Source organism: Rhodococcus sp. B7740, assembly GCF_000954115.1.
Classification (GTDB): Bacteria; Actinomycetota; Actinomycetes; order Mycobacteriales; family Mycobacteriaceae; genus Rhodococcoides.
Window position 1 is genome coordinate 1,668,960 of record NZ_CP010797.1, and the last position, 57,671, is coordinate 1,726,630.

The 57,671-nt window shown below is 66.0% G+C and carries 54 protein-coding genes and 1 tRNA gene (2 of these 55 cut by a window edge); 27 read left to right on the top strand and 28 right to left on the bottom strand.

Annotated elements, in window-relative coordinates; translation table 11 throughout:
• Positions 1-86 carry the 3' end of a beta-class carbonic anhydrase gene (locus tag NY08_RS07685; RefSeq protein WP_045195708.1) on the top strand. The gene continues 406 nt to the left of window position 1, outside the view, so 86 of the gene's 492 nt are visible here — the last part of the coding sequence; the start codon falls outside the window, past its left edge; the stop codon is at positions 84-86.
• A 58-nt stretch (positions 87-144) separates the two neighbouring features.
• Positions 145-936 (top strand): histidinol-phosphatase, encoded by a 792-nt coding sequence (gene hisN / locus NY08_RS07690; RefSeq protein ID WP_045195711.1) that lies wholly within the window; start codon positions 145-147, stop codon positions 934-936.
• Between the two features lie 7 nt (positions 937-943).
• Here the strand turns inward: hisN and NY08_RS07695 are convergent, their stop codons facing one another.
• Entirely contained in the window at positions 944-1,312 is a 369-nt protein-coding gene (locus NY08_RS07695; protein ID WP_144407323.1) for a DUF1304 domain-containing protein, read from the bottom strand.
• Between the two features lie 143 nt (positions 1,313-1,455).
• On the opposite strand from NY08_RS07695, the gene NY08_RS07700 reads away from it, so the two are divergent.
• From NY08_RS07700 to NY08_RS07715, 4 genes are all read left to right on the top strand, one after another.
• The gene (locus NY08_RS07700) at positions 1,456-2,865 is read left to right on the top strand and encodes an acyl-CoA dehydrogenase family protein (protein ID WP_045199949.1); all 1,410 of its coding nucleotides are present in this window, start codon (positions 1,456-1,458) and stop codon (positions 2,863-2,865) included.
• A gap of 44 nt (positions 2,866-2,909) precedes the next feature.
• Complete coding sequence (locus NY08_RS07705; RefSeq protein WP_045195712.1) at positions 2,910-4,130, top strand: acyl-CoA dehydrogenase family protein; 1,221 nt, start codon at positions 2,910-2,912, stop codon at positions 4,128-4,130.
• Positions 4,131-4,315: 185 nt separating this feature from the next.
• A complete protein-coding gene (locus tag NY08_RS07710) occupies positions 4,316-4,660 on the top strand; it encodes a YciI family protein (protein WP_045195714.1) in 345 nt (114 codons plus the stop codon).
• A 16-nt stretch (positions 4,661-4,676) separates the two neighbouring features.
• On the top strand, positions 4,677-5,972 hold the full coding sequence (locus NY08_RS07715; RefSeq protein ID WP_045195716.1) for an RNA polymerase sigma factor: 1,296 nt from the start codon (positions 4,677-4,679) through the stop codon (positions 5,970-5,972).
• Here the strand turns inward: NY08_RS07715 and NY08_RS07720 are convergent.
• Positions 5,945-6,490 (bottom strand): GNAT family N-acetyltransferase, encoded by a 546-nt coding sequence (locus tag NY08_RS07720; RefSeq protein ID WP_144407324.1) that lies wholly within the window; start codon positions 6,488-6,490, stop codon positions 5,945-5,947. The genes NY08_RS07715 and NY08_RS07720 overlap by 28 nt on opposite strands.
• 51 nt (positions 6,491-6,541) lie before the next feature.
• Here NY08_RS07720 and NY08_RS07725 point away from each other — a divergent pair, with 51 nt between their 5' ends.
• Positions 6,542-6,739: a hypothetical protein gene (locus tag NY08_RS07725; RefSeq protein ID WP_235387136.1), complete on the top strand. Its 198-nt coding sequence runs from the start codon at positions 6,542-6,544 to the stop codon at positions 6,737-6,739.
• Positions 6,740-6,917: 178 nt separating this feature from the next.
• Here NY08_RS07725 and NY08_RS07730 read toward each other — a convergent pair whose 3' ends face one another.
• Together NY08_RS07730 and NY08_RS07735 are read right to left on the bottom strand one after the other, a co-directional pair.
• Positions 6,918-7,430 carry a putative immunity protein gene (locus NY08_RS07730; RefSeq protein WP_045195720.1) on the bottom strand — a complete coding sequence of 171 codons (513 nt, stop codon included), beginning with the start codon at positions 7,428-7,430 and terminating at the stop codon, positions 6,918-6,920.
• Between the two features lie 110 nt (positions 7,431-7,540).
• Positions 7,541-7,617: transfer RNA gene (locus NY08_RS07735), tRNA-Met, on the bottom strand.
• A gap of 502 nt (positions 7,618-8,119) precedes the next feature.
• On the opposite strand from NY08_RS07735, the gene NY08_RS07740 reads away from it, so the two are divergent.
• Positions 8,120-8,683: a transglycosylase family protein gene (locus tag NY08_RS07740; protein ID WP_045195722.1), complete on the top strand. Its 564-nt coding sequence runs from the start codon at positions 8,120-8,122 to the stop codon at positions 8,681-8,683.
• A 152-nt stretch (positions 8,684-8,835) separates the two neighbouring features.
• Here NY08_RS07740 and NY08_RS07745 read toward each other — a convergent pair whose 3' ends face one another.
• Entirely contained in the window at positions 8,836-11,796 is a 2,961-nt protein-coding gene (locus tag NY08_RS07745) for a UPF0182 family protein (RefSeq protein WP_176459168.1), read from the bottom strand.
• Positions 11,797-12,073: 277 nt separating this feature from the next.
• On the opposite strand from NY08_RS07745, the gene NY08_RS07750 reads away from it, so the two are divergent.
• The gene (locus NY08_RS07750; protein ID WP_200893208.1) at positions 12,074-12,652 is read left to right on the top strand and encodes a PPA1309 family protein; all 579 of its coding nucleotides are present in this window, start codon (positions 12,074-12,076) and stop codon (positions 12,650-12,652) included.
• Between the two features lie 13 nt (positions 12,653-12,665).
• On the opposite strand, the gene NY08_RS07755 is transcribed toward NY08_RS07750, so the two are convergent.
• A complete protein-coding gene (locus tag NY08_RS07755) occupies positions 12,666-13,691 on the bottom strand; it encodes a YlbL family protein (protein ID WP_045195728.1) in 1,026 nt (341 codons plus the stop codon).
• Between the two features lie 146 nt (positions 13,692-13,837).
• Between NY08_RS07755 and NY08_RS07760 the strand changes: the two genes are divergently transcribed.
• The 3 genes from NY08_RS07760 to NY08_RS07770 all read left to right on the top strand — a co-directional run bounded on the left by NY08_RS07760 (position 13,838) and on the right by NY08_RS07770 (position 17,655).
• Positions 13,838-15,235 carry a zinc-dependent metalloprotease gene (locus NY08_RS07760; RefSeq protein ID WP_045195730.1) on the top strand — a complete coding sequence of 466 codons (1,398 nt, stop codon included), beginning with the start codon at positions 13,838-13,840 and terminating at the stop codon, positions 15,233-15,235.
• Positions 15,236-15,358: 123 nt separating this feature from the next.
• Positions 15,359-16,252, top strand: coding sequence for a hypothetical protein (locus NY08_RS07765; RefSeq protein WP_045199954.1), 894 nt, complete (start codon positions 15,359-15,361; stop codon positions 16,250-16,252).
• A gap of 92 nt (positions 16,253-16,344) precedes the next feature.
• On the top strand, positions 16,345-17,655 hold the full coding sequence (locus NY08_RS07770; protein WP_032398314.1) for an ABC1 kinase family protein: 1,311 nt from the start codon (positions 16,345-16,347) through the stop codon (positions 17,653-17,655).
• A gap of 34 nt (positions 17,656-17,689) precedes the next feature.
• On the opposite strand, the gene NY08_RS07775 is transcribed toward NY08_RS07770, so the two are convergent.
• From NY08_RS07775 to NY08_RS07785, 3 genes are all read right to left on the bottom strand, one after another.
• Positions 17,690-18,010, bottom strand: coding sequence for a WhiB family transcriptional regulator (locus NY08_RS07775; RefSeq protein ID WP_037189857.1), 321 nt, complete (start codon positions 18,008-18,010; stop codon positions 17,690-17,692).
• A 153-nt stretch (positions 18,011-18,163) separates the two neighbouring features.
• The gene (locus NY08_RS07780; protein ID WP_032397689.1) at positions 18,164-18,469 is read right to left on the bottom strand and encodes a hypothetical protein; all 306 of its coding nucleotides are present in this window, start codon (positions 18,467-18,469) and stop codon (positions 18,164-18,166) included.
• 143 nt (positions 18,470-18,612) lie between these two features.
• On the bottom strand, positions 18,613-20,727 hold the full coding sequence (locus NY08_RS07785; protein ID WP_442970809.1) for an ATP-dependent DNA helicase UvrD2: 2,115 nt from the start codon (positions 20,725-20,727) through the stop codon (positions 18,613-18,615).
• A 116-nt stretch (positions 20,728-20,843) separates the two neighbouring features.
• On the opposite strand from NY08_RS07785, the gene NY08_RS07790 reads away from it, so the two are divergent.
• Positions 20,844-21,113 carry a mycoredoxin gene (locus NY08_RS07790; protein WP_032398313.1) on the top strand — a complete coding sequence of 90 codons (270 nt, stop codon included), beginning with the start codon at positions 20,844-20,846 and terminating at the stop codon, positions 21,111-21,113.
• A gap of 7 nt (positions 21,114-21,120) precedes the next feature.
• On the opposite strand, the gene nudC is transcribed toward NY08_RS07790, so the two are convergent.
• Together nudC and NY08_RS07800 are read right to left on the bottom strand one after the other, a co-directional pair.
• Entirely contained in the window at positions 21,121-22,023 is a 903-nt protein-coding gene (nudC, locus tag NY08_RS07795) for an NAD(+) diphosphatase (RefSeq protein ID WP_032398312.1), read from the bottom strand.
• A gap of 24 nt (positions 22,024-22,047) precedes the next feature.
• The gene (locus NY08_RS07800; protein ID WP_032398311.1) at positions 22,048-23,115 is read right to left on the bottom strand and encodes a potassium channel family protein; all 1,068 of its coding nucleotides are present in this window, start codon (positions 23,113-23,115) and stop codon (positions 22,048-22,050) included.
• Between the two features lie 105 nt (positions 23,116-23,220).
• Here NY08_RS07800 and NY08_RS07805 point away from each other — a divergent pair, with 105 nt between their 5' ends.
• Complete coding sequence (locus tag NY08_RS07805; protein ID WP_032398310.1) at positions 23,221-23,607, top strand: DoxX family protein; 387 nt, start codon at positions 23,221-23,223, stop codon at positions 23,605-23,607.
• Here NY08_RS07805 and NY08_RS07810 read toward each other — a convergent pair.
• Both NY08_RS07810 and NY08_RS07815 read right to left on the bottom strand, forming a co-directional pair.
• A complete protein-coding gene (locus NY08_RS07810; protein WP_045195732.1) occupies positions 23,570-26,983 on the bottom strand; it encodes an ATP-dependent helicase in 3,414 nt (1,137 codons plus the stop codon). The genes NY08_RS07805 and NY08_RS07810 overlap by 38 nt on opposite strands.
• Entirely contained in the window at positions 26,980-30,297 is a 3,318-nt protein-coding gene (locus NY08_RS07815; protein ID WP_045199957.1) for an ATP-dependent helicase, read from the bottom strand. The genes NY08_RS07810 and NY08_RS07815 overlap by 4 nt, the downstream gene beginning before the upstream one ends.
• 100 nt (positions 30,298-30,397) lie before the next feature.
• On the opposite strand from NY08_RS07815, the gene NY08_RS07820 reads away from it, so the two are divergent.
• Genes NY08_RS07820 through NY08_RS07835 form a run of 4 tightly spaced genes read left to right on the top strand, consistent with a single transcriptional unit; the run spans position 30,398 to position 33,757 of the window.
• A complete protein-coding gene (locus NY08_RS07820) occupies positions 30,398-31,174 on the top strand; it encodes an alpha/beta hydrolase (protein ID WP_045199959.1) in 777 nt (258 codons plus the stop codon).
• On the top strand, positions 31,175-31,516 hold the full coding sequence (locus tag NY08_RS07825) for an MGMT family protein (RefSeq protein WP_045195733.1): 342 nt from the start codon (positions 31,175-31,177) through the stop codon (positions 31,514-31,516).
• The gene (locus NY08_RS07830) at positions 31,513-31,959 is read left to right on the top strand and encodes a PaaI family thioesterase (protein ID WP_045195734.1); all 447 of its coding nucleotides are present in this window, start codon (positions 31,513-31,515) and stop codon (positions 31,957-31,959) included. The genes NY08_RS07825 and NY08_RS07830 overlap by 4 nt, the downstream gene beginning before the upstream one ends.
• Positions 31,960-31,972: 13 nt before the next feature.
• Positions 31,973-33,757, top strand: coding sequence for an NTP transferase domain-containing protein (locus NY08_RS07835; RefSeq protein ID WP_082073720.1), 1,785 nt, complete (start codon positions 31,973-31,975; stop codon positions 33,755-33,757).
• On the opposite strand, the gene NY08_RS07840 is transcribed toward NY08_RS07835, so the two are convergent.
• From NY08_RS07840 to NY08_RS07865, 6 genes are all read right to left on the bottom strand, one after another.
• On the bottom strand, positions 33,711-34,439 hold the full coding sequence (locus NY08_RS07840) for a sirohydrochlorin chelatase (protein ID WP_082073721.1): 729 nt from the start codon (positions 34,437-34,439) through the stop codon (positions 33,711-33,713). The two genes, NY08_RS07835 and NY08_RS07840, sit on opposite strands and share 47 nt — an antisense overlap.
• Positions 34,439-35,644 carry a uroporphyrinogen-III synthase gene (locus tag NY08_RS07845; protein ID WP_045195735.1) on the bottom strand — a complete coding sequence of 402 codons (1,206 nt, stop codon included), beginning with the start codon at positions 35,642-35,644 and terminating at the stop codon, positions 34,439-34,441. The genes NY08_RS07840 and NY08_RS07845 overlap by 1 nt, the downstream gene beginning before the upstream one ends.
• Positions 35,641-36,033: a nitrite reductase small subunit NirD gene (gene nirD / locus NY08_RS07850; RefSeq protein WP_032398305.1), complete on the bottom strand. Its 393-nt coding sequence runs from the start codon at positions 36,031-36,033 to the stop codon at positions 35,641-35,643. The genes NY08_RS07845 and nirD overlap by 4 nt, the downstream gene beginning before the upstream one ends.
• A gap of 121 nt (positions 36,034-36,154) precedes the next feature.
• Positions 36,155-38,650, bottom strand: a complete 2,496-nt coding sequence (gene nirB, locus NY08_RS07855) for a nitrite reductase large subunit NirB (protein ID WP_045195738.1) — start codon at positions 38,648-38,650, stop codon at positions 36,155-36,157.
• Positions 38,651-38,711: 61 nt separating this feature from the next.
• Positions 38,712-40,115, bottom strand: a complete 1,404-nt coding sequence (locus tag NY08_RS07860; RefSeq protein WP_045199965.1) for a nitrate/nitrite transporter — start codon at positions 40,113-40,115, stop codon at positions 38,712-38,714.
• Positions 40,116-40,339: 224 nt separating this feature from the next.
• On the bottom strand, positions 40,340-41,581 hold the full coding sequence (locus NY08_RS07865) for an MFS transporter (protein ID WP_045199967.1): 1,242 nt from the start codon (positions 41,579-41,581) through the stop codon (positions 40,340-40,342).
• Between the two features lie 81 nt (positions 41,582-41,662).
• Here NY08_RS07865 and NY08_RS07870 point away from each other — a divergent pair, with 81 nt between their 5' ends.
• Entirely contained in the window at positions 41,663-42,373 is a 711-nt protein-coding gene (locus NY08_RS07870; RefSeq protein ID WP_045195740.1) for a FadR/GntR family transcriptional regulator, read from the top strand.
• On the opposite strand, the gene NY08_RS07875 is transcribed toward NY08_RS07870, so the two are convergent.
• From NY08_RS07875 to NY08_RS07885, 3 genes are all read right to left on the bottom strand, one after another.
• Entirely contained in the window at positions 42,363-43,217 is an 855-nt protein-coding gene (locus NY08_RS07875; RefSeq protein WP_045199969.1) for a TIGR02569 family protein, read from the bottom strand. The two genes, NY08_RS07870 and NY08_RS07875, sit on opposite strands and share 11 nt — an antisense overlap.
• A gap of 58 nt (positions 43,218-43,275) precedes the next feature.
• On the bottom strand, positions 43,276-44,442 hold the full coding sequence (gene moeZ / locus NY08_RS07880) for an adenylyltransferase/sulfurtransferase MoeZ (protein WP_045199971.1): 1,167 nt from the start codon (positions 44,440-44,442) through the stop codon (positions 43,276-43,278).
• Positions 44,443-44,535: 93 nt separating this feature from the next.
• The gene (locus NY08_RS07885; RefSeq protein WP_032397681.1) at positions 44,536-45,615 is read right to left on the bottom strand and encodes a DUF3152 domain-containing protein; all 1,080 of its coding nucleotides are present in this window, start codon (positions 45,613-45,615) and stop codon (positions 44,536-44,538) included.
• Between the two features lie 300 nt (positions 45,616-45,915).
• Between NY08_RS07885 and NY08_RS07890 the strand changes: the two genes are divergently transcribed.
• The gene (locus NY08_RS07890) at positions 45,916-46,569 is read left to right on the top strand and encodes a TetR/AcrR family transcriptional regulator (RefSeq protein WP_032397680.1); all 654 of its coding nucleotides are present in this window, start codon (positions 45,916-45,918) and stop codon (positions 46,567-46,569) included.
• A 72-nt stretch (positions 46,570-46,641) separates the two neighbouring features.
• On the opposite strand, the gene NY08_RS07895 is transcribed toward NY08_RS07890, so the two are convergent.
• Together NY08_RS07895 and NY08_RS07900 are read right to left on the bottom strand one after the other, a co-directional pair.
• On the bottom strand, positions 46,642-46,869 hold the full coding sequence (locus NY08_RS07895; RefSeq protein ID WP_032397679.1) for a DUF3107 domain-containing protein: 228 nt from the start codon (positions 46,867-46,869) through the stop codon (positions 46,642-46,644).
• A 106-nt stretch (positions 46,870-46,975) separates the two neighbouring features.
• On the bottom strand, positions 46,976-47,707 hold the full coding sequence (locus NY08_RS07900; protein WP_032397678.1) for a ferritin-like fold-containing protein: 732 nt from the start codon (positions 47,705-47,707) through the stop codon (positions 46,976-46,978).
• Between the two features lie 284 nt (positions 47,708-47,991).
• Here NY08_RS07900 and NY08_RS07905 point away from each other — a divergent pair, with 284 nt between their 5' ends.
• Positions 47,992-49,671, top strand: coding sequence for a DEAD/DEAH box helicase (locus tag NY08_RS07905; protein WP_045199974.1), 1,680 nt, complete (start codon positions 47,992-47,994; stop codon positions 49,669-49,671).
• A gap of 9 nt (positions 49,672-49,680) precedes the next feature.
• The gene (locus tag NY08_RS07910; protein WP_045195743.1) at positions 49,681-50,925 is read left to right on the top strand and encodes an Rv3212 family protein; all 1,245 of its coding nucleotides are present in this window, start codon (positions 49,681-49,683) and stop codon (positions 50,923-50,925) included.
• Positions 50,926-50,945: 20 nt separating this feature from the next.
• Here the strand turns inward: NY08_RS07910 and NY08_RS07915 are convergent, their stop codons facing one another.
• Both NY08_RS07915 and NY08_RS07920 read right to left on the bottom strand, forming a co-directional pair.
• A complete protein-coding gene (locus tag NY08_RS07915) occupies positions 50,946-51,740 on the bottom strand; it encodes a ParA family protein (protein ID WP_045195745.1) in 795 nt (264 codons plus the stop codon).
• Between the two features lie 59 nt (positions 51,741-51,799).
• The gene (locus NY08_RS07920; RefSeq protein ID WP_045195748.1) at positions 51,800-53,266 is read right to left on the bottom strand and encodes a DHA2 family efflux MFS transporter permease subunit; all 1,467 of its coding nucleotides are present in this window, start codon (positions 53,264-53,266) and stop codon (positions 51,800-51,802) included.
• A 180-nt stretch (positions 53,267-53,446) separates the two neighbouring features.
• On the opposite strand from NY08_RS07920, the gene NY08_RS07925 reads away from it, so the two are divergent.
• Both NY08_RS07925 and NY08_RS07930 read left to right on the top strand, forming a co-directional pair.
• A complete protein-coding gene (locus NY08_RS07925) occupies positions 53,447-54,088 on the top strand; it encodes an acid phosphatase (RefSeq protein ID WP_045195750.1) in 642 nt (213 codons plus the stop codon).
• A complete protein-coding gene (locus tag NY08_RS07930; RefSeq protein WP_045195752.1) occupies positions 54,085-54,561 on the top strand; it encodes a GNAT family N-acetyltransferase in 477 nt (158 codons plus the stop codon). Before NY08_RS07925 ends, NY08_RS07930 begins: the two co-directional genes overlap by 4 nt.
• 18 nt (positions 54,562-54,579) lie before the next feature.
• On the opposite strand, the gene NY08_RS07935 is transcribed toward NY08_RS07930, so the two are convergent.
• Positions 54,580-54,999: a hypothetical protein gene (locus NY08_RS07935; protein ID WP_045195754.1), complete on the bottom strand. Its 420-nt coding sequence runs from the start codon at positions 54,997-54,999 to the stop codon at positions 54,580-54,582.
• Positions 55,000-55,022: 23 nt separating this feature from the next.
• On the opposite strand from NY08_RS07935, the gene NY08_RS07940 reads away from it, so the two are divergent.
• The 3 genes from NY08_RS07940 to NY08_RS25475 all read left to right on the top strand — a co-directional run bounded on the left by NY08_RS07940 (position 55,023) and on the right by NY08_RS25475 (position 56,895).
• Positions 55,023-55,379, top strand: a complete 357-nt coding sequence (locus NY08_RS07940) for a CsoS2 family carboxysome shell protein (protein WP_158462514.1) — start codon at positions 55,023-55,025, stop codon at positions 55,377-55,379.
• Positions 55,380-55,422: 43 nt separating this feature from the next.
• The gene (locus NY08_RS07945) at positions 55,423-56,376 is read left to right on the top strand and encodes a diacylglycerol/lipid kinase family protein (protein WP_032398298.1); all 954 of its coding nucleotides are present in this window, start codon (positions 55,423-55,425) and stop codon (positions 56,374-56,376) included.
• 264 nt (positions 56,377-56,640) lie between these two features.
• A complete protein-coding gene (locus tag NY08_RS25475) occupies positions 56,641-56,895 on the top strand; it encodes a WhiB family transcriptional regulator (protein ID WP_032366305.1) in 255 nt (84 codons plus the stop codon).
• Positions 56,896-57,005: 110 nt separating this feature from the next.
• On the opposite strand, the gene NY08_RS07955 is transcribed toward NY08_RS25475, so the two are convergent.
• A protein-coding gene (locus tag NY08_RS07955; RefSeq protein ID WP_045195759.1) for a sensor histidine kinase crosses the window boundary here: on the bottom strand, positions 57,006-57,671 show its 3' portion. 813 nt of this gene lie beyond the right edge of the window; the window shows 666 of its 1,479 coding nt (coding positions 814-1,479); its start codon lies off the right edge, out of view; its stop codon occupies positions 57,006-57,008.

Consider the following 57,671-nt stretch of genomic DNA (forward strand, 5'->3'; position numbering starts at 1 on the left):
AGAGCCCGTTCGTCACGAAGCACGAATCCGTTCGAGGCTTCGTCTTCGACGTCGCAACCGGAAAGCTGAACGAAGTCACCGAGTAGGCCCGACCACCCATGTCGCGGCGTACGAGCAGCCCGTGCGCGGCGATAGTCTTCTCCGGTGACCGATTACTCCTCCGATCTTGCTCTCGCCCTCACTCTCGCCGACGAGGCGGACGCCATCACGCGCCGACGATTTCTCGCCATGGACCTATCGGTCGATTCCAAGCCGGATCTCACCCCGGTGTCCGACGCGGATCTGGCCGTCGAGACGGCGATCCGCAGCTCGCTCGGAGCGCAGCGCCCCACCGACGCGTTGCTGGGCGAGGAATTCGGCGGCACGGCGACGTTCAGCGGACGCCAGTGGGTGGTCGATCCCATCGACGGAACCAAGAACTTCGTCCGCGGCGTGCCCGTCTGGGCGACCCTCATCGCGTTGCTCGACGACGGCGTACCGCGGGTAGGAGTCGTCAGCGCACCTGCCCTGAACCGACGCTGGTGGGCCGCACTGGATCAGGGGGCCTGGACGGCATCGGACGGCGGTACCCCGCGCCGGATCGAGGTCTCGAAGGTCGATTCGTTGGCGTCGTCGAGTCTGAGCTTCTCCAGCCTGTCCGGCTGGGCGGATCTGGGTACCAGGGATCGGTTCCTCGATCTGACCGACTCCGTGTGGCGGGTGCGCGGCTACGGCGACTTCTTCTCGTACTGCCTCGTGGCCGAGGGGGCAGTCGACATCGCCGCCGAACCCGAGGTCTCGCTGTGGGACCTGGCCGCGCTCGATGTCCTGGTGCGCGAGGCAGGCGGCGGGTTCACCGCGCTCGACGGCACCGCGGGCCCACACGGTGGCAGTGCCGTGGCCACCAACGGCCTACTGCAGCACGCGGTCCTCGAGCACCTGTCCCCTCGGGCCTGACATTCGCCTAGAGAACTGCAGCCACAACCAGCGCGATCAGCGGCGTGATGCCCTGGACGCACGCAGCTCGAAAGTACTTCGCGCCACCGGTCGCGAGCACAAGTGCCGCGCCGACGATGCTCGCGCACGCGAAGTACACGATGGCGTCGCCCGCGGAGCCGCCCACGACGAGGCCGACCACGATGCCGATGGCCAGGAACAGGTTGTAGAAGCCCTGGTTGAAGGCCATCGGTTTGACGACGTCGGCGTCGTGCTGACTGGCGACGCCGAAACGCGACCATATTGCGGGCCTGGACCATGCCACGCTCTCCATGACGAAGATGACGACGTGGAGGGCCGCGGCGAGGCCGGCGAAAACCTGGGCGATCGGATGCACCGGATCAGCGTGCCACATCCATCCCGGCCTGGCGTGATGCACTCGGCAACCACTCGGCTCGGTGCGTGAACTTACTCGATAGTAGACAGCTATCTTACTCGGGAGTAAGATCTGTGGAGTCCGTGACCGACGCCGAGGAACTGGTGATCATGAGCAAGCAAGACAGTGTGGTCGACGCGAAGGCCCCCAAGGTGCCCCGCGATACTTCTGCGGTTGGCCTCAACCCGTGCAAGAGGGATGCGATCGGAACCGCGATGCGCGTTCTGACCGCCATCACCGGATCCGAACTGGCGGAGAAGTACAACCTTCGTCAGACGATCGACCGGGTGACGTACGAGAGCACCAAGACCGGGTTCAAGACGCTCGGCGCGGCAAATCGCACGTTCGCCAAGGTCACCGGTGGCGGTAAGCCCAAGCGTCTCGACGACGGTGCCGCCAAGAACCTGAGCTACTTCGACCTGACGCCCGACGACGAGCAGCGCATGATCGTCGAGACGGTCAAGGAGTTCGCCGAGGAAATCCTCCGGCCTGCCGCATTCGATGCGGACCACAACGCGTCCTCGCCCGAGGACCTCGTGCGTCGCTCCGCCGAACTCGGCATCACCCTCATCAACGTTCCCGAGGAGCTCGACGGCGCTGCCACCGAGCGCGGGGCCGTCACCAACTCGCTCGTCGCCGAGGCGCTGGCGCACGGCGACATGGGCCTGGCCCTGCCCATCCTTGCCCCCTCCGGCGTCGCCGTCGCGCTGACCCAATGGGGAACGGACGCACAGCAGAAGACCTATCTGCCCGCGTTCGTGGGCGAGAAGGTTCCGAACGCTGCGGTGGTCGTCAACGAGCCCCGCGCGCTCTTCGATCCGTATGCGTTGCAGACCAAGGCCGTTCGCTCCCCCAGCGGTTACAAGCTCAACGGCGTCAAGAGCCTCGTGCCTGCTGCAGGCAGCTCCGAGCTGTTCGTCATCGCCGCAGAACTCGAAGGCCGCCCGGCATTCTTCATCGTCGAGTCCGACTCGAAGGGTCTCGTCGTCGAGGCCGATCCGAGCATGGGACTGCGCGCTGCCGGTCTCGGTCGCCTGATCCTGACCGACGTCGCAGTTCCCGAGTCGGCATTGCTCGGTGACGGTGACGCGGACCAGCGGGCCGCCGAGTACAGCGCTGCCATCGGTCTCGCACGACTGGGCTGGGCGTCGCTGGCCGTCGGTACGAGCCAGGCCGTGCTGGACTACGTCGTCCCCTACGTGAACGAGCGTGTGGCCTTCGGCGAGCCGATCAGCAACCGCCAGGCCGTGGCCTTCATGGTCGCCAACATCGCCATCGAGCTCGACGGCATGCGGTTGGTGACGCTGCGCGGCGCTTCGCGGGCCGAGCAGGGACTGTCGTTCGCCCGCGAATCGGCGCTCGCGCGTCGACTCGCCTCCAAGAAGGGCATGCAGATCGGTTCCGATGGCGTTCAGTTGCTCGGCGGTCACGGCTTCACCAAGGAGCACCCGGTGGAGCGTTGGTACCGCGATCTGCGATCCGTCGGCGTCGCCGAAGGCATCGTTCTCATCTAGCCGTCCGCCCCGAATTCCATGGCACTCACCCAAGGACACACACCATGATCAATCTTGAACTTCCCAAGAAGCTTCGGGCGCAGGCGAATCAGGCTCACCAGGTCGCTGCCGAGATCTTCCGCCCGATTTCCCGCAAGTACGACCTCGCCGAGCACGAGTACCCGGTCGAGCTCGACACCATGGCGTCGATGGTCGAAGGCATGTCCGACGCCGGTGGCGAAATCGGCGGAGCCGCCGGTGGCCGCGAGAAGGACAGCGAGTCGGCCAAGCCCAGCAAGACCGCGAACGCCAACGGCGGCAACATGTCTGCCCTGGTGAACGTGATCGAGACCTGCTGGGGCGACGTCGGCCTGACGCTGTCGATCCCCTACCAGGGCCTGGGCAACTCGGCCATCGCAGCGGTGTCCACCGACGAGCAGCTCGAGCGCTTCGGCAAGGTGTGGGCCTCGATGGCCATCACCGAGCCCAGCTTCGGCTCGGACTCCGCAGCGGTGACCACCACCGCCGTCCTCGACGGTGACGAGTGGGTACTCAACGGCGAGAAGATCTACGTCACCGCCGGTGAGCGTTCCACCCACATCGTCGTATGGGCGACGGTCGACAAGTCGCTCGGCCGCGCGGCCATCAAGTCGTTCGTCGTTCCGCGTGACGCACCGGGCCTGTCGGTTGCACGTCTCGAGCACAAGTTGGGCATCAAGGCGTCCGACACCGCTGCGCTGCTGCTCGAGGATTGCCGCATCCCGAAGGACAATTTGCTCGGCACCGCCGAGGTGAACGTCGAAAAGGGCTTCGCAGGCGTCATGCAGACCTTCGACAACACCCGCCCCCTGGTGGCCGGTATGGCCATCGGTGTGGCGCGGGCGGCGCTCGAAGAGCTGCGATCGATCCTGGTCGATGCCGGAGTCGACATCTCATATGAGACACCCGCCTACAACCAGCACGCGGCGGCTGCAGAGTTCCTCCGCCTCGAAGCGGACTGGGAAGCAGCACATCTGCTCGCTTTGCGGGCAGCGTGGATGGCCGACAACAAGGCGCCCAACTCGCTGCAGGCGTCGATGTCGAAGGCCAAGGCGGGCCGCTCGGCAGTCGACATCACCCTCAAGGCAGTGGAACTCGCCGGTACCTACGGCTACTCCGAGCGCCCGCTGCTCGAGAAGTGGAGCCGCGACTCCAAGATTCTCGATATCTTCGAGGGAACTCAGCAGATCCAGCAGCTGATCGTTGCTCGTCGAGTACTCGGGAAGTCGTCCGCAGAACTGAAGTGATACTTGGCTCGTCGTCGAGCCGAGATGTCGCCGCGAAACGGCATCGGACCCCGCGTCCGATGCCGTTTTTCGTGCGTCGGAAAGAAAAATTCCGGGACGGTGTCGATATCGTGGTCTGCGGGACGTCGTCATCGTGAACGGCGACTCGCGCCGCGACAACGAGGTACCGAACCCAGGAGCGCACCATGAAGTACATCCTCTTGATCAACGCCGACACCACGCCCGGAGCAGCACCGGGCTGCAGCAGTGTCGAGGACTGGATGACCTACGAGAAAGAGATGAAGGAAGCCGGCGTCTTCGTCTCCGGGTACGCCATGGCCGATCTGACGACCGCAACCGCGGTGCGCGTCGATCCGCGCACCGAGGAACGGACCGTCACCGACGGCCCGTACGCCGAGTCGCACGAGGTTCTCGGCGGCTACGACGTGATCGACGTCCCCGACCTGGACGCGGCACTCGAGTGGGCGGCCCGATGCCCGGGCTCCAAGGACGGCGGCGCGGTGATCGTGCGGCCCCTTGCAGAATTCTGACCGGCGCAGTCCCGCCATGCAGGATTCCTCGGTGAACGAGTCGGGGGTTCATCGAGCGCTCGAATCGATCTTCCGAGCCGAGCGCTCGATTCTGCTCGCCTCGTTGGTACAGCGGTACCGCGACCTCGACCTCGCCGAGGAAGTGACCTCGGACGCCATCGAATCGGCCCTGAAACACTGGCCGGTCGATGGCGTCCCGTCACGGCCGGGGGCGTGGCTACTCACCACTGCCCGCCGGAAAGCGGTCGATCGGCTGCGCCGCGATCAAAACCTGGCCGCCAAGGTCGGAGTGCTGCAGGCGGATACGGATCGCAGCGAACCGAGCAGCCCGAATTCGCTCGACGATGCTCTGCCCGACGACCGGCTGCAGTTGTTCTTCACGTGTGCACACCCGGCGCTTGCGGCCGGTGACCGACTCGCGTTGACGCTTCGATGCTTGGCTGGTCTCGGTACCGGCGAGGTGGCCCGTGCGTTGCTCATCCCTCCGGCCACGGCGGCGCAGCGAATTGTGCGGGCCAAGAACAAGATTCGAGCCGCACGGATTCCGTTTCGCCTCCCGGGCCCGGACGAGCTGGCAGGCAGGGTGCCGATGGTGCTCGAGGTGGTCTATTCGATCTTCACCGAGGGCTATTCGGCGACCTCGGGTGAGAGTGTCGGGCGAGTCGATCTCGTCACCGAAGCCATCGGTATGGGACGACTTCTCCACACCGCACTGCCGACCGAGCCCGAGGTGGCAGGCCTGCTGGCGTTGATGCTGCTCATCGACGCCAGAAGCGACGCTCGCACCGACTCGGATGGCGACATCGTGCTGTTGGCAGATCAGGACCGTGGACTCTGGAACGCCGAGATCATCACCGAAGGGACGGAACTCGTGGTCGAGGCCCTCAGCGGCGGCCGGGGCGGTCCGTACGCCGTGCAGGCGGCCATCGCTGCGCTGCATGCAGAATCACCCGACACCGACAACACGGACTGGCCCCAGATCGTTGCGCTGTACGACGTGCTCATGACACGGACACCGAATGCGATCGTCGCGATGAACAGGGCAGTCGCACTGGCGATGTGCGACGGTCCCGAGCCCGGTCTGCGAGAGCTCGACCGGCTTGCCGACGAGGCGTCGTTGCGCCGATATCATCCGTACCCCATGGCGAGAGCCGATCTGCTGCAACGACTCGACAGGTTCGAGGAGGCGGCGGTGGAGTATCGCCGTGCGTTGGATTTCGCCCGAACCGCACCGGAGAAACGCCTGCTCCGACGTCGGCTCACGGAAGTGAGCACCTGCCGCGGTCAGGCCGACAGAACCGCGCCCACCTGATCTGCCGTCAACGCACGGTCCGCGTACACCACGCGAATTGCGTCGACATCCGGATTGCCGACGTCGGGTCCGCGGGTGATCAACTCCAGGCCTGCGCGTTCGGCCACCCGCGCCGACGCGACATTGTGTTCGAGCAGGTATGCCACGATCGGCAGTTCGGGCTCGGTTCGGTGCGCGCACTCGACTGCGATCTCACACATCTCCGCGGCATACCCGTTGCCCTGCGCGTCGGGATGGAGGCGATAGCCGAGATTCCAGAAGGCGTTGCGGCGCTTCGAACATCCGCCGTAGCCACTGACCGTGCGGCTGCCGCGCTCACGAATGATCCAGGTGGACAATCCATCCCGTTGCCACTGCTCCGACCAGCCCTGCACCATTCGTTCGGTCACGCCGGGATCGGTGTGCCGCAGGCTCGGAAAGTGGGTCCACGACTGCGGGTCGCTGCAGATCGCGTACAACTCATCGAGATCGGCGACGGCCGGCTCGTCGAGGTCGAGACGCGAGGTTCGTATTCGCACACGCCGGATCCTACGGGGAGGAAATCTGGTAGACCGGTGGTACGGAATCGAGTGAAGGGTGTGACCGTCATGGCCGAGTGGGTCAAGAAGATCGAAGAGAACGCGAAGGGTCTCATCGCCGAGGCCGAACAGGAGTTGACGGCACTCGAGGGCGTGGACACGGTCGACCTCACCGCCGACGCCTCCGAGGACGGCGAGGATTCCGACACGGTCACCAGTGACGATGCCCGCGAGCAGGTTTCGGACTGAACCGACGGTACCCAGTCGTCACGGCCGGAACACGACGACACACGATCGGTCGGTGGACGTCGATCGGAATCATCTGTCGCGCACCAGGTCTCGACACGACGACGGCCGTGCCCGACGCGGGATGTCCACCGTCGCGGCACTGTCCGAAATGCTCGAACACACCGACCGGTAGCCGGGATCAGTCGAACACGGACCAACAGATGCTGCTTCTTCTCTTCTGGTCTTCCAACACCAGCCGGCGCACGCTGTTCGGAAGCCGGTCACGCTGCCACTCGAGCTCTTTCCTGCCTGCACTCGTCTCTCGGCCTGCAGGTGCAGTCGCCCGCGCTGCCTTGATGGCGTAGGCGGCTGCTCCGAGGTCGTGTTCGGGTACGTGAGCCACGCAGGCTGCCTGGCCCGCGGCGTACGCGGCGAAGCGAGAGCAACCGACGAGCGGCCGTGCTGCTCCCATGGCGTGGCCACCGAGGGCGCGGGTGGCCATCATCGCGAGTTCGCCGCGCACCCACGCACGGGTGGCCTCGATCGCCTCGCGTGGTCGCGGGTCGACGGGTCGGACCGTCTCGAACAAGTGGAGGACGTGTTCCGCACACTCGGCCGCCCAGAGCGCGAGGCTCCGATAGTCGTCTTCGGACAGAAGTCCGCCGCGCTGCACGGTGATGAGGCGAGGGTCTCGGACGGCGGGAAGAATCACACGAGTCGTCCTTTCGACGGTATCGCGTTCGCCCTCGGGCCGAACGGGCCGTTCCTACACATACGAGAATACGAAAAAGACCCAGGACATAAGTCCTGGGTCTTCGTCAGTGGTAGCGGGGACAGGATTTGAACCTGCGACCTCTGGGTTATGAGCCCAGCGAGCTACCGAGCTGCTCCACCCCGCGTTGCAACTACGAAGTTACTACCGTGCGTACGGCCAATGCAAATCACGTGACTTCCAAGCGCTGTCACCCACTCGACGAAGTGCACCGCGGCAGGTTGTGGCTCGCGCTTATCACGGTTCAGGCGGCTCGAAATAGTGCTCCGCGTCTCTTTTCGTGCGTGTTTCGAGTCACATAACGGTCGGGTTACGAAGTAGAAACAATAGCGCCACGACCGGGCCTGAGCTGCCGAAATACCCCCTCCAGTCCCAGTATGTGGACAACGGCTGTCCCATTCCGGCTCAGTGACGGTGAGCAGATCCTCGACTACCTTCACGGACGGCCCTAAACCGCTGGGCCTGCACCACCCCGCCGCTTCCTTCGCTCTGCCCCGCGGGTGTGGTCCCCAATACGTACGGGGGCAGAGCCGCGACGATACGAAGTGCCTGGTCACGAACGCCATACATCCCGGCGAGGTGATTGCAGGCCAGTCGCGCCAGTCGAGCGCGGAGAGGATTCACCCCGCATGACCACACAGAACGATTTCGGCAAGCGCGCTCTCGGATTGGTCGCCATCGCAGGTGCCGCCGTAGCAATCCCCCTCGGCGTTTCAGCCGGAACCGCCAACGCAGCCTCGAACAACTGGGACGCAGTCGCACAGTGCGAGAGCGGTGGCAACTGGAGCATCAACACCGGAAACGGCTACTACGGTGGCCTGCAGTTCTCGCAGAGCACCTGGACGGCCAACGGCGGAACCGGATCGCCGGCCAACGCATCCAAGGCCGAGCAGATCCGCGTCGCGGAGAACACCCTGCAGAGTCAGGGACCGGGCGCATGGCCCGTGTGCGGTCAGCAACTGACCAAGGGTGCCTCCACTCCCGAGCCCGAGGCAGCTCCCGCACCGGCTCCGCAGCCGGCTCCCGCACCGGCACCGGCACCGGTCGTGGCCCCCGAGGCCGCAGCAGCCACGCAGGCTGCACAGGGCGTGTTCGACGCGGCGTCCAAGCTCGCCGACCAGTACGGCCTGAGCACTCAGTTCCAGCACCTCGTTGCAGCGAACGCCCCGGTGCTCGCGCCCATCGGACGCTGATCACCCGGCAGTTCGTCGAACTGCCTCTCACGTTGCCTGGTATCTCAAGCGGGAGCAGGTGACGAACGACGGAAGGGCCGCCTCACCATTCGGTGAGGCGGCCCTTTCGCTCGTATCGACCGGTTCGGGTCAGCAGACCTGACCCGACCCGATCAGTTGCCGGCCCGGTTGTACGTGTCGACCGCGGTCTGCAGGTTCTCGAGCGCAGTGCCGAGTTCCGCCAGATTTCCGCTCTGCTGCGCAGAGCGCACAGCGGAGAGTGCAGCGTTCAAACCGGAAACGGCAGCATCCCTCGTCGCCGAACCGCCGGTGGCGGGGGCAGGAGTTGCCGCAGGCGTGCCACCGTCGGACGGCGCGGTTTCTGGAACAGCGCCGGGCTGCGTATTTCCGTCGGTCTCACCGGGTGCGGTGACCGTGCGTCCGGCACCCGCTCCGAACACCTGCTCGATGGCCTCGGGCAGTGTCGCGGCGTACCCGACGCGGCCCTCGTACGAGACGAGTACTCGAATCAACTGCGGATAAGCGGACGCCTCGTTGGTTCGAGAGGCGTACACCGGCTCCACGTAGATCAATCCACCGTTGCCGACCGGAAGTGTCAGCAGGTTGCCGAACTCCACGGTGTTCTCACGGCGCACGATGCCGAGACTCTCGGATACGTCCGTCGTGGTCGTCATCTGGTTCTGCACCTGATTGGGACCCTGAGTCGACGTATCGGTCGGCAATCGCAACACGGTGATCTTGCCGTAGTTCTCCGGGTCCGAATCCGCACTGACGTACGCGCCCAGCACCTCTCGGCGATATCCGACCAGCGCACTGGTCAGCTGGAACGACGCCTGATTCTCCTCGTTGGAGATGTCGGATGCGACGACGTAGTACGGAGGCTGCTTGGCCGCGGTGTTCTCTGCGGTCGGATCGGTCGGAACTTCCCAGAACGCGTTGTTGGTGAAGAACTCTCGCGGATCGTTGACGTGGTACTTGGTCAGCAGTTCACGCTGAACCTTGAACAGATCTTCCGGGTAACGGAAGTGATCACGAAGCTCGTCGGACACCTGGTCCTTGGGGATGACGGTTCCCGGGAACACGCCTTCCCAGGCCTTGAGCACGGGATCGTTCTCGTCCTGCTCGTAGAGCTTGACGGTGCCGTCGTAGGCATCGACGGTGGCCTTCACCGAGTTTCGGATGTACGACACCTCTCGGCTCGGCAGCGCACGTGTCGTCGTCGACTCGATGCTGTCGGCCGTGGCGTCCTCGAGCGACATCCGCTGGGCGTACGGGAAGTTGTCCAGCGTGGTGTACCCGTCGATGATCCAGACGAGTTTGCCCTCGACGATCGCCGGGTAGGTCGATCCGTCGGTGGTCAACCACGGTGCGACCTTCTGAACGCGGTCACGGGGGTCACGGTTGAACAGAATCTTCGACTCGTCGCCGATCACGCTCGAGAACAGGATGTTGCGCTCGGCGTACTTGCTGGCGAAGACGAGCCGGTTGAAGAAGTTGCCGACGTCGACACCTGCTGCACCGGTGTAGGTATAGCTCTTGCTGTCGGTGTCGTACTCGCGAGGCTCGCCGGTGGAACCGACGATCGAGTAGTCCGCGTCGGAGTTCGCGATGACCGGGCCGAAGTAGATGCGCGGCTGGTCCAGGTCGCCGGGCCCGTCCTTTCGGATGGTGCCCTCGGAGTCGTTCTCGATCCAGTTGACCTGGTAGTTCGGGTAACCGCCGCGCCCGCCGCTGGATTCGTCGGCGACGGCCTCGTCGACGGAGTTGGCCGGCGCTGCGACGAAACCGTTGCCGTGCGTGAACACGGTGTGGCGGTTGATCCAGTCTCGCTGGTTCGCGTCGAGGGTCTGCGGTGAGATCTCACGGGCAGCAACGACATAGTCGCGCAGGTTGCCGTCGGCATCGGGGTACCGGTCGACGGCCAGAGTGTCGGGGAATCCGTAGAAGTTACGGATCTGACGCTGCTGGGTGAACGTGGGCGCGAGGATGTTCGGGTCGAGCAGACGGATGTTAGACATCGTGGCCGACTCCGACGCCACCTCGCCGGGGCTCAACGCCGCCTCACCGGAGTAGTTCCGATAAGTGACCACGTCGTCGGTCAGTCCGTACGCGGCTCTGGTGGCCGCGATGTTCCGCTCGATGTACGTGCTCTCCTTGTCCGCCGCGTTCGGGCGCACCGAGAACTGCTCCATCACCATCGGCCAGACGGCACCGATCAGGATCGACGAGAGCACCAGCAGCGCAGTGGCCAACGCCGGAATTCGAAGATCACGCAGGAAGATCGCTGCGAAGAACGCGATGGCACAGATCACGGCGATCGCGAGCAGGATCAGTTTGGCCGGCAACACCGCATTGATGTCGGTGAAGCTGGCACCGGTGAACGTCGGTTCTTTCCGACTGCTCGACAGCAGGGTGTAGCGGTCGAACCAGTACGCCACGGCCTTGAGCAGAACGAAGCTGCCCGCCAGGACGGCGAGCTGGATCCGCGCTGCGCGAGTGAGGGCTCCCTCACGTCCGGCGAGCCGGATTCCGCCGAATACGTACTGCGTCACCAAGTTCGCGAAGAACGCGACCAGGACGGCGACGAAGAGCCAGTTCAGGATGAATCGGTAGAACGGCAGATCGAACGAGTAGAACCCGACGTCGAGATTGAACTGTGGATCGGTCATCCCGAAGTCCCCGCCGTGCAGGAACAGCTGGACCGTCACCCAGTTGGTCTGGGCGATCATGCCGGAGAGGAAACCGAACACCACCGGAATTCCGATGCCGAACAGGCGCAGACGGCTCATCACCGTGGTGCGGTACCGCGCGATCGGATCGTTGGGACCGGCGACCGGAACGAACACCGGCCGATTGCGGTACGCCAACAGCAGTGCCGCGAAAACGATGAGTCCGACGACGAGGGAAACGACGAGGAAGATCACCAACCGCGTCAGCAGAGTGGTGGTGTACACGCCACGGAAGTCGACTTCGCCGAACCACAGCCAATTGGTGTACACGTCGATCAGACGGGGACCGATGAGTAGCAAACCTGCTGCCACCAAGGCCAATACGAGCAAGATCCGGCTTCGCCGCGACAAGGACGGCATACCGGTGGGGGGCCTCATGCCCACGTGCCACACTCCAACTTCGGGCGGCGCCGATCGGCACCGCAGATGACTTCGGCGATGCACTCAGTGTGCACCGCATGTCCGTTTCGCCCTACTGTACGTACGTTGATCCTACGGCTGCGACAACCGTACTGCGGCCACTGCCGACCCCAGGTCAGGAGCGTCGCGTCGAACAGAACCATCGGAATGCGAGGATAGTGCGGTGAGCAACGACAGCAACGGACTGCCCGGCAGAGACGATTTAGGAAGCGAGTTCGACCCGGAGTCGGGTGGGCAGGACGTGGCGGAGGCTCTGGCTCGATGTGCCCGCGAGGTCGCGGATTTCGTCGACGCGGGCGGATGGCACCAGGCCCCGCAGATGTTCGCGTTGGTGCCGACCGCAGCGCTCGCCGCGGCCGAGCCCGGCCTGCTCGACGATCTCGCCGGCGGTGCCGCACTGACGCCGATCCAGCAGCACTCGCTGCCCGAGGACATCACCGGCGGCTCCCCCGCACTGGACGAGTTCCTCGCCACCTCCACGTGGCCCGAGGGTGTGGTCGGATGCGCCCTGGTTCAGGAGATAGTCGTGCTTCCACCGACTGCCGAATCGACCCTCGACGATGCCTTGATGCCGTTGCTCGCAGATCCCGATGCAGCCGACGAAGCCGCACGCTCGGCCGCCGAGAACCATCCCGAGAAACGGGATGCTCGGTTGATCGTCGCGGTGCTCAAGGACGGCCCGTCCCTGACGTTGCTGCAGTTGCACCCGGACGAGGACGCCGATCCCTTCGCGCCCATCGACCTTCGCATCGCCGAGGATCTGGCCCCCAACGTCGTGCACGGCCTCTACGCAACGTTCGACGTCGTCGACGACGACTAGCGGCAGGGCCCGGTCAGCTGCAGGACGGCGCGTCGCCGCCGGAGCCGATCGCCTGCAGAGCGTCGACAGCACTGTCCAACGATTCGACGCGCACCAGACGCAGTCCGTCGGGAACGTTCTGTTCGGCTTCACCACAGTTGGCGTCCGGCACCAGGAATGTGGTGGCACCCGCTTCGCGAGCCGCGATCAGCTTGTAGGGAATGCCGCCGATCGGCCCGACGGTACCGTCAGCGTCGATCGTTCCGGTGCCCGCGACGAACTCACCGTTGCTCAGCTCACCGGGACTGAGCTTGTCGACCACGGCGAGGCTGAACATCAGTCCGGCCGACGGACCGCCGACGTCGGCGAGGTTGAACTTCACGTCGAACGGCACGTCCGGCTGCTCCTCGGGCGTGACTCCGAGGTATCCGAGGGATGCATCGTCGGGCCGAGCACCGAGCACCACTGCGCTGGTCTGCGTCGACCCGTCTCGCACGTACTCGATGTCGAGAGAATCGCCCGGCGCTCTGGAACTGACGGCCTCACGAACGGCCGATGCAGTCACGACGGGCGTGCCGCCGACCGACACCAGCGTGTCCCCCACATTCAGCACGCCTGCAGCGGGGCCGTCCTCGGCCACACTGGCCACCGCCAGTGACACGGGGAGATCGAGATGGTGCAGAGCAGCCAGTTCGGCGCTGGATTCGGACTGCTCGAAATCCGCCTGATTGCCCTCCTGCACTTCTTCTTTCGTCATGTCCGGCGGATAGACCTCTTCACGCGGGACCAGGCCTTGGCGTCCGCTCGCCCAGAAGCCGAGAGCCTCGAACAGATTGAGCTGATCACGCACGGCCACGGTCGTCATGTTCAAGTGACCCGCCGTCGGGTCGACCTCGGTTCCGTCGATCTGCACCACGGGCACCCCGTCGACGTCGCCGAGAGTGTTGTACGTCGGTCCGGGGCCGAGTGCGGCGAAGGGAACGGTGACGACCGAGCCGGTGACGCCCAGCACCACCACGGGCACCAGCGCAGCGACGAGAGTGGCGATCCTTCGGTTCACTCCGTAGACACTAGATCCGAATGAAGTCCACGGTGCAGACCGCCCCTACCGAGTGCGTCGGTGCCGACTTCGCACGGGTCCGACTGTTCGCCGTCAGCGTGACGATCCACCACTCTCTCCGTTCTCCGGGCTTGTACCGTTGAGTCATGAGCAATTTTGGTTTCGGTGCCCCCGACGACGACCCGGACAAGAAGAAGGATCCGGACGGCTCCGGCAACCCTGCCGGCTTCGGGTTCGGTGCGGAGGGCTTCGACCCCGCACAGCTGGGCCAGATGCTCACCCAGTTCGGTCAGATGCTCAGCGGAATGGGAGCTGCGGGCGGAACCGGTTCGGGGCCGGTGAACTACGACCTGGCCAAGCAGCTGGCACGCCAGCAGATGGGCGATTTCAGCCCGGTGTCGGCGGGCGAACGGGAGGCCGTCACCGACGCCGCGCACCTCGCCGAGCTGTGGCTGGACGGGGCGACGACGCTGCCTGCCGGTGCCACGAAGACCGTTGCCTGGACACCGGTCGACTGGCTCGACAACACGATCGGCACCTGGAAGCGCCTGTGCGACCCCGTCGCCGAGCAGATTTCGGGGATGTGGACATCCGGACTGCCCGCCGAGGCCCAGCAGATGGCCGGGCCGATGATGGGCATGCTGACGCAGATGGGCGGGATGGCGTTCGGCTCGCAGCTCGGCCAAGCTCTCGGCCAGCTGTCCAAGGAGGTGCTGACGTCCACGGACATCGGCCTGCCCCTCGGACCGTCGGGGACGGCGGCGTTGTTGCCGTCGGCCATCGCGTCGTTCAGTGAGGGGCTCGAGCAGCCCGACCGTGAGGTGTTGGTGTTCCTCGCCGCTCGTGAAGCCGCCCATCAGCGGCTCTACAGCCACGTCCCGTGGTTGCGACAGCGGGTTCTGGCCACCGTCGAGGAGTACGCCCGCGGCATCAGGATGGACTTCTCGGCCATCGAGGAGGCCGCCGCAGGACTCGACCCGTCCGCGCTGACCGATCCGTCGAAGATCGAGGCGATCCTGCAGCAGGGTGCCTTCGAGCCCCAGACGACGCCGGAGCAGAAGCACGCACTCGAGCGTCTGGAGACACTGCTCGCCCTGGTCGAAGGATGGGTCGAAACGGTGGTGGCGGCCGCTCTCGGCGACCGTCTGCCCGGTGCCGTCGCGCTCGGCGAAACCATCCGTCGCCGCAGGGCGTCGGGAGGCCCGGCCGAACAGACCTTCGCGACGCTGGTCGGCCTCGAACTGCGCCCCCGCAAGGTCCGCGAGGCAGCCGATCTGTGGCGTCAGCTCCTCGCCGCCGCCGACATCGAGGGGCGTGACGGCGTGTGGGCACACCCCGATCTGCTGCCCGACTCGTCGGATCTCGACAATCCCGCGGCGTTCATCGACCGAGTGGTCGGTGGTGGAACATCGAACTTCGACGACCCGATCGCGCAGCTCGAAGCAATGGAGGCCAAGGAGGCCGAAGAGCGCGCCGAGCGCGCTGCGGAGAACGACGACAAGGGCACCGACGACGGTCCCGACAGAGGTTCATCCACAACCTGACCCGGGCGGTGTCGCACCGCTTCGATCCAGCTCGTCGAACGCCTGCTCGGAGGCCCTTCCACCCTGTGGATAACGCGCTCCGAGTGGGCGTTCTTCGCGGTCTGGGCTGCCAGAGTGTGTTTCATGATCACACCGACAGTTCGACTCGATCCTGCGGTGGCAATTCTGCCGCGGCGAGACGGCAAAGTTCAGTTGGGTTGGAATCCCGAGACCAGCGTCGTCGTCACTCCACCTCCCGGCACCGAGCCGGGCTCGATACTCGACATTCTCCGACTCCTCGCCGCAGGCCACTCCAGACCGCACATCGTCTGTCACGCAATGACATTGGGAATGTCCGCCAATCGGACATCGGCGATGCTCGGCGAACTGGAGGATTCCGGGTTGCTGCTGCACGGCACGAGCGAACCGGTGGTGTCCGACGCCTCACCGGGTGCCTCGCAGGCCGGATCGGGGGCGGTGAAGACCGTCCACCTGGTGGGGCGAGGCCCGATCTCCGACGCGTTGGCCTCCGGTCTGAGTCGTACCGGAGTGACGGTGAGTCGGACGAGTCTGACTCCGACGCGCTATCCGCACTCGGTGGTGAAGTCCTGGAACTACGACGTCGTGGTGTTGGCCGACGATCTGGTTGCCGAACCTCGATTGGTGACCGATCTGGTGCGCCTGCGCACCCCACATCTGCAGGTGCGGCTACGAGACGGCAAGGGGATAGTCGGTCCTTTCGTGGTGCCCGGTCGGACCAGTTGCCTGCGGTGTGCCGATCTGACGCGCTGCGACTTCGAGCCCGAGTGGCCACATCTGTCCGCTCAACTGCTCGGCACGGTCGGCCAAGCCAGCAGCGCGACGGTGATGGCCACGGCAGCGTTCGCGTTCGCTCAGTTGGAGAACCTCATCGGCCGTTCCGACGCCGCGCTCCCCGAGACCGCCGACTGCACCATGGAGCTGGACTTCGCGGCAGCCGGAACCACCGTGCACAAACGGCTGTGGTCCAAGCATCCGCACTGCGATTGCTGGCACTGACGAAACGCACCGAACGCGAGTTCACCTCGACCGACAGCGGTCGGTGCGGGGCGGTCCGAGCAATTGTCGGAAGGTTCAGCCATGATGGAGCTGTGTCTGACATACCGCGCCGTGGATCGACTCGTACTGCAAAACTGGCCAGCATTCCCCTCGGAATGGCCGGTCGTGCTGCCGTCGGGTTCGGCAAGAAGCTCGCCGGCGGCAATCGCGACGAAATCGACGCGGACATGGCCGCCAAAGCAGCAGAACAGCTCTTCTCCGTCCTCGGGGAACTCAAGGGCGGTGCCATGAAGCTCGGGCAGATGCTCTCGGTGATGGAAGCGGCCGTTCCGGAGGAGTTCTCGGAGCCGTACCGCGAGGCGCTGACCAAGCTGCAGGCGCAGGGACCGCCCATGCCCGCGAAGACCGTGCATCGGGTGTTGGACCAACAGCTCGGAACTGCGTGGCGGTCGCGTTTTCTCGATTTCGACGACACTGCGATCGCCTCGGCCAGCATCGGACAGGTGCACCGAGCTACGTGGTCGGATGGACGCGATGTCGCGGTGAAGATCCAGTACCCCGGCGCGGACGACGCATTGCGCTCCGACCTCAAGACGCTGAACAGGTTCGCGAACCTGTTCAGCACGGTGCTCGCAGGCACGGACGTCAAGCCGGTGCTCGAGGAATTGACCGCTCGCACCGAGGACGAGCTCGACTACCGCATCGAGGCGGCGAATCAACGTGCCTTCAGCAAGGAATTTGCGGGCGATCCACAGTTCGCCATTCCCAAGATCGTCGCCAGTGCACCCAAAGTGGTTGTCAGCGAATGGATGACGGGTCGGCCGCTGGCCGATGTGATCGCGAACGGAACGGCCGAGGAACGCAATCGGGCGGGCGAACTGCTCGCACTGTTCGCATTCGTCTCTCCGGCGCGGGCGAAGTTGTTGCACGCCGATCCCCATCCGGGCAACTTCATGATGCTCGAGGACGGACGCATGGGCGTCATCGATTTCGGTGCCTGCGCTCCGATGCCCGACGGCCTCCCTCCGGTTCTCGGCAGAATGGTCTCGCTCGCGCGTGACGAAAAGTTCGACGAACTCGTGGTGTTGTTCACCGAGAGCGGCTTCGTGGTGCCGGGCCGAACGGTGACGCAGAAGGAGATCGAGGACTATCTACGTCCGTTCACCGATCCGATTCACACCGAATCGTTCCACTTCACCAGGGCCTGGTTGCAGAAGGCTGCTGGCACCGCCGCGGATTTCAACAGTGCGCAGTTCCGCACCGTTCGCGCGTTGAACATGCCTGCCGAGTACGTGATGATCTTCCGAGTGCTCGGCGGGCTGGTCGGTATCTGCGCGCAATTGGACGCCTACGCGCCGTACATGGCCATTCTCACCGAGTGGCTGCCCGGCTTCGCCGACTGATTCGTTCGGCGAAACCGGGCACCGGTCTCGGACATCATGCTGCGTTCTTCCGCGGCCGTCCTCGGGGTCGCTTGCGGGCGATGACGACACCCTGCTCGAGGATCTCACCGCCCCACACGCCCCACGGCTCGGCTCGGTCGAGGGCCGCGCTCAGGCAGGTACGCCGGATGGGGCACTCGGCGCACAGCGCCTTCGCCTGCTCGAGTTCGGCAGGGGTGTCGGCGAACCACATGTCGGGGTTCGCCGCTCGGCAGGGCACCGACAGAGCCAGCTCGACCGATTCGGTCGAATACTGTGCAGCGTAGGCACTCTCGGACTCTGGTCGGCATGTCGTCCGGATCGTGGCGGTTGACACGTCGGTCTCCTCTACTTTTCGTGCGGCGTCGTTATCGGTTCGAGGGGTGATGCGAACCTGTCGGCCTCACGCTCGGATAGAGGAACTACCTGAACGAGAAAGGCCACGGTCCGCGAGTGCGGGTCCGTGGCCTGGTGGGGCTTGTCGAAGCGTCTACCGACAGTGAAGTCGGTGTCTGCTGTCGAGCACGGACGCACGTGGTGCGCGGTGACGTCGGGCTGCCTGAGCAACGGCTTTCGCTCCTGGTGCCAGGGCGACCTGGGCGGAATTCGAACCCGAGGCCGCGTATGCGGACTCGTCGATGGGGCCGAAAGCGGAGGAACGAATCCACGTCTGCGCAACAGAGCCTGCGGCGGCGGCATGAGTGCCGAGGGGGGCAACTCCGAAGGGTGCCGTGCCGAGGACAGGGCTGAACGCGACGGTTGCGTGGGCAACGGCGGCGTGCAATGTGTTGATCATTTTCTTCAGCTCCTGTTCTGGTCTCGTCGGCGGATGGGACAGTGCGCGATCTCCCGCGGCACGTGAAACAGACTAAGCCCCCCGCCGATATCTGCACAAGTTATTTTCTACCTGCGGTTTCGCGGAAATTCTCACCCTCTGCGTCACGCGTCCGAGGCCCGCACGACGGTGAGGACCTCTTCGCCGAACCGCTCCAGTTTCTTGGCCCCTATTCCCGGAATCGCCACCAGCCCACGCTCGTCCTGCGGTTGCTGCTCCGCGATGGCCGTCAGCGTGTTGTCGCTGAAGACCACGTACGCGGGCACCTTCAGTTCGCGGGACTTGTCCAATCGCCACGACTTCAGCGCATCGAGCAGGGCGATGTCGACGTTCGACGGACAACTGTCGCACCGACCGAGCATGGTCGCGGACGTGCCGATCAACGGCTTGCCGCACAACCGGCACTTGGGACCGGACTTCTTGGCAGCAGGCGCGGCGATACGCGACGCGGGTGAGTCCTCGGGAATCAGACCGTTGAGAAACCTCGACCGTCGCCGTGATTTGCGTCCGCCCTCGTTGCGGGCGAGTGCCCAGGACAGATGCAAGTGGACACGGGCGCGCGTGACACCGACGTAGAGCAGCCTGCGCTCCTCCTCGACGGCTGCCTCGTTGTTGGCGCTGGGGTCGTTGCCGATCGCGTGCGAGATCGGCAGAGTGCCGTCGGCGAGACCGACGATGAACACCGCGTCCCACTCGAGTCCCTTCGCCGCGTGCAGCGAGGCGAGCGTGACGCCCTGCACCGTCGGTGGATGCCGAGCCTCGGCGCGTGCTGCGAGCTCGCCCAGCAGTTTGTCGAGGGTCAGGTCGGGCTCGTGCACCAGCAGCTCCTCGGTGAGCTGCACCAGACCACCCAACGATGCCCACTTCTCGCGGGCCTGCGCACCCGTCGGCTCGGTGGCAGTCAGGCCGAGCGGAGCCAACACCGCTCGCACCAGAGCCGGTAGCCCCTCGCCCGCCTGCGCGCCGTCGGGCAGATCGTCGCGACCGCCTACCTGCCGCAACGCGTTGACACCCTGCCGCACCTCGGGTCGGGTGAAGAACCCTTCACCGCCGCGCACCTGGTAGGGGATCTTCAGCTCGGTCAACGCCTGTTCGTGTGCCTCGGACTGAGCGTTGATGCGGTAGAGGATCGCGATCTCGGCCGGTTCCACGCCCTTCGAGATCAACCTCTTGATCGCTCGCGCCACGCCGTCCGCTTCCGCCGGCTCGTCGTCGTACTCGAAGAACTCCGGTTCCGGACCCGGCTCGCGCTGACCGATCAACTGCAGTCGGGTGCCGGCGATGCGACCGCGGGCGGCTCCGATGACGCGGTTCGCCAGCGACACCACCTCGGGCGTCGAACGGTAGTCGCGCTCGAGCCGAACCACGGTGGCCTCGGGGTACTTCCGTGAGAAGTCGAGGAGGTACCGCGGAGATGCGCCGGTGAAGGAATAGATGGTCTGGTTCGCGTCACCGACGACGGTGAGATCGTCACGCTCGCCCACCCAGGCGTCGAGCACCCGCTGCTGCAACGGCGTCACGTCCTGGTACTCGTCGACGACGAAGCAGCGGTAGCGCTCGCGGAACTCGTCGGCCACCGATGAATGTTCTTCGAGCGCGGCGGCCGTGTGCAGCAGAAGGTCGTCGAAGTCGAGCAACATCCCGTCGCCGCCGCGTGACTTGAGTTCCTCGTAGCCGGCGTACACGGCGGCGACCTTGGTCGCGTCCATCGGAACGTCACGGCGATTGCTCGCCGCGATGCGCGGATAGTCCTCGGGTGCGATCAACGATCCCTTGGCCCATTCGATTTCTCCCGCGAGATCCCGGATGGCGTCGGTCGACGTGGACACCCCGGCGCGGTTGGCCGCCTGCGAGACGACGGTGAACTTGCGATCGAGAAGCTGCCATCCGGTGTCGCCGACCACCTGCGGCCAGAAATACTTGAGCTGACGCATGGCCGCGGCGTGGAACGTCCGAGCCTGCACCGGAGGGCCGTCTCCCCCGACACCGAGCTCACGCAAGCGACCGCGCATCTCGCCGGCCGCGCGCGCAGTGAACGTCACTGCGAGCACCTGCCCCGAGGACACGTGCCCCGCCGAGACGAGGTGCGCGATGCGTCGGGTGATCGTGCGAGTCTTTCCTGTGCCCGCACCCGCCAGGACGCAGACCGGGCCGCGGGGAGCCAACACTGCCGCGGATTGCTCCGGATCGAGTCCGGCGGTCATCGCGTCGTCAGCCATGAGGTCCATTGTGTCAGTGCCTACCGACAGCTCCACCCGGGGCCGAACCGGGTGTCCGACGGCCGATGCGGGTGTCGGCCGGAACAATCGCGTCGGCGCTCCTGTTGACTGTTGGCGTGACCACTACCGAGAACACCCCACAGACCCCGGCCGCGCTGACCGTCTACTCCACCACGTGGTGCGGTTACTGCCGCAGGCTCAAGACCCAGCTCGACCAGGCCGGAATCGAGTACGCCGAGATCGACATCGAGCAGAACCCGGAGTCGGCCGACTTCGTCGGCAGCGTGAACAACGGCAACCATGTGGTGCCGACCGTGCTGTTCGCCGATGGGTCGACGGCCACGAACCCCACTCTGGCCGAGGTCAAGCGCGCGCTGTCGCTCTGACCGACCGTCAGGCCGACGCCGCCCAGGCCTCGAGCATTCCGCGCGCGATGGAGATCGAACCTGGGAGCAGCAACCGTGACGTCGAATCCGATCCCCAGTCACCCAGTTCGAGCGCTGCGACCACCTCTGCTCGGTCGAACCAGTGGGCCTCGGCGATCTCGCCGTCCTGAAAGTGCAACGGTTGCTGCGGGTCGGCGACGGCGGAGAATCCGATCATCACCGAACGCGGAAACGGCCAGGGCTGACTGCCCAGATATTCGATGTCGGAGACGTCGAGGCCCACTTCTTCCCTGATCTCCCGAGTCACACAGGTTTCCAGCGACTCACCGGCCTCGACGAAACCCGCCAGCACCGAGAATCGACGCTCGGGCCACGCAGGTGCTCGGGCCAGCAGCACTCGATCGCCACCGTCGTGAACCAGACAGATCACCGCCGGATCGGTACGAGGGAACTCTTCGTGACCGGTGGACGTGCTCGTCCTCGACCACCCCGCGCTCGACGGAACTGACGGCGCACCGTCGAGGGAACTGAACTGTGCGCTCGCATGCCAGTTGAGGATCGCGAGGGCTCCGGTCACCATCGACAACGCGTCGCTGTCGAGGCGATCACCGTCGGTGCGCAGGTCGCCGAGGGTGCCTGCAACCACCTCGACCCGCCTGGCCCACAGGTGTCGATCGCCGTGAATTCCGAGAAAGACCGCATCGGCCGTCGGCTCGGCGGCGACGTCCGCGGCGGAGCCGAGCACCAGGCCGTGCTCGTCCACCGGGAATCGGCCTCTGCCGTCCACGTTCAGGATTCGAGCTGTCGGCCAACCCGCTGTCAATGTTGCGGTGTCTCGGCGCAGTTCTTCTGCCCTGTTCAGTGGCGATCGGGACAGTCGAGGTGGGTGAGCGAGGTGGAATTTCGGCACGCGCACGACCCTACTTGGCCGGGACTAGTCGCCCACGCGACGGATGTACAGCAGTCGATCGGATGCCTCGACCGCATCGACTTCCGGGGTGCCGACTCGGAACAGTTTGCCGCCCCGCACCACTCCGAGGACGATGTCGGTGAGGTGCCGCGGAGAACCGCCCACCTCGTCACGCTCGACTTCGCGTTCGGCGATGGCGAAGCCCGCCTCCGGGGTCAACAGATCTTCGATCATCTCCACCACGGACGGGGTCGACGTGGCGATGCCGAGCAGACGTCCCGCGGTCTCCGAGGACACGACGACCGAATCGGCACCGGACTGACGCAGCAGGTGCGTGTTCTCCGCTTCCCTGATGGCCGCGACGATCTTTGCTTTCGGAGCAATCTCGCGTGCGGTCAGAGTCACCAGCACCGCGGTGTCGTCCCGGTTGGTCGCCACGATGATGGCCGCCGCATGCTGGGCTCCGGTGAGCCGGAGCACGTCGGATTTGGTCGCCGACCCGTGCACGGTGACCAAGCCCAGGGCCGATGCGGCGTCGAGTACCGTCTGATCGGTGTCGACGACGACGATGTCGGACGCCGAAACACCGTCTCCGAGCATCGCGTCGACTGCGGTACGGCCCTTGGTGCCGAAACCGATGACCACGGTGTGATTGCGCACGCTGCGTCTCCATCGCTGAATTTTGAATGCCTGCCGGGACCGCTCGGTGAGAACCGACAGCGTGGTACCGACCAACAGAATGAGGAACAGGACCCGAAGGGGTGTGATGACCAGGATGTTGACCAGGCGCGCCGACGGACTCATCGGTGCGATGTCACCGTATCCCGTCGTCGACAACGACACCGTCGCATAGTAGAACGCGTCCAGGAAGGACAGTTCGCCGTTCTGGTTGTCGCTGTAGCCGTCTCGATCGAGGTAGACGACGAACGCCGCGAGGAACAGGATTCCGAGCGCCATCAGCACCCGCTTGTAGATGGCGCGCCACGGACTCGACTCCAGTTCCGGAACCCGCAGCACTCCGACGAGCGCGAAGTCGGGCTTGTCGGTCAGCGCGCCACTGTCACTCAGGCGCGCTCGCAACCTACCTGCCACGTCGTCCGCCGAGGTACTCACCGAAGTCGAGATCATTCACGGCACGCAGCGTAACCCCATGCCAGGCTTCTGTGCCGACGACGCCGGGTGTGGCACGGTATGGGCATGACACAGAGATCGAGTCAGGCGGCCGCACTGCGCCTCGCCGGACTGCTCGCCGGAGCCGGAGTTCTGCACTTCGCCACCCCGAAGTTCTTCGATGCCCAGGTACCGACGGCCCTGCCCGGCTCGGCGCGGACCTACACGCAGGTCTCCGGCGTTGCCGAACTCGCCGTGGCCGCAACGCTTGCCGCACCGCGGACCCGTCGACTGGGCGGTGCACTCGCGGCCGCGCTGTTCGTCGTGGTCTTCCCCGCCAACATCAACCTGGCGTGGAAGTACGTGCAGAGCCCGAAGACCTCGCCGGCTCTCAAAGCAGCGATGATCGCCCGACTGCCGATGCAGATTCCACTGGTCACCGAGGCTCTGAAGGCTCGTCGGAACGCACCCTGACCCCCGGTTGCTCGGGCCCGGCCGGGCCTTCCAGGAGTTGGGCCAATTCTGTTGCGTCCGGAAGGTTTTCGGGCGAAATGGTGTGACCACTGCGTACGTAGTGGAACGCCGCGCGCACTCGATCGAGCGGTACCGGTTCGCTGCGCCCGATCGACATCAGCTCGGCCCACGCCAGCCGATAGGCCGCGAGCTGCATCGCCACGGCCCGCTGCTCCGACGCCGTCGGCTCGGCACCGGTTTTCCAGTCGACGACGGTCCAGCCGCCGTCGGGGTCTGCGAACACGGCGTCGATACGTCCTCGCAGCACCGTTCCCGCCACGGACGTCTCGAACGGCACCTCCACTTCGACGGGACTGCGGAGCGACCACTCCGAGTCGAGAAACGCCTGCTGGAGGGTTTCCAGGTCCACGTCGGCCGAGGCTCCGGTGTCGGCCGACCCCGGCAGTTCGTCCAGGTCGAGCAGTCGGGTCGCACCGAAGCGCCGCTCGATCCAGGCGTGGAACGCGGTTCCTCTGCGGGCCAACGGGTTCGGCGGGAACGGCAGCGGCCTGCGTAGGCGCGACGCCAACGCGTCGGGGTCGGCCGCGAGGTCCACCAGCTGTGTCACCGACAGGTTGCCGGGCAGAGCCACATCGACTCCTGCGACCGATCTCGCGGCCCGCTCGGCCAGCAGAGTGTCGACGTCCGCGGCCCAGTTCTCGGGGTTCTCCCGAATTCGATCATCGGTGCCGTCGTCTTCGCTCGGTGTGGCCGAGGTGTCTGCCAACGCGCGCAGCACTTCCTGCACGCCGCTCTCGATCGCTCCTCGTCGTGGACCGAGTGGATCGCGCGGCCAGGACGCGGCGTGCGGCACGGCCGCGAGTGGGTTCGACGCCCCGTCCTCCGGGGCCGAGGCCCACTGCTCGATCACCGCGATGTCGGCGAACTCCTCGACGTGCGTGTGCAACTCGTCGAGAAATTCCGACGGCCCACGCGGCTTCGTGGCGCTCTCGTCCCAGTGATGCGCGGATACCAGCAGCACCCGTTCGGTTCGGGTGAGTGCCACGTAGAACAGTCGGCGATCCTCGGCGAGCCGACGCCTCGCCAACGCATCCTTGTGACTCTTGACTGCGTCCTCCAGGTCCTTGCGATTGTGGAGCCCGTCGAGTTCGAGGACCGGAACCCCTTCCGAGCCTTCGCCGTCGAGCGCGCGGTCACCGCGCAGAGACGGCGGCAGCTCGGCCATCGCCCCGAGCCAGGTCGAGGAGGCGTTCGAGGAGGGGAACACACCCTTGGCCACGTGCGGGACCGCCACCACCTCCCATTCGAGGCCTTTCGCGGAATGAACGGTGAGCACCTGCACGCGATGGGGAGCGACCTCGACCTCACCGGGACCGAGGCCGTCCTCGACCGTCTCCGCGGCGGCGAGGAACGACAGGAATCCGGTGACCGTGGCGGTCGGATTGTCGGCGTAATCGGCCACCACATGGGCGAATTCGTCGAGATGTTCACGACCGACCGCGCCGTCGGTGCCGAACGGCGTGCGAGCCTGAGCCTCGACACCGATACCCATGATCCGCTCGATGTCGCCGACCAACTCCGTCAGAGGTTGACCGATTCGGTCGCGTAGCAGGTGGAGCTCACCTGCCAGGGCGACGATCCTGCGGTGCCCCACCTCCGAGTACCGCTCGGCCGGACCGGGATCGGCTATCGCGTCGGCCAGACCGGCCTGCTCCGACTGCTCGCCGGGCAGAGCGCTACCGAGCGCCGCCTCGAGCGCCTGTGGGTCGTCGACGCGTCCGGTGGTGCCGTAGCCGCCGCGGATCTCGAGCTCTCGGGCGCGCTGGGAGAGTGCCCGCAGATCCGTCGGCCCGATCTGCCACCGAGAGCCGGTGAGGATGCGCATCGCCGAGCTACCGGCAGTGGGGTCGGCCACCAGTCGCAGCATCGCGATGATGTCGGCCACCTCGGGAACGTGCAGCAATCCACCGAGCCCGACGACCTCCACCGGTAGTCCGCGGCTGCGCAGCACCTCCGCGATCGGCTCGGCGTCGGCGTTGCGGCGCACCAGAACCGCGGCGGTGGGCGGCATGCGATCCTGCTCGAGAGCGGAGCGGTACTCCCCCGCGATCCGGTCCGCGATCCACTCTCGTTCGTCCAGCACGGTGTCGGTGACGGCCAGGCGAACATCACCGGGAACCGCACCGGGGCGAGCCCGCAGAGTCGGCACCGGCACGCCGACGCGACGCAGTGGGTCGGTGATCAGGTTGGCCAGCGTCAATGCCTCGGGCGGATTTCGCCAGCTGGTGAGCAGCTCGAGCCGATGTGCGGGGCTTCCGTCGGCATTCGGAAAATCGGTGGCGAACCGCGGCAGATTCGCTGCCGATGCGCCGCGCCACCCGTAGATCGACTGCATCGGGTCGCCGACGGCGGTCAGGGCCAACTGCGGGTCGCTGCCGGAACCGAACAGAGACGACAGCAGCACACGCTGAGCGTGTCCGGTGTCCTGGTACTCGTCGAGCAAGACGAGCCGGAACCGTTGCCTCTCGGCGATTCCCACCTCGGCATGCTCGGCGGCGACCCGCGCCGCCATCGACATCTGCGAGCCGAAATCCAGTGCGCCCTCGCGACGCAGGGTCTGCGCAAGCCGTTCCACCAACGGCAGCAACCCGATTCGTTGATGCTGCGCGTCGAGAATGTTCAGCAACTCCTTGGTGGGCCCGCCGCGTTGTCGTGGCCCCGGCCCGAGAGTGTGCACCAGTTTCTCCAGCTCCACGTGCGCGTGGCGCAGATCCTCGGGATCGACCAGATGCTCGGCCAATTGACCGGAAAGCGCGAGTACGGCCTCGGTCACCGACGTGGGGTTGCGGTCGGTGTCCAGGTCGCCGTCCCAGGTACTGACGACACGGTGGGCCAGCTGCCACAGTTCGGTTTCCGAGAGCAGTGTCGCGGACGGTTCGATCGGCAACAGCAAGCCGTGCTCGGTGAGCAGGCGGCCCGCATAGGAGTGGTAAGTGCTCACTTCCGGCTCGGCACCGAGGATTCGCTCGCGCAGCGCCAGACTCGGATCGAGTGCACGCACCAGATCGGATCCGGCCAGCCGAGCCAGCCGAGCTCTGATCCGAGAGGTCAACTGCTGTGCGGCTTTTCGAGTGAAGGTCAGACCCAGAACCTGGTCGGGTTCGACGAAACCGTTGGCCACCATCCACACCACGCGGGCCGCCATGGTCTCGGTCTTGCCCGCACCTGCTCCCGCGACGACGAGCGTCGGGCCGGGCGGGGCGGCGATCACGGCGGCCTGTTCGTCGGTCGGTGGATGCTTCTGCCCGAGCGCCCGGGCGAGCTCGACCGGCGACACCAGCACCGAACCGGTCCGTGTCTTCGTCGATGTCGTCATTGCTCGGTCACCTGCCTACCCGTCTCGTGTGCCGGACAACTGGACTTGACCGGGCAGTGCCTGCACCCGTCGTTGACACGCGCCTCGAACGTCGGTCCCTGCGTCGCCGATGCGGCCTGGTGCACGGTGTCTCGCCACTCCTCGAGTTTCTCCGGTGTCGGCACGTCCTGGACGCGCTGCGTCGCCCCGTCCTTGTTGTGAGGCTTGGCCACGAACACCAGCCGCGCTCCGCCGGGCTCTCCCGCAGGCTCGCCCTCGATCGCACCGGCTGCTGCGGCGACCTGGTAGGTGGCCAGCTGATGGTGGCCCTGGGCATCCTCCTTGGACATCACGGTCTTGGCCGTCTTGACGTCGATGATCACCGGCCGTCCGTCCGGGTCGTGCTCGAGTCGGTCGATGCGGCCGCGCAACGCCACCGCCGGTTCGTCCTCCGACCGAGCGTCGAGTATGCCGTCGACCCGCACCTCGACGCCGGCCTCGGTGAGCTCGCCTCGGCTGCCCTGCAACCAGCTCTCGAACGTCTCGAGCATCGCCCCGGTTCGGTCGAGCTCGTGCCGTGAGTACCACTGCGATCCGAGATCGACTGCATCCCAAGCTGTTTCGAGAGCACGACGGAGTTGCTCCGGTGGTATCCGACCGGCCACTGCCTGGACGAGAGTGTGCACGAGCGTGCCGGTGACCGCATGGGTGTTGGTGCCGTCGTTGCCGCCGTGACGTTCGAGCATCCACCGCAGCGGACAGGTGGTGAGTTGTTCCACCGTGGACGGCGACAGCGGCACCGGACCGTCGCCGAGCTGCCACAACGGCGCGTCGGTACTGGGCCCTGCCACCCCGAACCACTCGTCGGGATGGGCACCTCGGACACCGGCGTGGGCGAGAGTGGCCAGATGCCGGGCCGCTCGGGCTCGCTTGTCCGGATCCTGCTCGGCGACAATCGGATCGCACACCACACTCCGCAGTTCGGCCACCAGCATCGGCAGCGCCAACACTCGGTGTGCGGTCTCGGGCCCGGGGAGCTCGGGTACGAGATCCGACTCACCTCCCGCGTCGACGCCGCGGAGTTCGTCCACGAATCGCGACCGGACCAGATCGGCGTCTCCGGTACTGGAATCGACGGCGGTGACGAGCAAGGTCGATCGGGCGCGACTGCACGCCACCAGAAACAGGGTGCGCTCCTCGGCCAGCAACGGTGCCGACTTCGACAGTCGCCCGTCGAGCGCCGCGGCCGCGTCGACCTTGCCGGACGCGAGGTCGACCAGGGTGTCGGTGCCCAGGAGACTGCCGCGTGACCGCAGACCCGGCCACAGCCCTTCCTGCACCCCGGCAACCGCGACGAGCTCCCATTCCCGACCCGCGGCAGAATGCGCGCTCAGCAGCGTCACCGCGTCGGCCCGAACCGTGGCGCGGTGTGAGTTGAGAGTGGGGATCTCCTGCTGCGCAATGTAATCGAGAAATCCACCGATCTGCGCCCGGGGCAACCTGTCCACGTATGCCGCCGCCGCGTCGAACAACGCCACCACCGCATCCAGGTCGCGGTCGGCCTGAGCACCGGCCGAGCCACCCCAGGCGGACGCCGCGGCCCAACGCCGCTCGAGTCCCGAAGCCTGCCATGCCGCCCACAACACGTCCTCGACCCCGCGGCCCGTGCGGGCGAGAGCCCGCGCCTTCCGGATGACACCGAGGGCTCTGCGCAACGGGGCGGACTCGACGTCCGACAGTCCGTTCGTCCACCCGGCACTCCCCCGAGCGTCGTCGGTGAGTACGACTCTGAGCAGCTCCGCCGAGTCGCGCTCGCCGCCCGATGCGAGCTCGAGCCTGCGCACGCCGCGGCGCAATCGCCGCAGACCCACCGGGTCGGCTCCGCCGATCGGCCCGGAGAGCAATGCGAGTGCATCTTCACCGTCGAAGCTCGGGTCGGAGATCGCCCGCAGTACCAGCAGGAGACCCACGGCCCCGTGCTGGCGGTGCAACGGTAGCTCCGAGGTCGGGGTGATCATCGGAACCCCTGCCCCGTGCAGCGCCCTACGCAACGGTGCGAGGGTGCGCGGTACCGACCGCACCACGATCGCCATCTCCGACCAGGGCATGCCGTCGATCAGGTGGGCCCGACGCATGGCGTCGGCGATGATCGCCGCCTCCTTCGCAGGCGAGGACACGACGTGCACCCGCGCTGCCGGCGCTCCGAATCGGGCCCTGCCCACCGGTTCGGGGCAGCGGTGGCGACCGAGGCCCGGCAATCTTCTCGCCACGATGTCGGTCAGCTCGGCGACCTCTGGCACGGAGCGGTAGTTGCGTGTGAGCACAACGCGGCGCGGCGAGCCCGCCTCGACCAGATCGGCCACGAAAGCGGGATCGGCACCGCGGAAAGTGAACACGGATTGATCGGGATCCCCGGCGACGACTGTCGATTCGGTGTCGGTGCCGATCAACCGAACCAGCTGCGCCGCTTGCGGATCGAGGTGCTGCGCGTCGTCGACGACGAGGTGCCGGATACGCGCGCGTTCGCTGCGCAACAGTTCGGGATCGGTGGCGAACGCCATGAGCGCGGCACCGATCAGCTCGGCGGCGTCCAGACCAGGAGCCGTGGCTCCCGCCGCCTCCACTCCCACAGCACCGCGCAGCAACATGGCCTGCTCGTATCGGGCCGCGAACCTCCCGACGGCGACCCACTCGGGCTTGCCGTGCTTGCGGCCGAGTTTGATCAGGTCTTCCGGTCCGATGCCGCGTTCGGCGGACCTGAGCATCATGTCTCGCACCGCAGTGACGAATCCCGCGGTGCCGAGGGCCGGACGCAGCCGCTCCGGCCAGTCGAGCGCCCCGTCCTCCAGATCGCCGCGCAGCATCTCGCGCACCACGGCGTCCTGCTCGGCACCGGTCAGCAATCGCGGTGGCGGATTGCCGTACAGCGAGGCCTGCAGCCGCAGCACCGCGAAGGCGTAGGAGTGCACCGTGCGCACCAACGGTTCACGCGTCGCCCGCAGTGCGTGATCGCCGCTGAACAGACCCGAGGTGATGACCTCGCGCACCGCGGTTGCCGCCCGTTTGGACTGGGTCAGTACCAGAACCGACTCCGGATCACCGGTGACGATGCGCGAGACCGCGTAATCGGCGACGAGCGAAGTCTTACCCGTGCCGGGACCACCCAGGATCTGCCATGGATTCCATCGCGGCGCACCCGACGCGGCCGCTGCTGCCGCGTCGGGAGTCGACGACAGCAGCCGAGCTGCCGAGCCGGTCCACTCCCGTGCCGGGCGAGCCACCTTGGGTGCACGGACGAGAGTGACCGTCGCGCCGTGTCTGCCGTCCGAGCTCATGACACAGATGCAATCACGAGCCACCGACAGACCGGGCCACGGCAGTCGTCGACACCCGTCGAACCGGAGACGCGACCGCGCATACGGCATAGTGGTCGACGTGCCCGAGTTGAATCTGCATACGTTCGGACCCGCAGACGGTCCCGAAATCCTTGCCGTCCACGGTGTGACCGGCCACGGTGCCCGCTGGTGGGATCTCGCCGAGAATCACCTGCCCGAGGCCCGAATTCTGGCTCCTGATCTGATCGGCCACGGCTATTCTCCGGCCACGCCGCCCTGGGACATCGACGCGCAGGTCACGGCTCTGAAGGCCGTGTTGGACGCCCACGCGCGCGGTCCGGTGGTGGTGCTCGGGCATTCGTACGGCGGCGCGTTGGCCGTGCACCTCGCACAGAGGTTCCCGGACGCGGTGCGGGCGCTGGTTCTGCTCGATCCCGCGATCGCTCTGCCGCCGGACGAGCTGCTCGAGGTGGCCGAGGCCACCGCGAAGTCCCCTGACTACACCGACGCCGACGAGGCGCGATCGGAGAAGATCCACGGGGCGTGGGCAGACGTGCCCACCGAATTACTCGACCGCGAGGTCGCCGACCACCTGGTCCCCGCAGAAGGCGGAAAGGTGGCGTGGCGAATGTCGATTCCGGCGATCGTCGCGACGTGGGGCGAGCTCGCTCGTCCGATCGTGGTACCCGCCGAGAGCGTCCCGACCATCGTGGTTCGGGCCATGCGCGTCGAACCCCCTTATGTCACCGACGAATTCCTCGCTGCACTGCGAGAGAAACTCGGTGAGAACCTGCGTACCGTCGAGCTGGACTGCGATCACATGGTCGGCCAGGCCAAGCCGGTCGAGGTCGCCGAACTGGTGCGATCTGTGCTGTAGATGGCCCCGATCACCGAAGCCCAGGTCGAAAGGGTTCGCGCGCTGGTCGCGTCGATCCCCCCGGGATTCGTTGCCACCTACGGAGACATCGCGGCTGCCGCGGACCTGTCCAGCCCCCGCATCGTCGGCTGGATCATGCGCACCGATTCAGCGGACCTGCCCTGGCATCGAGTCCTCGGCGCGAGCGGAAAGCCGGCCCCGCACCTTGCCGCGAGACAGCTCGCCGCCCTGGCCGACGAAGGCGTGCCGAGTCACGACGGGCGGGTGCCGTTGACCTCGATTCGGTTCGACTTCGGGGCGCTCCCACCCCCGACTGCGCCGACCACTAATCTCGGAGAATGAACATCAGGGACGCGTTCGAGCAGTTCGATCCACGCCCCACGGCGAAGTTCGCTCTGTCGAAGGCCAGCAGCTTCGTCGCGTCCGCCGGTCTCGTCGTCGACGAGGTCTCGGGCACCAGGGTTGCGGGGCACATCGATTTGACGGACGAGCACTTCACGCCGTGGGGCGTCGTCCACGGCGGCGTCTACACCACTGCCGTCGAGAGCGCCGCCAGCATCGGTGCCAGCGAGGCGGTCAAGGATCGCGGTGAATTCGCAGTCGGCGTACACAACGGCACCGACTTTCTGCGCGCCAGCAAGGGCGGTCGCGTCGACGTTGTCGCAGAACCGTTGCAGCAGGGCCGCGTTCAGCAACTGTGGCTGGTCACGATCACGGCCTCGGACAGCGGCAAGACCATTGCGCGAGGGCAGGTTCGCCTGCAGAACGTGCCGCTGCCGACATGACCGAGCTCGCACCGTGACACGGCCGGTCTGCGACGCGATCGTTCTCGCCGGCGGCCGAGGGTCGAGGATGGCAGATCCCGAGCACCCCGCTGCGTCGGAGGGGGTCGACAAGCCTGCCCTGACCGTCGGCGGACGTCGCATGGTCGACATCGCCGTGGACGCGGTATCGAGCTGTCGCAGAACGGTTCTCGTGGGTCCGCTCCGAACCGGAGTGCCCGAGCACGTGGTGCAGACTCGCGAGTCGCCCGCAGGCGGTGGGCCGGTCGCCGCTCTCGCCGCCGGACTGAAGTCACTCGACTCCGCAGAGTCGGAGGGCACCGCAGATCTGGTGGTGGTCGTTGCGTCGGATCTGCCCTTTCTCGACGCCGCGGCGGTCGAATCGCTGATCGGTTCCATATCCCACTCGCGCACCGACGCCGTCTTCGCCCGCGACGGTCACGGCCGCACCCAGTTCCTGCTCGGCATCTGGCAACTGTCTGCCTTGCGCTCTGCTGTGGCACAGCTCGATTCGCTGGACGGCGCACCGATGCGCAGAATCGTTCCCGCGGAACACACGGTCATCCCGATGTCCGGCATCGAGGACTGCGATACCCGTTCCGATCTGCTCGCGGCCCGCCGCGCCGCGCAGCTGCCGGAGACGTTGGAGGTCGGCGACGCGCTCGAGCGAATTCGGCGTCGACTCGCTCCCCTGCCGGTCCATCGAGTCACGGTGCGGGACAGTGTCGGAACCGTTCTCGCGGAACCACTCGTGTCCCGGACCGCATTGCCGGCAGTCGACATCTCCGCGATGGACGGCTACGCCGTCTGCGGCACCGAACCCTGGACGCTGCGGTCCGACATCGCGTACGCCGGAAGCTCGAACATCGCCGAACTCACCGACGGTACGGCGGTGCGCATAGCGACCGGAGCCGCGCTTCCGCCCGGAGCGACGTCGGTGGTTCGCGACGAACACGTGATCCGCGAGCCCGACGGGTCCGCTCGGCGAATGCCGACGGCCCCGCAGTCCGACGACACGCGTCGACGCGGCGAGGACTGGCTGCCCGGCACAGAACTCGTCGCAGCAGGCACCCCGATCGATGCCGCGGTACGGTCGCTCGCCGCCAGCGCCGAGGTGTTCGAGATGGCGGTTCGAGGCCCGGTCCGCGGGCGAGTTGTCATCAGCGGCAACGAGATTCGATCCACCGGACCACTCGCCCCCGGCGAGACGAGGGACGTTCTCGGATCGGTACTGCCGGAGTACCTGGCACACTGCGGTATCACCGTCGTCGATGTGACGCTGCTCGACGATACCGCGACGGGGTTTCGAGACGTGCTGACCCGCACCGAGGACGTGGACGTGATCATCGTCGTCGGGGCAACCGGAGGCGGGGCCGCCGATCAGCTCCGCACGACCCTCGTCGGCCTCGATGCGGAGACCGTCGTCGGGCGAATGCGGATGCGTCCCGGGGGTTCTCAGATCACTGCGGCGCTGCCCGACGGCACGGTGGTGCTCGGCCTACCCGGCAACCCGCTGGCCGCCGTCGGCACCGCGATGCTCACCGCGCCCGCCATCGTCGACGCCCTGACCGGGAGGACGGTGCGCCCATCGCGGATCGGCCTGTTGTCCAATGCCGCCGAGGTTCGGTCCTCGACTCCTCGCATCGTCCCGGTCACCGCGGACGGCACGCGGTGGCGAGCAGATACCCAGGTCCGCACGGCACATCTGGCTCACCTCGTCGGCCGCAACGCACTGGCGGTGATCCCGGCCGAGGTCAGCGCCGACGAGCCGGTGACAATTCTTCCGTTACCGCACCACTAGATTCACCGAGAGAGCGAACACCCTCGCGGTAGCGCGCGACCACGAGATCGACGATCGCGGCATGCACTCCGAGCGGTTCACCGACGCCGTCGGCACCGGCGTCGGCCAAACGGGTGTGAAAGAGCCCGCGCGCCAACAGATACGACGCCACGAACACCCGCACATGCCCGTCGTCACGCAGAGTCGACACCGCGTCGGACACGGTGGGGGTACTGGTGGCGACGTAGCCGATGCGGACCGGGACCCGGGCGACGTCGGTCAGCATCGCTGCCGCGCGCCGATGTTCCTCCAACGCACGAGCGTCCGACGATCCGGCGGCAGCGAGCACGATACAGTCACCCGGCTGCCAACCTGCATCACGCAGTCGGTCGACCATGACCTCGGCCAGCACGCGGTCGGGTCCGAGAGCGCGGGTGACCGCGACCGAGGTGTGAGCGCTGTCGGCGATCTCTCGCGGCACATCGGTGTGCACGTGGTAGCCGGACGCAAGGAAAGCCGGAACCACCACCGCCGACTCGGCGGTATCGCGCAGCACCTCGGCCGGAGACGGCCCGAGAACGTCGACGAACGCCACGCGCGTGGTACCGATCTGCGTCGACACGGCATCGGCGAGGGCGGCGATCATCTCGACACCACGGGGGTTTCGGGTGCCGTGTGCAACCAACACCAGAGTGGGTGTCATCAGTACTTCCCTCCTTCGACGACGGCCGAACGCGAGGCCGATTCGTCGGAGTCGCAGTCCGTTTCGGTCTCGATGTGATCGAGTGCGATGCGATAGCCACGCTTGACCACGGTCTGAATTGCCTTCGGCGCGCCCAGTGAGGATCTGAGTCTGGTCATCGCGGTTTCCACCGCATGGGTGTCGCCGCCTCCGCCGGGCAGTGACGCCAACAGGTCCTCGCGGGAGACGACGCGTCCGGGATTGCGGGCCAACGTCTTCATCAGCGCCATGCCTGCCGGCGATACCGGTCGAACTTCGCCGTCGACCACCACGCACTTACCGCGGACGCTGACCACGTGTCCGCCCGCGTGCAGCCGGCCGGTTCGCCTCGGCAGCTCCTCGGCGATGTGCCGCGCGAGTGCCCCCAGACGCGCCCGCGCGGGCTGGGTGGTGGCAACGTTCAGTTGTTCCAGGGGCGCGGCCGTGACCGGCCCGACACACGCAGGCAGCACCCTCGATCTCATCGATTGCAGCAGGGGTTCGAGCACGCCGTTCTCGTCGGCGCGCATCAGCATCGACGCCACCGCCGGTGCCGAGGTGAAGCTGAGGGCATCGAGCTCGCCGACGACGACGGCTTCGATCATCCGGTCCATCGGGCTCTGGTCGTCGGGCGCCGTCCAGCGGTACACCGGCACCGGAACCACTTCGGCCCCTGCGCAGCGCAACACCTCGCAGAAGTCGGGAACCGGCTCCCATTCGGTGGTCGCGCCGTGCAGCTGCACCGCGACGCGTTTACCCTCCACCCCTTCGGCGAGCAGATGTTCGAGTACCTCCGCCGAGGACTCCGAGGCGGGCGACCATTCCTCGCGCAGATCGGCCGCTCGAATGGCACCCTTCGCCTTCGGCCCACGAGCCAGCAGGCGTGACGCGCCGAGTGCGCGCCCCAGTTCTTCGGCCTGCCCCCACCCGTCCGCTGCCTCGATCCAGCCACGAAAGCCGATTCCTGTTGTGGCAACGGTGATCTCGGGCGGATCGGCGATGACGGCGGCGGTGACGCGTTCGAGTTCGGCGTCGTCGGCCAAAGGGATGATGCGGATTGCAGGTGCATGCATCACGGTGGCACCGCGCCGCTCGAGCAGAGTTGCGAACTCCTCGGCCCGACGCGACGCCGTGATTCCGACCGTGAACCCGGCCAGAGGCAGTGCTGCCCCGGCGATTTCGCTCACGTAGATCCGCCGCGGACGAGCACGACGCCTTCGACGCAGGAGACCTCGAAGGATCCGAGGGTGACCTGCGGGTCGTCGAGGCAGCGCCCGTCGGCCAGGGAGAAGACCTGCTTGAGCAACGGCGACGCGACGGTGGGTTCGCCTCCGCGGTCTCCCACCAGTCCGCGTGACATCACTGCTGCGTGTCCGTACGGATCGATGTTGCCCACCGCGAACAGTCGTCCGTCGTCGAGCAGGAACAGCGCCGCCTGGGTGCCACCTCGCAGGAGCACCGCCACTCCGCGCCCCGGAATCAGTGCGTCGAGTGTGCATGCCGGGGTCCAATCACGAGCGATGCCGTTCGGTACCGCTGTTGGTGACTTCACTGTTGATGAATCGATGACAGTCATGGCGCACCTCCTGATCAGCTATTCCACGTTGCTTGTGTTTCTGGGCCGTTAAGTCGCGATTACTCGTCTGTGCACATGCACTCAGTCTCGTGACCTGCCGGTTGTCAGCTCCCGCGGCGGTTCACGCGCCGATACGCGGCATTCCCATCAGCACGGGTACCTTGCGTGCCCCGGACTCGTCGAACGCGATGGTGGGGTCGGCCTCGTCCGGGGCGTTGACGAAGGAGACGAATCGACCGAGTTTCTCGTCGTCTTCGAGCACACCCGCCCATTCGTCCTTGTACCCGGCGACGTGGCGTTCCATGTCGGCCTCCAGCTCCGCACCGATGCCGAGGCTGTCCTCGCACACGACCGCTCTGAGGTGGTCGAGGCCTCCATCGAGCGACTCGAGCCACGGCGCTGTGCGCTGCAACCGATCGGCCGTACGCACGTAGAACATGAGGTAGCGGTCGATGTAGCTGACCAGGGTGGCATCGTCGAGGTTCGAGGCCAGCAGCTGAGCGTGCTTGGGTGACTGACCGCCGTTCCCGCCCACGTACAGATTCCAGCCGCCCTCCGTCGCGATGATCCCGACGTCCTTGCCGCGAGCTTCGGCGCATTCGCGCGCGCAGCCCGAGACACCGAACTTGATCTTGTGCGGCGATCGCAGACCCCGGTAGCGGTTCTCGAGATCGACGGCCATTCCCACCGAGTCCTGGACGCCGTAGCGGCACCAACTGGAGCCGACGCAGCTCTTGACCGTCCGCAGCGACTTTCCGTACGCCTGGCCCGATTCCATACCGGCGTCGACGAGGCGCTTCCAGATCGCCGGTAGCTGCTCGACGCGGGCACCGAACATGTCGATGCGCTGGCCTCCGGTCACCTTAGTGTACAGCCCGAAATCGCGGGCCACCTCACCGATGACGATGAGCTGCTCGGGCGTGCACTCGCCTCCTGGCATCCGGGGCACCACCGAGTACGTGCCGTTCTTCTGGATGTTGGCCAGGAAGTGGTCGTTGGTGTCCTGCAGTGACGCCTGCTCGCCGTCGAGAATGTGATCCGAGGACGTCGAGGCCAGAATCGATGCCACGACGGGCTTGCAGATGTCGCAGCCGGTTCCGGTGCCGTATTTGGCGATCAGCGACGAGAAGGTGCGGGTGTTCGTGGCCCGAACGATCTCGAACAGCTCGGCCCTGGACTGAGCGAAGTGCTCGCACAACGACTTCGAGAGCACCACCCCGGATGCCGCCAGCAACGACTTGATGGACGGCAGGCATCCACCGCAGGTGGTGCCCGCAGTGGTGCAGCTCTTCACCGCCGCCAGATCGCAGGCCCCGTCGGCGATCGCCGAGCAGATCGCCCCCTTGCTCACACCGTTGCACGAGCAGATCTCGGCGTCGTCGGGCAGCGCACCGATACCGACCTGTTCGGCTGCTGGTGAGATCAGGGCACCCGGGTCGCCGGGCAGTTCCCGTCCGACGAGCGGACGGAGCAGCGAGTACGCGGAGGCATCGCCGACGAGGATGCCCCCGAGGAGAGTCTTCGCGTCGTCGGTCACGACGAGTTTGGCGTACGTGCCCTTGGGTGCATCGCTGAACACCACCTCGAGCGCACCGGGAGTGGCCGCCATGGCGTCGCCGAAACTCGCGACGTCGACGCCCATCAGCTTGAGCTTGGTCGACATGTCGGCACCCGGGAATTGCGCTGCGCCACCGAGCAATCGGTCGGCCACCACCTCCGCCGTCGAATATCCGGGAGCGACCAGGCCGTAGCACCGGCCCTCGACAGCGGCACATTCACCGATCGCATAGACGGCAGGATCGGATGTACTGCAACCGATGTCGACCATGATGCCGCCGCGCTCACCGACCTCGAGGCCGCTCTCTCGTGCCAGCCGATCCTGCGGACGAACACCGGCGGAGAACACCAGCAGCGCGGCGTCGATGCTGCTGCCGTCGCTCAGTTCGACCGTCAGACCGGCGCTGTCGTTCTCGGAGATCGACGACGTGCCCACTCCCACATGTACGTTCAACCCGAGTTCGGTGACGAGGCGAGCCAACAGCGCGCCGCCGCCCTCGTCCACCTGCAACGGCATCAGCCGTGGAGCGAACTCGATGACGTGCGGGGTCATCCCCATCTTCTTCAACGCATTCGCCGCTTCGAGACCGAGGAGGCCACCGCCGACCACCACACCGACGGCTCCGGGGCCCGCGGCGTCGGCGCGAGCACGAATCCTGTCCAGGTCGTCGAGGGTGCGGTAGACGAAGCACGCGGGCAGGTCGTGACCGGCGATCGGCGGCACGAACGGGTAGGACCCGGTGGCGAGAACGAGAGCGTCGTAGTCGACGGTGTCCCCGGCCGAGGTCACGACAGTGCGATGGTCACGGTCGATGCGCTCTGCACGGACTCCGGTGCGCATCTCGACGAGTGCGTCACCGGGATAGTCGTTGCCCGCCAGCGCGAGTTCCTTGTGGTCCCACGCACCGACGTAGGACGACAGTCCCACCCTGTCGTACGCCGCCAAAGCCTCCTCGCACAGGACCGTCACCTTCCACTCGGCCGCCTCGTCGCGCGCACGCAACGCTTCGACGAATCGGTGTCCGACCATCCCGTGACCTACCACTACCGCGTTCTTCATTGCGGGTCCTTCCGATCTTCGTTGCCGTGCAGTGCGTTACGTTCTTGCCGGTGCCGGACCCTCAGACGGCTACCGGAGCGTTCGCATCGGCGGAGTCGGTCTTGCGGAGGTAGATCGCCCAGGTGACGATCGCGCACACGACGTAGAAGCCGAGGAACACCCAGAACGCCGTCGTGGCGGACTTCGCGGTACCCGAGTACGACGCCCGCAGCACCAGGTTGATTCCGACGCCGCCGAGAGCGCCGATAGCACCGGCGATGCCGATGAGTGCGCCGGACATCTTGCGCGACCAGTGCTGCTGTTCGTCGGCCGTCATACCCTGCAGTGCAACCGATTTGGCTGCGAAAATCGCCGGAATCATCTTGTAGACCGATCCGTTTCCGATACCGGAGAGCAGGAAGAGTGCGATGAATCCGACGACGAAGAGCACCATCACCGTGCCGCTGGCCGCCCCTGGCGTCGAATCGTCCCAGGTACTGGCCGCGACCAGAATTCCGGTGGCGAACGTCATGGCCACGAACGTGTACAGGGTGATCTTGCCGCCACCGATCTTGTCGGCGAGCTTGCCGCCGAACGGACGCGACAGCGACCCCAGCAACGGTCCGATGAAGGCGATCTGAGCGGCCTGCAGCGATGCCTGCGCCTGCAGAGCAGGAGTCGAGGGGCCGCCGTCGGTGAGTCCGGCGAGGAAGTTGATCTGCAGTACCTGGCCGAACGCGAAGCTGAAGCCGATGAACGATCCGAACGTGCCGATGTACAGGAAGGCAATCCACCACGAGTCCGAGAACTTCAACACGTCGATCATGGAGCGGCCGTTGGTCTTCTGGTTGTCGAGGTTGTCCATGAACAACGCGGCACCGACGGCGGCCACCGCGATGAAGACGAGATAGACGGCGCACACGATCTCGGGAGCGGTGTTGCCGATGGTGGCGATGACCAGCAAGCCGATGAGCTGGATGACAGGCACACCGATGTTGCCGCCGCCCGCGTTCAGGCCGAGCGCCCATCCCTTTTCGCGTTGAGGATAGAACGCGTTGATGTTCGTCATCGAGGATGCGAAGTTTCCGCCGCCGAGTCCGGCGAACGCCGCGACGATGATGTACGTCGTGTACGACGCCGGGTTGAGCATGAAGTACATCGTCAGCACGGTGGGGATCAGGAGCACCAGAGCACTGAAGATGGTCCAGTTACGCCCGCCGAACTTGGCCGTGGCGAAGGTGTAGGGAATCCGCAGGATCGCGCCCACGAGTGTGGGGACGGCCACCAGGAAGAACTTGCCCGCCGCGTCGATGCCGTAGACCGACAACGGCATGAACAGCACCATCACCGACCAGATCGACCAGATCGAGAATCCGACGTGCTCGGCGATGACCGACCAGATCAGATTGCGCTTGGCGATCTGCTTGCCACCGGCCTCCCAGGCCTCGACGTCCTCGGAATTCCAGTGCGCGATGTGATGGTTCACGGAGACGGGAACTGTTCCGGGTGGAACTGTCGCCGTGGTGGCTGAGCCGGCATCTGCCGAAGCGCTGCGAGAAAGGCTGGTCACGTGTGGCCTCCTGATCGGTGTGTGAACCGAACATAGGAAAGCCATGTTGCAGCGGCGCTGCGTGCGGTGACTCGCTGATTAACTCGGTCTCACGCGCCGACCGGCACCGTGGTGAGATGACGCGTCGACGTCGACGTGCGTCACCAGGTGTCTTCGAGCATCCTCGGTCTGCAGCACAGGAACCCTCCGACCAGCAGAACTGCCACGCATCCGGTGAGCAGTATCAACGGAAGTCCCCATCCACCGGACCGCGTGTGCAACAGCCCGAACAGAATCGGACCGGTCGACGACACCACGTAGCCCAGCCCCTGGGTGAATCCCGACAGCGAGGACGACCCCACCGCAGTGCGCGTCCTGAGGTTGATCAGCGTCAGCGACATCGGGAAGGTCATCGTGCCCAGCCCGACCAGACACACCCACAGGACCGTACCGGCCGTCGGCGACCAGTGCAGACCCGCGAAGCCGCCGAGATAACACGCCGCTGCGACCACCACGATGCCGTACGGGTTGCGCACCCGCGCGCAGAGAGTGGGTGCAGCCAGCGACGTGATCAGGCCCATCGCCCCGAACGCGGCCACCGAGGCACCCGCAAGGGCTTCGCCGATACCCGCATCGATCAACAGCGTCGGCAGCCACGTCAGCATCGCATAGGTGATCGTGGAGGTCATCGCGAACATCAGGACCATCCCCCACGCCAGCGAGGACCGGTGGATTCGGCCGCTCGGCTCCACGTGCACCGCGTCCGATCCGGCCTCGGCCGTCACATCCTTCTCGTCGTGGCCGCGTCGGGCCACCACGACACCGAGCCACGGCAGTGCTGCGGCCAGGCCGACGACCGCCCAGATTCCGATGGACAGCCGCCACCCGTGGGCGTCGGCGACGGGGACCGCCAGCAGAGGCGGCACCATGGTGCTGACCTGCAGGGCGCAGATGTAGATGGTGCTCACCACGGCGAGCCGGTCGGAGAAGTAGCGTTTGACCAGCGGCGGGATGACGACATTGCCGATGCCCATGCCTGCGAGGGCGATCGCGGACAGCGCCAACAACGACGCGGTGTTCGGCGCGAACGCGCGGGTGGCCATACCGATGGTGGTCAGTGCCATGGCCAGCAGAGCGGCCCGCTCGAGCCCCGTGCGCTTGGCGAGAAACGGCGTTGCCAAACCGAACACTGCGAACATCGCGGGAGGCAACATGCCCACGATGCCGATCACCGTGGCACCGAACTCGAGGTCGGTGCCGATTCTGCCGAACAGCGGGCTGATCGAGGTCACGGCGGCGCGCAGAGTCAATGCGGACAGAATGATCGCGGAGAAGACCAGAATTCGCCCGCGCAGGAGGGAGGTACCGACGATTCGGCCGGCGGGGACGGTGGGCGCACTCACCGCGCAATCATAGGATGACCGGATCATTGGGTGCAAAGTACTACTATCGACGCTGCAATGTCCCCGGCATGAGGAGCCCACGTGCGGCAGGTCCAGCGATCGAGCCTGATATCCCAGGTGACAGCTGCACTGCGCGAGGAGATCACGTCGCAGCGATGGCCGGTGGGTACCCGGATTCCCACCGAACCCGAACTGTGCGAGATGACCGGTACCGGGCGCAACACCGTGCGCGAAGCAGTGCAGGCACTCGTCCATGCAGGCATGGTCGAACGCAGACAAGGTTCGGGCACCTTCGTCATGACGTGCTCCGACCTCGGCGGGACACTGGGTAAGTACTTCTCGGACGCCCGGCACCGCGACGTCACCGAGCTGCGCGAAACCCTGGAGGTCACTGCGGCGGCACTCGCAGCCGACCGACGCGACAACGCCGACATCCGCGCCATGCTGGGTGCGCTGGCCGATCGCAACGCCGCGTGGTCCGACGACACCCCGCTGGCCGATGCCGTTCGGATCGACGCACGGCTGCACCGCGCCATCGTCGCGGCCAGCCACAACGCCATCTATCTGGAGTTCTACGATTCGCTGCTGCCGGTGATCCACGACGCCATGCGACATCACGCGATCGAGCACGACGACGATTACATCGACGAACACACCGCACTCGTGGCGGCGGTCATCGACGGCGACGCAGCCCGTGCGATGCAGGCCGCCAGGTCACTGTTCCACGAACTCTCCGAATCGCCGGCTCGTGCGGTGGAACTATCAGCTCGCGCAGCGGATCTCACAGAATGAGGCGCACCAGATCTGCTGTTCGCGCCAAGCCCGGGAAGGCCTCCGACGTCGATCGCGGGTGAAGCGCGTGGACTGCGAGACGAAACATCAACGCACGCAACAGCATCTGCGGCCATTCCGGGAGATCGTCCCAGCGGCCGACCAGACCGTCGTCGGCGTCACCCCAGGAAAGTGCGTCCACCACGGCCACCCCGGCAGCCCAGGGCGCGGGACGCCAGTACGGGGTGATGTCGCTGATCCCGGGGGCCTCGCTTCCGGAGAACAGAACCGTTCCGAACAGATCGCCGTGCACCAACTGGTCGGGTGATTCGACGGGCTTGCGAAGTGTCGCAAGCTGTTTGACCAATTCCAGACTGCTCTTGCCGCCACTGGACGACGGCTCGGGTGCGCCTGCACCGCGGGCGGAGCGTAGCGGGACCGCCTCCCAGGCAGCCCTGTCGGCAGCCACGAACACGTCCACGTCGGCCCACGGGGCCACGGGAGGCTGAACCAGAAATCGGGGTCGCTCGAGTTGAGCGGTCGCCGCGTGCAACCGCATCGACAACGAGATCACCTCGTCGTGGCGGGGCTCCGGCTCGCCGGCGACGAACGTGTCTGCGCGCCAGCCCGACACGACGTATCGGCCGTCGGTCGAACGCACGGGACGGGCGAGACGAACCCCGTCGACGGTCAACGTCTCGCGTACCTTGGCCGACCACGCGGCTCGGGCATGGTCTGCCACCGGAGACAGGACGACATCACCCAGACGCCATCCACCGTCCCAGTCCGCACCGAGAGGTGCAGGCTCGACATCGCGCAGCCCGAACGTAGAGATCACGTGCTGAGGAGGTTCGACAGAGCTCACGAACGTCACGCTACCGTCGATCGCGGCACCACTGCGGACGACGCGCACACGGACCGCATCAGTACATGGGCAAACCGGGATCGATCTGCTTGGCCCACTCCACTATTCCGCCGTGCAGATGGGCGGCATCGGAGAAACCGGCACCGACGAGTGCCGAGAGCACCTCCGCGGACCTGATGCCGGTTTTGCAGTAGAGCACGATGGGAATGTGCTGCGGAAGCTCCGCCATCACCGCGCCCGACAGGATTCGATCCTTGGGAATCGAACGCGCACCGTCGATGCGGACGATGTCCCACTCCACCGGCTCGCGCACGTCGATGAGGGCGATCTCGCGTCCGGACTGCATCAGTTCGTGCAGCTCCGCCGGGGTGATCGATTCTCCGGTGGATTCGGTGGCCGGGACCACTCCGCAGAATGCCTCGTAATCGATCAGCTCGGTGATCGGCGTTCGATGCGGATCCCGAGTCAGGCCGACGGTTCGATAGTTCATCGCCAGCGCGTCGTAGATCATCAATCGACCCAGCAACGTCTCGCCGATTCCGGTGATCAGCTTGATGGCCTCGGTCACCATCACCGACCCGATCGACGCACACAGCACCCCCAGCACCCCACCTTCGGCGCACGAGGGCACCATGCCCGGCGGCGGAGCCTCGGGGTACAGATCGCGATAGTTGATGCCTGCGTCACCGGGCGCGGCGTCCCAGAACACCGACACCTGCCCCTCGAACCGGTAGATCGAACCCCACACGTACGGGATTCCGACCAGGGCGGCCGCGTCGTTGACCAGATATCGGGTGGCGAAATTGTCGGTCCCGTCGAGGACGAGGTCGTACTGCCGAAAGAGTTCGAGCGCGTTCGAGGAGTCGAGTCGAACACGGTGCAGCGCCACCTCGACGCCGTCGTTGAGTTCGAGAATCGAGTCCCTGGCGCTGTCGGCCTTCGGACGACCCACGTCGGATCGGCCGTGGATGATCTGTCGTTGCAGGTTCGACAGTTCGACATCGTCGAATTCCACGATGCCCAGGGTGCCGACACCGGCGGCTGCCAGGTAGAGCAGCGCGGGTGAACCGAGCCCCCCGGCACCGACGACGAGCACGCGTGCGTTGCGCAGTCGCTTCTGACCGTCCGTTCCCACATTGGGGATGATCAGGTGCCTGCTGTATCGGGCGACTTCCTCGGGAGTCAGTTCGCCCGCGGGTTCGACCAGAGGGGGGAGATGGACCACGACGCAGCGACGCTCCTCGACTCGACACGACGACCGAGTACCCGGCACGCCACGTTCGAATCTAATCCCCCGGCCCGTCCCGAACCCAGCCGATCAACCTCGGGGGTAGGGCCACGGGTTGAAACGGCACGTCTTGCCGTCCATCGGAACGACTCCCGCGGGGTCCAGTCGCGCGATGTCGTCGTTGGACGTCCCGAACGTCTGCTGCATCATCACCGGAGCGAGCCCGCCGTCGGTCTCGCACGGTTGGTGCTGTTGGTAGCCGATCGCGTGGCCGACCTCGTGATTGATCTGGTACTGGCGGTACGAGCCGATGTCGCCCTGGAACGAGATCGCCCCACGCACCCACCTCGGCTCGTTCAGCACCACTCGCTCGATGCCGGGGTTGTAACAGGAGACCTCGAGCTGGATGTCGTAGCCACAGGCCTGGCGGATCGACAATTGCGACGTCAGCGAGATCCTGAAGTCGGGATCGCCCTGATCGATTCGACGGAATCCGAACCGTGGATCGTTCGTCCAACTCTTGGGGTTGGCGAGGGTCTGATCCACCAATCGGCCGAACGACTCGTCGCCGCCGAACCCGACCGTGTCCACGCCGTCCTCCACCTCGACCGTGTAGGTGAACACCCGCTCGGTCCCCTGACCCACCTGCTCGGTGGTGCCCGGCACGGTGTGCCACGTTCCGGCTCCCTGCACCGCGAACGGACCACCGTCGGGTAGTTCACCCGAGGAGATCGATTCCGCGAAGTTGCCGTCGGCCTGCGGCGGCACGCCGATGACTCCGGTGCCCGAGGTCGTGTCCGCACTCAGGGTGCCGAATCCAGGATCGACATTGGTGGACTGCGCCGCGGTGCCGGTGACGGGGTCACCGGTACGCACGGCATCGAACACGACGAGCGCGGTCACCACGATCAGAATCGGAACCGCGTACGCCCGCCAGCCGTACGTGGACGCGAACTTTCCGAGCTTGCTCTGTTTCCTGATATCGCGATCCGGTCTGGGACTGCGTTGCTTGACCTCGCGTTGCGTCGGGTCCCACTGCGCGCGGAGCGGTTGATGCGACCCACGACTTCCCACGGTGCGTGGGAAGTCGTCCGACCGATCGTCGTAGCTCTCGCCGACGCCGCCCGACTGCACACCACCGCGGATACGCGGCCCGCCTCGGTCAGTCACTCGATCACGATCTCACAATCCTCACCGCCCGCTGCTCGGCACGCCGATACCGGGAACGGAACTATCGGGTTTTCGGTACGAAAACATCGTACGAACAAACCGCTCGACATGATCCGGTATTGCCCACTTTTCGCAACGGTCCCCCAGGATCCCGTGAGTGCGGGCAGCCACGAGTATCGTTGCCCGTGATCTGCGCTACGAACGGTCCGAACCGACGGCCACCCGCCGGAAGTTCATGCCGGACCGTTCGTTGTCGAACCAAGACGAGCGCAGCTGTCGACGCGGATGGGAACATAATTGATGACAGATCTCGACGACCGGCGGTCTTCCGACCGGCCGGCCACCACCGGCAATCGCCGCGGCGCACGGTTGCCGCGCGATGCCCGTCGGGCGCAACTGCTCGCTGCTGCGAGCGAAATATTCGTGACCCGCGGATATCACGCATCCGGAATGGACGAGATCGCCGAATGCGCCGGTGTCAGCAAGCCGGTCCTGTACCAGCACTTCCCGGGAAAACTCGAGCTGTATCTGGCGGTGCTGCAGAGCTACGTGGACACCCTGATCGCGGGAGTCCGCCAGGCCCTGCGCTCGACCACGGACAACAGGCAGCGCGTTCGCGCCGCAGTGCTGGCGTTCTACGACTTCGTCGACACCGACACACAGGGCTTCCGCTTGGTCTTCGAGTCCGATCTGATGGGCGACCCGCAGGTCAATGCGCGCGTCGAGCAGGCGACAGAAGCCTGCGTCGACGCCGTCTTCGACCTGGTTGCTCACGACTCCGGGCTCGATCCGTACCGGGCCCGCGTACTGGCTGTCGGCCTGGTCGGTGCCAGTCAGTTCACCGCTCGGTACTGGCTCGAAGCCGACCGGCCGATCTCCAAGGAAGACGCCGTCGACACCACGGTGTCGCTGGCCTGGGGCGGTCTGTCACACGTTCCCCTGCAGGCACCGTAGGGAACGGACCCACGAACGCAACACGCCCCTCACTCGATCCGAGTGAGGGGCGTGTTTTCGTTCCGCGCGGTCTCAGGCGGTCGCGAATCCGACCTTGCGAGCATCGGACGGACCGATCTCGACGTACGACACCTTGGAAGCCTGAATCAAGAACTTGCGTCCCTTCTCGTCCTCCAACGACAGCACTCCGTCCTTACCGGCGAAGGCGGTCGATACGAGCGCTTCGACCTCGGCCGGGGACTGCGTGCTGTTCACGACGAGCTCACGGGAACTCTCCGAAACACCGATCTTGACCTCCACGGTCAACCTCCGAACTCTCGACAACTCTGCTCACGCCAGGCTAGTGCAGAGGGGTCGCCCCGGATGCCCGACGCCCTGTGCTGTCAGCGAACAGCGCCCAGTGCGGTCAGTCCAGGCCGAGTGAGGACATCCGTTCCGCATGCTGTTCCTGCATGCGATCGAACAGTGCGACGACACCGTTGAGGTCTCCCGACGCGGTGATGACGAGATCGGTCAGCGACTCGCGGCGAGCGAGCACGAACTGCGCCTGGGTGATGGCCTCACCGAGGAGACGACGACCCCACAGCATCAGTCGTGCCTTGTCCTGCGAGCTGGCGCGAACCCGGTCGGAGACCTCGTGCACCACGAACTCCGAGTGCCCGGTCTCGGCGAGCACGTCTCGGACGATCTCGGCCACGGCCGGGTCGAGACTGTGCGCGATCTGCCGGTAGAAATCGGCCGCGATGCCGTCACCCACGTAGGCCTTGACCAACGACTCCAACCACGTCGACGGCGTCGTCGACTCGTGGTACTCGTCCAGAGCGCGAACGAACGGATCCATCGAGGCGTAGACATCGAGACCGCGATCCGACAGGGCCTTCTGCAACGTCTCGAAGTGGCTCATCTCCGCAGCCGCCATGCTCGCCAGCGCGACGCGACCCTCCATGGTCGGAGCCATTCGAGCGTCCTCCGCCAGGCGATAGAACGCCGAGATCTCGCCGTAGGCGAGCACCGCGAACAGATCCGGAATGCCGGGGTGATCGTGCGCGATCGCCGGGTCGACCCGGTCCGTTTCCGGCGACTCGACGACGGTGGTGGGTGAAACAGCGGACGACGGCTCCGACGAATGGGCTCCCATGCGGCAATCGTAGTCCGGTGTCGGACCCGTCGTCTCGGCGCGCGCCGGACCTGCCACGACCTGCCGACAATGGAGAAATCCGTTCGGCAAGCTACCATGGTGCTCGATCGTCGCTCGCGGACCGATGAAACGGACCGAAGAAGCACGCGACGGTCATCGATAATGTGTGCGCACCTGATCCGGGTCGCCTCGACAGCTTCGCCGCAGCGGACATCTCAGTCCGCGGCCGCGCTGAGGCTGACGGCGACATCACATCGGATCGAGGGCATCGACTTCGGCCGGCAATAGGCCTATGCCCTTCCTCGTGCGCACGTTCGAACACGAGGAAGGCCAGTCCCCTGAACAAGACAGTCATCGACCAAGAGTCCGACACCGGCGACACCACAGTGTCGGCGCACGTGGACGACACGCACGTACCTCCCACTTTCGCCGAGCTGAACGTGGACCCCACCATCGTTCGCGCGCTGTCCGAGATGGGAATCGAGCGCACCTTCGCCATTCAGGAGTTGACGCTGCCGCTCGCCATCGCGGGCGACGACCTCATCGGTCAGGCACGCACCGGAATGGGCAAGACGTTCGGCTTCGGTGTGCCCCTGCTGCACCGACTCGCCACCGACAACTCCGGCACCTCCCCACTGGACGGCACCCCCCGCGCCCTGGTGATCGTGCCGACGCGTGAACTGTGCGTGCAGGTCAGCTCCGACCTCGAGAACGCGTCGAAGTACCTCAGCGGCGCGAACGGCCCCGTCAAGGTGCTCTCCATCTACGGTGGCCGTCCGTACGAGGCGCAGATCAGCGCATTGCAGAACGGCGTCGACGTCGTCGTCGGCACCCCGGGCCGACTGCTCGACCTCGCCAAGCAGAACCACCTGATCCTCGGCAAGGTCGGGGTCCTGGTTCTCGACGAGGCCGACGAGATGCTCGACCTCGGGTTCCTCCCCGACATCGAACGCATCCTCGGCATGGTCCCCGACAAGCGTCAGACGATGCTGTTCTCCGCCACGATGCCCGGCCCCATCATCACTCTGGCCCGCACCTTCCTGACGCAGCCGACGCACATCCGCGCCGAAGAGGCGGAGTCCTCGGCCGTGCACGACCGCACCGCCCAACACGTCTACCGGGCCCACGCCCTCGACAAGGTCGAGATGGTCGCCAAGGTCCTCAAGGCCGAAGGTCGCGGCGCGACGATGGTGTTCACCCGCACCAAGCGCACCGCGCAGAAGGTCTCCGACGAGCTGGCCGAGCGCGGCTACTCGGTCGGCGCGGTCCACGGAGACCTCGGCCAGGTCCAGCGCGAGAAGGCTCTCAAGGCTTTCCGCACCGGCAAGATCGACGTGCTGATCGCCACCGACGTCGCGGCCCGAGGAATCGACATCGACGACGTCACCCACGTCATCAACTACCAGTGCCCCGAGGACGAGAAGACCTACGTCCACCGCATCGGCCGCACCGGCCGTGCAGGGCGCACCGGTATCGCCGTCACCCTCGTCGACTGGGACGACATCCCGCGCTGGCAGTTGATCGACAAGGCTCTGGGTCTGGGTATGCCGGATCCGGTCGAGACGTATTCGAGCTCGCCGCACCTGTTCTCCGACCTCGACATCCCCACCGATGCCACCGGCACCGTGCGCAAGGCACCGTCGCGTGCCCCGGAGAAGACGGAAGACGACGGCGAGACGAATGCCGCAGCGCCTGCGGCCGACGCGTCGTCGACGACGAAGCCGCGCCGCTCGCGCAGTCGCAGGCGCACCCGCGCAGGGCAGGACGGCGACAACGCCGCAGGCTCTGCCACCACCACGAACGAATCCACTTCCGCCTCGGATTCGGTTGCCGGACAGTCGGATACAACCGACACAGCGACCACCGACACGGCCACCAAGACTGCCCCGCGCCGCCGTAGGCGTCGTCGCCCCAGTGGATCGTCCGCCGATGCCGGACCGTCGACTGCGAGCGCATCGGAGTAACCTCCCGCCGTGCTGGCTCCAGAACGTCGGACGAGAACCGACCTCGTCGTCGCCGCCGTCATCGCAGTGGTGGTGGTCGTTGCCGCGAGCATCGCCTGGTTCACCGGTGATGCTCGCGGAACCACATCGATCCCGGCCGAGGAGCCACTGCCTCGAGCCGAACCCGCCACCGCGGTGCCCACGACGCTCACCGAACTGTGGCGCGCACCGAGCGCAGCGACGGACTCGACGCGAACCCCGCTTCCTGTCGTCACCGGATCCACGGTGGTCACCGCCGACGGGGGTGCCGTCCTCGGCCGCGATCCACGGTCGGGCGAGCAATCCTGGTCGTACACACGCGATCTCCCGCTCTGCTCGGTGGTCGCGTCGTGGAACACTGCGGTCGCGGTCTACCGCGACGGCCGCGGCTGCTCTCAGGTCACCGAACTCGACGGGGCCACCGGAGACCGCAAGGCGCAGCGCACGTCCGACGCCGACGATGCGGTCCGCCTGTCCTCCGACGGCACCTACGTGACATCGAGGGGCGACACCCGCATGGAGCTGTGGCGGTCGGACCTGGTGCGCACCCTCGAATACGGCCGAGTGGACGCCCCGGTCAATCCGGGAAGTCAGCCGAGAACCGGCTGCACATTGCTGTCCTCGGCGTCGACGAACTCACGAACGGCCGTGCTCGAACAGTGCCCGGGAGAGCCCGCCGCGCGATTGTCGCTCATCAATCCTGCCCCCAAGGACGCCAGTGAACCCGAGGAGTACGGGTCGACGGTGGTACCGGAACTCGTTCCCGAATCCGACACACCGACTGCCGGGCGGATCATCGCGATCACGGGCAGCGTTGTCGCGCTGTGGATCCCAGCGAACAACGGCGCGCCCGATCGGGTGGGACTGTACGACGACGCGGCCGCGAGAACCTCCGAATTCGCTCTCCCCGGAGGCTCCTCCCCTACCCCGAACTTCCCTGCAACGAAAGCAGGTTCGGTGCTCACCTGGTTCACCGGCGCGGGAGTCCAGGCGTTCGATTCCGACAACCTCGGCCCTCTGTGGACCGTCCCCGGAGCCCTCGGAAACGGCACGGTCATGGCCGGACGACTCCTCGTACCCGTACCCGACGGCATATCGGTGGTCGATCTCGCCACCGGTGTCTCGACGGCCGACATTCCGGTCGACCGAGGCGATTACGACGGCCCGATACAGATGTCGGTGATCGGCGACGTGGTCGTCGAGCAACGCGGTTCCGACGTGGTCGCTCTGGGCTGACTCGATCGCAGGGCTTCGTGCTACTCCGCCGGATCGTAGGTCTTCAGATCGGCTTCGCCGTCCCAGTGCGCCAGCAGATTCTCGGCGAGTTCTCGATAGGCCTGCGCGCCCTTGTTCTTTCGGCCCGAGAGCACCGTCGCGCCGGATGCACTGGCCTCCGCGAAGCGCACGGTCCGCGGAATCGGCGGCGCGAGCACCGGCAACGAATAGCGGTCCGAGACATCGCCGAGCACGTCCCTGCTGTGCGTGGTGCGAGCATCGAACAGTGTGGGAAGGGCACCGAGAAGCGTCAGATCGGGGTTGGTGATCTGCTGCACCTCGGACACCGTTCGCAACAACTGACCGACCCCTCGATGCGCGAGGGTCTCGCACTGCAGGGGCACCAACACCGACTGCGCGGCGGTGAGGCCGTTGAGGGTCAGTACCCCGAGCGACGGCGGACAATCGATGACGACGACATCGAAATCCTCGAGGATCGGTGCGAGTGCCCGCTTGAGGGCGAATTCGCGACCCGCACGCATCAGCAGCAACGCTTCCGCGCCGGCGAGATCGATCGTCGCAGGCAGCAGCACGATTCCTTCCGCGGTCTCGATCAGGACGTCCTCGACCTTCGCATCCCCGGTCAGCACTTCGTGGACCGAGGAATCGAGCTTGTCCGGGTTGTGCCCGAGCGAGAACGTCAGGCAGCCCTGCGGGTCGAGGTCGACCACCAGGACGCGTCGATCGAGAGCATGCAGCGCAGCCGCGAGCGAAGCCACCGTGGTGGTCTTGGCGACGCCGCCCTTCTGATTCGCTACCGCGAGAATTGTCGTCACGGCCCTGATCCTTGCTTACATCGAGCCGATGAGCGAGGGTTCGGCATCTCTCGGGCGCGTCAGTGCATCGCGATCGGTGCCGCGGACCGCTCGGTCACGTGCTTCGTTCGGGGCAGGAAGAAGGCGGGGACGAACGTGGCGACGATCAGAATCAGCGCGACCATGAAGGTGGTTCCGAACGCCCTGGCCGAGATGTCGAAGGCTTCGACCTGGCTGGTCGCCGTCGATGCGGGCTTCTGCTGAGCGGTCAACACCACCGACATCAGCGCAGTACCTATGGAACCGGCCGCTTGCTGAACGATGTTCATCAACGTCGAGCCGCGGGCAACGGTGTCGTCGGTCAGTGTCTGCAACGCGGCCGTCATGATGGGCATCATCGTCGAACCGAGGCCGAGACCCATGACGAACAGTGCGCCGATGAGCAGGGTGTAGGACGTGTCGGTGCCGACCTGGGTGAACACCGCCATCCCTGCGGTGATGAGCACCATTCCCGCCAGCACGATCCTGCCGGGACCGAACTTGTCGGCGATCACTCCCGCGATCGGCATCGCGATCATCGCGCCGATGCCCTGCGGTGCGAGCAGCAGCCCGGCAGTCAACGTCGTTTCGCCGCGAAGCAGGAAATAGCTCGGGAACAGCAGTCCCGCGCCCATGAAGGCGACCATGAACAGCGTGGTGGTGATCACGGCCACGGTGAGCGATCGGTTCGCGAACAGCCGTAGATCGATCAGCGGATGCTGCACACGCAGGGCATGAAAAACGAACAGGACGATCAGCACGAGCCCGACGATGACCGGGACCAGCACCTTCACCGCGAGAACGGTTTCGGTTTCGACGACCGAGGACGCGCCGTAGAGGAACAGGGCGAGGCCGGGCGAGAGCATCAGCATGCCGCGGAAGTCGAAGGATTCGGACGGAGTCGGGTTGTCCCTGGGAAAGATCACCACGGCCGCGATCAGGGCGAGGATGCCGATCGGCAGATTGATGAGGAAGATCCAGTGCCAGCTCGCTGCCTCGATCAGCCAGCCGCCGAGGATGGGCCCTGCGATGGGACCGATGAGCATCGGAACACCCAACACGGCCATCACCCGCCCGATCCGCTCGGGACCGGCGGCGCGCGTCATGATCGTCATGCCCAGCGGCATCAGCATGCCGCCGCCGAGACCCTGCAACACCCGGAAGGCGATGAGCGAGGTGATGTCCCAGGCGAAGCTGCACAGCACCGAACCGAGGACGAACAGCACCAGCGCGGTGATGTAGAGGCGCTTGGTCCCGAACCGATCGGCAGCCCAACCGGTCAGAGGTATGACGGTCGCCAGAGCGAGCGTGTAGCCCGTCATCGTCCACGCGGCGTTGGCGTAGGTGGTGTCGAACACGTCGGTGAACGTCCGGAGCGCGACGCTGACGACGGTGACATCGAGAATCGACATGATCGCCCCGAGCACGACGACACCGGCGATCTTCAGCAACGCGCCGTCGAGCTTCTCCGGAGCATCGGACGACGCGGGCTTCTGCAGGTCGGTCATGGTTCTCCAGGAGATGCGAAGGATGTGTGAGGCACGACGGGAAGAGCTGTGTTGTCCGTGGCAGCGAAGATTCGCCCCGAGAGTAACCGGCCGGTAGGTCCGTACTCAATCGACAAATCGGACACATCCGCAGGCCACCTATGACAAGGGCCACATCCCGAGAGCGGGCATGATCGTTCCATGACAACACACGGCGGCGTCGAGGCCGGCAGAGTCGTTCTACTTCGGCACGGTGAGACCGAATGGGCGCTTGCCGGCAAGCACACCGGGAACACCGACGTCCCTCTCACGAGTACCGGCGAGCGACAGGCCGTCGAGGCCGGATCGCTCCTCCGACTCCTGAAGCTGCGCGATCCCCTGGTGATCACGAGTCCGCGAGAGCGCGCCAGTCGAACTGCCGAGCTCGCAGGCCTGGAGGTCGACCGGACGTGGGATGCGTTGTCGGAGTGGGACTACGGCGACTACGAGGGCATCACCTCGACGCAGATCCACGAGACGGTGCCGCACTGGACCGTCTGGACGCATCCGTGCCCGGGTGGTGAGTCCATCGGAGACATCGCAGTGCGCGTCGAACTGGTGCTCTCGGTGGTGCTGCCACTGTTGAGCGGCCGCGACGTCGTGTTGGTCGGACACGGCCACTTCTCGCGCGCGCTGATCGCCGGCTGGACAGAGGCCGCCATCACCGAGGGCAAACGCTTCGCACTCTCACCCGCCGCGTATTCGTTGCTCGGTTTCGAGCATTCGTTTCGCCAGCTCGTTGCGCACAACGTGCACCCGTCGATTCTCACCGCTGCCACGGCACCGAAAGGAAACCCAGGATGATTCGCCGCGCCACCGAGGCCGATGTTCCCGCCGTCACCGCTCTCGTGCACGAACTGGCCGCGTACGAGAAATCGTCCTCCCTGTGCACCGTTCGAGACGAGCAGCTTCGTTCTGCGCTGTTCGGGGCGCAGCCGTCGGTGTTCGCACACGTAGCCGAGCACGAGGGGACGGTGGTGGGGTGCGCGCTGTGGTTCTTGAACTTCTCCACGTGGGACGGCGTCAACGGAATCTATCTGGAGGATCTCTACGTGCAGCCCGCCGCGCGCGGAGAAGGCCTCGGAACGGCACTGCTCGCGGCGTTGGCTGCCGAATGCGTCGATCGGCGGTACACGCGTTTGGTCTGGTCGGTTCTGGATTGGAACACCCCGTCGATCGGGTTCTACCGATCACTCGGAGCAGAGCCGCAGGACGAGTGGACCACGTTCCGCCTGACCGAGACGGCATTGGCAGAGCTGGCCACCCGGGCGCGTTGAACGACCACCTCGGCGGAATCAGTCGTCGACGTCGCTGTATTCGGCGGCCATCCACCGAGAGGACGGCGGGCTGAACAGCAACACGAGCACGCCGACGACAACTACTCCGAGAGCGATGCCGTAGGCGGTTTGATGCGATCCGGTCAACAGTGACCACACGACGGGCAGCAGCAGCAGCTGTACGACGGTGGCGATGGACCTTCCCCAGCGTTTTCCGAGTACCAGGGCGATGCCCGCCGCCCCGACTCCGATACCGAGGACACCGAACCATCCCGCGGTGCCGTAGCCGTTGGCCACGGCGTTGTCCCCTTCTCCGGAGAACGCTCGGACGAGAAGAACGACGGCGGCCACCAGCGACGCCACGCCTTGCGCTGCGACGAGCGCCCCGGCGGATCGGAACGTGGCCGGCGGGGTGAGGTTCTCGGGTGAGGTGGACACGCGACCAGCCTAGGCAACCGGGAGTGGAGCCTGCGGAACGACCCGAGGTGACGGGAGTGGAGCCTGCGGAACGACCCGAGGTGACGGGAGTGGAGCCTGCGGAACGACCCGAGGTGACGGGAGTGGAGCCTGCGGAACGACCCGAGGTGACGGGAGTGGAGCCTGCGGAACGACCCGAGGTGACGGGAGTGGAGCCTGCGGAACGACCCGAGGTGACGGGAGTGGAGCCTGCGGAACGACCCGAGGTGACGGGAGTGGAGCCTGCGGAACGACCCGAGGTGACGGGAGTGGAGCCTGCGGAACGACCCGAGGTGACGGGAGTGGAGCCTGCGGAACGACCCGAGGTGACGGGAGTGGAGCCTGCGGAACGACGCAGGTGACCGGAGTGGAGCCTGCGGAACGACCCCGTTAGTGTCAGTGCTCGTGCGTGCGCTGCTGATCGTCAATCCCAATGCGACTTCTACGACGGCTGCGGCTCGGGATCTGTTGGCTCATGCGTTGTCGAGTCGGGTGCGGGTGACGGTTGCGCAGACGACTCATCGTGATCATGCGTCGGAGCTTGCTCGGGGTGCCCGTGAGGACGGGATGGGTCTGGTGATCGTTCATGGTGGTGACGGGACGGTCAACGAGGTGATCAACGGGTTGCTCGGGGTGCCGTTGCCGACGTCGATGCAGGCGGTGACGATCGGTGCGATTCCGCCGATTGCGGTCGTTCCCGGTGGTAGTGCGAATGTGTTCGCTCGTTCGCTGGGTATCGAGGCGGATCCGGTGGCGGCGACGAATCAGTTGATCGGTCTGCTCGATGCACGGGCGCGGCGGACGATCGGGTTGGGGCACTGCGACAACCGTTGGTTCACGTTCAACGCGGGTATGGGTCTGGATGCGGACGTGTGTCGGGCTATCGATGCCGGGCGCAAGGACGGCAAGCCGGTGTCTGCGACGCGTTATGTGCGGTCGGCGGTGCAGGAGTTCTTCAAGCACAAGCGGCAGCCGGCTCGGTTGACGGTGGAGGTTCCGGGTCAGGATCCGTTCGAGGGTGTGCACTATGCGTTCGTGTCGAATTCGAGTCCGTGGACGTATTTGAACGAGCGGCCGGTGCACACCAATCCGGGTACCGGTTTCGATTCGGGTCTGGGAGTGTTCGGCATGCGTTCGACTGCATTGCTCCCTACCTTGCGGGTGTCTCGCCAGTTGCTGGCCAAGGGCGCAGAACCGAAGTCGCGCAAGCTGATTCGGATCGATGATGTGCCGAGTGTCCGAATTTCGTCGGCGGAACCGGTCGGTTTGCAGATGGATGGCGACTATCTGGGCGAGCGCACGGAAGCGGAGTTCTTCTCCACTCCCGACGCGCTCGAAGTGGTCGCGCCGGGCAGGTGAGGGCCGCCCGTCCTGGGCATATGCGGCAACACACAGCGCTGTTCTGGGAAACCACGAGCGAAATCCGTTCACTCGGGGTACAAAGGAGCGCAGAAGGCTAAAGCGAGCCTAACAGAGTGAGCTTGACCACGGTCACGCGCGTACCCCTTGACTTCACCTGAGTTCGTGAAAGCATTCACAAGCAACAGTGCGGAAACATTGGTTACCCACTCGTGAACAGAAGAGAAACGAAACGGCGCTTCGGCGCCCGGTAAGGAGCAGAGGATGGACTGGCGCCACAAGGCAATTTGTCGCGATGAAGATCCGGAACTATTTTTCCCGGTGGGAAACAGTGGTCCGGCGCTCGCGCAGATCGCCGATGCCAAAGTCGTCTGTACTCGGTGCCCCGTCACCGCTGAATGCCTGTCCTGGGCACTCGAATCCGGCCAGGACGCAGGAGTATGGGGCGCAATGAGTGAAGACGAGCGCCGTGCTCTCAAGCGACGCAACGCACGTACGCGCGCACGCAGCTCCGTCTAGGACGCACACGCAGCAATCGGCAAGGCCCGGTACCCGCTCAGCGGATACCGGGCCTTCTGCGTTCCACGGATCGTCGGCGGGCTCGTTACACACTGTTCACCGAACGTGCATCAGGCCCTCGGCACACGCCGTCCCAGAGGAACTCTCAACATTGCGTCGGTTCCCCCTCCCGCCGCCGGATGCAGACCGAGCGATCCGTTCAGCTCCACCGATACCAGCGTGCGCACGATCTGCAGTCCGAGACCGTCCGAGCGTTCCAGGGAGAACCCCGTGGGCAACCCGCGCCCGTCGTCGTGGATGACAACATCGAGCCACTTCGCGGACCGGTCCGCTCCGATTCGGACGACACCCGCAGACCCGGCGTCGAATCCATGCTCCATCGCGTTCTGCACCAGCTCCGTGAGCACCATCACCAAGGGCGTCGCCCGTTCGGCCGAGAAGACTCCGAGTTTGCCCTCGCGCACCACTCGAACTCTCGGGTTGACCGTCGCTATGTCCAACATGATGGGCACCAGACGATCGACGATCTCGTCGAGATCCACTTCCTCGTCCACCGACATCGACAGCATCTCGTGCACGAGTGCAATGGACGTCACCCGACGAACCGACTCGGACAACGCCGTGCGCGCTTCCTCGTTCTCGAGTCGACGAGACTGCAGCCGGAGCAGCGCCGCCACCGTCTGAAGGTTGTTCTTCACCCGATGATGGATCTCTCGGATGGTCGCGTCCTTGCTGAGGAGGGCTCGATCGCGTCGTTTCACCTCGGTGACATCGCG

What these genes read in the sequence shown, in the direction of transcription:
- nirB (WP_045195738.1), bottom strand. Translation starts at nt 38,650, where the DNA reads ATGAAGAACGCGGTAGTGGTAGGTCACGGGATGGTCGGACACCGATTC.
- NY08_RS07715 (WP_045195716.1), top strand. Translation starts at nt 4,677, where the DNA reads ATGCAGGATTCCTCGGTGAACGAGTCGGGGGTTCATCGAGCGCTCGAA.
- NY08_RS07780 (WP_032397689.1), bottom strand. Translation starts at nt 18,469, where the DNA reads ATGATCAACACATTGCACGCCGCCGTTGCCCACGCAACCGTCGCGTTC.
- NY08_RS07900 (WP_032397678.1), bottom strand. Translation starts at nt 47,707, where the DNA reads ATGGGAGCCCATTCGTCGGAGCCGTCGTCCGCTGTTTCACCCACCACC.
- NY08_RS07815 (WP_045199957.1), bottom strand. Translation starts at nt 30,297, where the DNA reads ATGAGCTCGGACGGCAGACACGGCGCGACGGTCACTCTCGTCCGTGCA.
- NY08_RS07925 (WP_045195750.1), top strand. Translation starts at nt 53,447, where the DNA reads ATGACAACACACGGCGGCGTCGAGGCCGGCAGAGTCGTTCTACTTCGG.
- nirD (WP_032398305.1), bottom strand. Translation starts at nt 36,033, where the DNA reads ATGACTGTCATCGATTCATCAACAGTGAAGTCACCAACAGCGGTACCG.
- NY08_RS07765 (WP_045199954.1), top strand. Translation starts at nt 15,359, where the DNA reads ATGATCACACCGACAGTTCGACTCGATCCTGCGGTGGCAATTCTGCCG.
- NY08_RS07810 (WP_045195732.1), bottom strand. Translation starts at nt 26,983, where the DNA reads ATGACGACATCGACGAAGACACGGACCGGTTCGGTGCTGGTGTCGCCG.
- NY08_RS07830 (WP_045195734.1), top strand. Translation starts at nt 31,513, where the DNA reads ATGAACATCAGGGACGCGTTCGAGCAGTTCGATCCACGCCCCACGGCG.
- NY08_RS07705 (WP_045195712.1), top strand. Translation starts at nt 2,910, where the DNA reads ATGATCAATCTTGAACTTCCCAAGAAGCTTCGGGCGCAGGCGAATCAG.
- NY08_RS07890 (WP_032397680.1), top strand. Translation starts at nt 45,916, where the DNA reads ATGACAGATCTCGACGACCGGCGGTCTTCCGACCGGCCGGCCACCACC.
- NY08_RS07825 (WP_045195733.1), top strand. Translation starts at nt 31,175, where the DNA reads ATGGCCCCGATCACCGAAGCCCAGGTCGAAAGGGTTCGCGCGCTGGTC.
- NY08_RS07740 (WP_045195722.1), top strand. Translation starts at nt 8,120, where the DNA reads ATGACCACACAGAACGATTTCGGCAAGCGCGCTCTCGGATTGGTCGCC.
- NY08_RS07710 (WP_045195714.1), top strand. Translation starts at nt 4,316, where the DNA reads ATGAAGTACATCCTCTTGATCAACGCCGACACCACGCCCGGAGCAGCA.
- NY08_RS07760 (WP_045195730.1), top strand. Translation starts at nt 13,838, where the DNA reads ATGAGCAATTTTGGTTTCGGTGCCCCCGACGACGACCCGGACAAGAAG.
- NY08_RS07785 (WP_442970809.1), bottom strand. Translation starts at nt 20,727, where the DNA reads ATGGCTGACGACGCGATGACCGCCGGACTCGATCCGGAGCAATCCGCG.
- NY08_RS25475 (WP_032366305.1), top strand. Translation starts at nt 56,641, where the DNA reads ATGGACTGGCGCCACAAGGCAATTTGTCGCGATGAAGATCCGGAACTA.
- NY08_RS07930 (WP_045195752.1), top strand. Translation starts at nt 54,085, where the DNA reads ATGATTCGCCGCGCCACCGAGGCCGATGTTCCCGCCGTCACCGCTCTC.
- NY08_RS07840 (WP_082073721.1), bottom strand. Translation starts at nt 34,439, where the DNA reads ATGACACCCACTCTGGTGTTGGTTGCACACGGCACCCGAAACCCCCGT.
- NY08_RS07920 (WP_045195748.1), bottom strand. Translation starts at nt 53,266, where the DNA reads ATGACCGACCTGCAGAAGCCCGCGTCGTCCGATGCTCCGGAGAAGCTC.
- NY08_RS07805 (WP_032398310.1), top strand. Translation starts at nt 23,221, where the DNA reads ATGACACAGAGATCGAGTCAGGCGGCCGCACTGCGCCTCGCCGGACTG.